Raw genomic sequence first — 49,710 nt, 5'->3', positions numbered from 1 at the left:
GGTATCAGAAGTGCGAATGCTGACATGAGTAACGATAATGGAGGTGAAAAGCCTCCACGCCGAAAGCCCAAGGTTTCCTGCGCAACGTTAATCGACGCAGGGTTAGTCGGCACCTAAGGCGAGGCCGAAAGGCGTAGTCGATGGAAAACAGGTTAATATTCCTGTACTTGTGATAACTGCGATGGGGAGACGGAGAAGGCTAGGTCAGCTGCCTGTTGGACTAGGTAGTTTAAGCGCGTAGGCAGAGAGTTTAGGCAAATCCGGACTCTTAATGCTGAGACGTGATGACGAGTCTCTTTATAAGGAGACGAAGTGATTGATGCCCTGCTTCCAAGAAAAACCTCTAAGCTTCAGGTTATGACGAGCCGTACCCCAAACCGACACAGGTGGGTGGGATGAGAATTCTAAGGCGCTTGAGAGAACTCGGGTGAAGGAACTAGGCAAAATGGTACCGTAACTTCGGGAGAAGGTACGCCTCTGTTACGTGAAGGCCCTGCGGCTGGAGCGGAAAGGGGTAGCATTAACCTGGTGGCTGCGACTGTTTAGCAAAAACATAGCACTCTGCAAACTCGAAAGAGGACGTATAGGGTGTGACGCCTGCCCGGTGCCGGAAGGTTAATTGATGGGGTTATCTTCGGAGAAGCTCTTGATCGAAGCCCCGGTAAACGGCGGCCGTAACTATAACGGTCCTAAGGTAGCGAAATTCCTTGTCGGGTAAGTTCCGACCTGCACGAATGGCGTAACGATGGCCACACTGTCTCCACCCGAGACTCAGTGAAATTGAAATCGCTGTGAAGATGCAGTGTACCCGCGGCTAGACGGAAAGACCCCGTGAACCTTTACTATAGCTTTACACTGGACTTTGAGCCTACTTGTGTAGGATAGGTGGGAGGCTTTGAAGCGGCGACGCCAGTTGTCGTGGAGCCGACCTTGAAATACCACCCTGGTATGTTTGGAGTTCTAACCTCGACCCGTGATCCGGGTTAGGGACAGTGTATGGTGGGTAGTTTGACTGGGGCGGTCTCCTCCCAAAGAGTAACGGAGGAGCACGAAGGTACCCTAATCCTGGTCGGAAATCAGGAGATTAGTGCAAAGGCATAAGGGTGCTTGACTGCGAGACGTACAAGTCGAGCAGGTACGAAAGTAGGTCTTAGTGATCCGGTGGTTCTGAATGGAAGGGCCATCGCTCAACGGATAAAAGGTACTCCGGGGATAACAGGCTGATACCGCCCAAGAGTTCATATCGACGGCGGTGTTTGGCACCTCGATGTCGGCTCATCACATCCTGGGGCTGAAGCAGGTCCCAAGGGTATGGCTGTTCGCCATTTAAAGTGGTACGCGAGCTGGGTTCAGAACGTCGTGAGACAGTTCGGTCCCTATCTGCCGTGGGCGTTTGAGATTTGAGGGAAGCTGCTCCTAGTACGAGAGGACCGGAGTGGACGATCCTCTGGTGTTCCGGTTGTCACGCCAGTGGCATTGCCGGGTAGCTATGATCGGACAGGATAACCGCTGAAAGCATCTAAGCGGGAAGCCCCTCCCAAGATGAGATCTCACTGGGACCGTGAGTCCCCTGAAGGGCCCTTGGAGACGACAAGGTTGATAGGTCAGGTGTGGAAGCGCAGTAATGTGTGAAGCTAACTGATACTAATTGCCCGTGAGGCTTGACCATATAACACCCAATCGGTTTGCGAATCGAGAGCGTGTTGTATAAAAGCTAATAACCGCTCAATGCACGAGAACTGATACAGATTTCCATGGGTTAGACAGTGAAAGCTGAGCTGACCATGACAGTGGGTAAAAAACTAAAATCCCACTAACACCGTTTGCTTGGTGAACATAGCGAGAGTGAACCACCCGATCCCATCCCGAACTCGGTAGTGAAACCTCTTAGCGCCGATGATAGTGTGGCAGGTTGCCATGTGAAAGTAGGGAATCGCCAAGCGTTTAATCCAAAAAACCCGTTCAGAATCCTGGACGGGTTTTTTTTTGCCTACAGGGATGTAGGTAAGGAGCGTGAGCAGGAGCGGAAGCTTTGCCTACAGGGACGGCCGATAAATAAGGGCTCCTTGCAATATCGGCATTTCCGCCATCCTTGGCGGTCATAAGCAAGGCAGATTTATGCTCCTGCAAAATCTGCATTCAGCACATCCCTGTGCTTTGCGTGACCGGTTTTTGCTTTGACCGCCAAGGATGGTGGAAAGATAGAAAATGCAGGAGCAATTTTCTACCAGCAAAACCGGCATACATCACGTCCCTGTGAATAAGCAGGACGCGGAAGCTTTGCCTACAGGGACGTAGGTAAGGAGCGTGAGCAGGACGCGGAAGCTTTGCCTACACAGACGGCAGATTTAGGCTCTGACCGACAAGGAAGTCGGGAATGTCGAAAATGCAGGAGCAATTTTCTACCGGCAATATCTGCATTCAACAGCTAGGTGCCGGCAAACATTCAGGCGGATGCAATTGGCGCCCTTGTAAGTATTTCACGAGAGCTAAACTCAGGATTCGACACCAGCGTTGACGATCCGTCAACTGCTCCGCAGTTGCCCGAAGTTCTTTGAAAAAAGCGGCAATAGCGCTGTTCCACTTTTTCCGCTTCGGCGTGAGTACTGCCGCCTGTCAGGCGGTTTTGTCCAAGTGTGCCACGTAAAGTTTCAGAAGAAACTGTAACTGTAGTGAAGATGAGGGCGGGCCCCTCGGCGTCGGCTTTCGGAAGCAGGCGTCAAACCCCTTCATGCTGCTGAAGTAAAGAGCTTTGGTAGTGAGCGATGAAGAAAAGGCATGGTATAGATGTCAGGTGCGTGATCAGGAGGCGAGCGCAAGTGAACCATTGATGAGGTATCGAAAAACCGACTGTTGTCGTCAAAACCGGGAAGCTTGGACATTCCCGGGATAAGCATGAAAGCAATCCGATTACTGATCATGCGGCGGCCGGTATAGAGATGGCGCGAACTGATCACAGGCTTAACTACGGAACGTGGGAACCTGTCACCGGGATGTCAAGGAAGAAACGGGTTAGCCCGTGAGAGTACCAATACCCGGTACAGGGGCGGATTGCCTTGTAGTAGTGAGGAAGGTTCTGTAATGGAACTGGAGCGAAGGGGGCAAATCATTCAGTTTTACCGTTTTGTCAACGGACTCGATTCGGAGGAACAGATTGAGTAAAACAAAGTCATTTTGTATATCCAAAACCATCGTCTGGGAAAGTTACCAGCGGGTGAAGCGTAACCGGGGCGGCTGCGGTGTCGATCAGTGCTCGATTGAGGACTTTGAAAAAGACCTGAAAAACAATCTGTACAAGATCTGGAATCGCCTGTCCTCGGGGAGCTATATGCCACCGATGATCCGTCGGGTCGACATCCCCAAAGGGAATGGGGAAAGTCGCTCGCTGGGCATTCCCACGGTGGGTGACCGGATTGCCCAAATGGTTGTGAAAACCTACCTGGAACCGGAGCTGGAAAGGATCTTCCATCACGATTCCTACGGTTATCGGCCCAACCGTTCAGCGCATGATGCGCTGGCACAAACCCGGAAACGCTGTTGGCAGTATGACTGGGTCATCGATTTAGATATCAAAGGTTTCTTTGATACGATTCCCCATGAACTGCTGTTACGGGCGGTGCAGAAACACACACAAGAACCCTGGATACTTCTGTACATCGAAAGATGGCTGAAAGCCTCAGTTCAGTTGCCGTGTGGGACCGTAGAAGAAAGGACGCTGGGGACACCGCAAGGTGGAGTCATCAGTCCGCTATTGGCCAATCTTTTTCTGCACTATGGGTTCGATCACTGGATGGAGCGAAACTACCCCGGCATTCCCTTTGAGAGATATGCTGACGATGCTGCCGATCTGAAGAGGAAGCGAAAAGCCTGAAACAGGCGATTGCGGCCCGACTGGAGCAGTGCGGAGTCGAGTTGCACCCGGCGAAAACGAAAATTGTGTATTGCCAGGATGATAATCGAACAGACCACTATCCTGTGGTCAGTTTTGATTTTCTGGGGTATTGTTTTCGCGCGAGACTCTCGCGCAATCGATATGGTCAATACTTCGTGAATTTTTCGCCGGCAATCGCTCCGAAAGCCAAGAAATCAATCTATGCGGAGATCAGGGATTGGAAACTCCCGCGCAGAAGAGAGTACACGATTGGCGAATTGGCGCAGAGAATCAATCCGGTCATTCGTGGTTGGATTAACTACTATAATATCTTTTTCAAATCGAGTCTGCTTTTTCTGGCGCATCATCTGGATCGACTGATCTTGAAATGGGTCAAGCGGAAATACAAAAAGCACGGCAGCAATCACAAGCGAGCGAAGCGATGGATCCAGCGGGTTAAATCCCAATATCCAAAGTTGTTCGTGCACTGGTCTTTGCTACGTGTTACTGACTGAATGATAAGAGCCGTATGAATCGAGAGGTTCACGTACGGTTCTGTGAGAGGCTGTGGGGGCGGTTCCCGCGGCCTACTCGACCATTGCGGGTTTGTGTTTACCGATGGCATACAGCATCAATTTGAGATCCTGGGTGGTAAAGCCTCCCCAGCCCCAGTGATTCTTCAGTTCGTCAAAGTTGTTTTCGGCATCAGCGCGGTCCCGATAGAGCTGAGCCACGTTGAGGGCTTCCTGTTCCAGAGAGGTCACCAGGACGCTGTATTCGTACACGACAACATCGTCGCTCAGTTCGGTGAAGCTGAGTTGCTTAGGCCCAGGTTGTTGGCGATAGTCGACCACGGCCAGTTTATTTTTGACTTGTGTATATTCTGGCCCAACCTGAACACCGATTCTGATTCAATCTGAACAGTTATTCTGATCGAAGTTGAACACTGATTCTGATTCAAGTTGAACACTTTTGGGGCAATTTCCAGAATCGGTGTTCAAGTTGCCGGAATCGCTGTTCAGATTGCCAGAATCCTTCCTAACGCATTGTTTTTTTTAATCTTGAGTATCCTGTGCCGATTTTTGGAACAGGATATGGCAGCCAAACGAATTGCAATGCGAAAAATCAGAGAAGTTTTACGACTGCGTTTCAGCGCCGAGTTGATTATCAGTCAAACTCGCCTTTATTGATAGCGCTATAAAATCTCCGAATTTTGGAAAACTCAGGACTAAACAACCACCCGCTCAAGCGGGTGGGTTCCAATAACGGACTGAAAGTCCGGATACGCGTCGACTAAACGACGCGTCTTAGTCGGGCTCCATCTTGAAATTATCGTTTGGATTAGGTTCAAAGTGATGCTCCAAATATTGCTTTATCATCTCATCAGTCATTTGCCCCACTGTGGCGCAAAAATAACCGCGGGCCCAAAAATGTCGACCCCAATATCGCTTTTTCAAGTGCGGGAACTCTTCGAACAGATAGCTCGAAGTTCGTCCCTTGATTCGCCTCATGATTTCGCTTGGGGCCATAGTCGGCGGCGCACTCACCAAAATGTGCACATGATCTTTGCTCACGACACCTTTGATAATCCGTATCTCAAAGGCTTCGCATGTCTGCCGCACCAAGTCTCTCACTCGTTCGGCTATTTCATCCTTCAGCACTTTATAACGATACTTCGTAACCCAAACAAAATGATACTCAATTTGGTAAACCGTATGGCTGCCGTATCTATAGTCCATCGCCACCTCCTTGGGCAAATTATCGCAGCTAAAGCTGACCGGCTAAAGCCGGTGGTTTAAACCTTATGATGGATAATTAATTTCCCAACCAATAATTGAAGTCACAGATTCAGGATCTATTTAAAGAATATAATGTAACTCCTAAATTTCTCGAGGATTTAGGCGCATATGGTGATAATTTATAATTAAGTTTGGTTTATTAAGATTTATGGCAACAAATGAAGAAAAAACGAGAGAAGAGGAAATAAAAAAAATACAGGCCATGCAAAGTTCAAAATTGCTTGATATTATGCATCAATTTCACATAAATGATTTATTTGATATACAAAAGCCTGGGTTTAATCATGAAGAAGCTATCTTTTACTTACTTGAATATATTGAAGGAGAGACGACTGCGTCGATAAAGGAAGGCATTTATAGAAATATTTCTTGTGTAAAATGGCTTTCTGATGAGAAATTAGTTAAACCTGAATCAGTGACTTCAATTATTGGTTGGGAAATTAATTCTTGAGTTTTCCAAAATTCGGAGATTTTATAACGCTATCAATAAAGTCGAGTTTAACTGAGGATTATTGAAACTTTTTTTCGTAGGTTTTGAGAAAATAATAGGGGTATGGCGTTTTTTGGGCAAAGAGAGATTAAACGCGGTGTTGCCACGCTGATGGTTTGAAGCTGAAAACGTTGAAGGGTTAACCGGCGGCGAGTTTTGTGTAGGTCGATTCAAACGCGATAAAGCCGGGGCAAGCGTTGGAAAAGCGCAGTTTTAACCGGCGACCGGTACGGATCAAACGGGCGGCCAGATACATGAGTTCTTGAATGACGGTTCTGATGCGGCGTCGTTTGGCCGGATGCCGAATGGGGCTTTGTTGCCCCAGTAAGCCGATCAGGCCGATCCAGCGCAAGATATTGTAGCTGTAGGCGCTCAGGGTCATGATGACATCGTTGGTGGCGAATTTGCCCGAAGGCAAGCGTTCGATGTCCAGATCCGTTTTAAACTCGCTGTGAAATTGCTCGGCGGTGGCATGATCACGATACAGTTGAACGATCAATGTGTCGTCATATTCGGTAGAAGCTAGGCTTGTCCACCAGCCTTCCATCTCGATCTCAGGGAACAGCAGGAGTTGTCCCTTAGCCGTTGTTGTTCGTTCGGTGATTTGCATGACGCGACGACAGGAATAGGTTTGGCCGTTTCGGGTGTGTTCCTCCGTGACACTAAATAAGGCCACCCGTTTGCCTTCACGTGGTGTGTCCCATTGTCCGTGTTGCTCGGCGTAGGCTAGCCAAGCATCGGCATTCTGTTTACGGGGATTCCATTTGATGATGAACTCGGCTTGCTCGTCTTCCTGTAAGACAATTCGGTTGTCGAGAGCGTCATGCCCGCTATCCAGGCGAACAAGTAACGGCAAGGGTGTCAGACGCTTGGCTGCAGTCAGTCCGCGCTCCAAGGAATAGAGGAATTCGTATTGGCAATGTTGCTTGCCTTCGCGCAGTTCGTTGCCAAGACACCAGCCTTCTTGGCCCAAATAAAGCGCGATGGGGGCATAGCCGTCGAATCCTTTATAGGTTCGGGAGACGCCTTCCTTGCGCGTTTTTTCGTTGTTCATCGGATAAACATCGATATCCAGCGCCACATGACCAGTGGCTAACGGCGTTACCGGGACTTGCGCGTGGGCCAGAAAATCGATGTTGCTCTGATAAACGAGCGGCAATAGTGCATCGGCGTGTTCGTCCAACCGTTGTCTAAGGCGAGCGCTGGAGGGGACTTGTTGAATCGACAGCGCGGTTTTGAAATAGTCGTCGTCGCGGTAATTCTCAATCGCTTCGAAATCGCTCTTGCCCAGGCAAAGCGACCCGATCATGCTTTTGATAATATCGGCATGAGCGATACCGTGGCGCAATGGAATACCCTTATCCAGCACTTGATTGAGTTGGCCATACTGATTCAAACATAAGCCCACTAAGGCTAATCCGGAATGGCTGGTATAAAATTCAGTTTCTGACTGCTCCAGGATAAATCGTTTCATGATTCACTGAGTGGGTGAATGAAGAAATAACGACATTATCCCAGATTAAGCTTGTTAAATCATTAGGATAGAAGAGATTATCACTTCTTAAGTCACGGATTCAGGTTAAATTATTAGACATTCTATTTGAGCAATTTGAAAACAATAACATGAAATTTATTGATTGTAGTACGCTCGATGCTCTTGAATATTTTCAATCAAAACCGGAATATAAAGGAATTAGTTCAATGGATGAACTGTATACAATAGATGTACGGCAGATGATCGGCTTCACTATTTACGAATTGATTAAACCAATATTAAAGTCTCATTATGAGAAATATTATCAAAGACTAAAGTCTATAGTAACAAACAAGCACTATAGAGGTCGCTCGGGTATGGTTAAGGCGTTTGTTAAATTGGGTAAAAAAGAAACCGTATCGGATTTGCTTAAGTTATTAGAAGAAGCGGACTTGGACGTACTTGATTCTACAATAAAAGCTGTGTCTAAATTGAAAATCAAAGAAGCAAAGCCGTCCTTACAGGAATTACTAAAACATGAAGATTCTTATTTTCGTGACATTGCACAGAAAACGCTAAACAAACTCGGGTAAAGAAGCTGTTTGGAAACTCTCGTCTCAGGCCATGAGATCCAACATAATGCGGGTCAATGTAAATCCAGGGTGTTGGGGGAGACGCTCGTAGCTTTTGCTCAAGGGCGGTAAGTGAGATTAGCCTAGCATACGCACGCATGGGGAGTGAGCATTCCCCCGACTAAGCTGTCCCTAATAGAAGCTACGCACTTTGGCAAGGTGCGGTGAACGGTTACATTACGCTTCCCCACTTTGGCAACCTGTTCTCTACTCTACCTGGTTTTTCTCAAGCTGGTTTTTTTTCGTACGGTGTGTCGGCAGCGTATCCGTAGGAGGGGGGCAGGGCTCTTATCGCATTATTCAGATATGCCAAGTCCTCATTGTCGAAGTAAGAAGCATATCCTCCCACCATGCCTTTTCGTACTTTAAACGAATCGGGGTTGCCCGGATCCGCTGGCTTTAATATCTTGTTGTTGAAGCTGTCCTGCTGCTCCATCTTCTTCATATTAGTGAATGAAGAGAACTCTATCGCTTCATCAAGATAGGACTCGTTTATATCATTGATGCCGATGAACTCAAGAAGTCTGTATAGTTCAGTCCGGACATCGGTTTTCATGGACTCGTAACTTAACCGCAGGCAAGCCGGATGATCTTTCAGTCTTTCTTCCCATATGCTGAGCACTTTTATGATTCTATCTATTCCGTATTGCTGGTGCCTTATAAAGTCGCTAATGCTGCAGGATATCTTGTTGTCAGACCGTAGTGTCTTCTGAAAATAAAGTGAAACCACTACATCTCTTGGGTCCCGATAGAGCAGTACAACCTTTTTTTGTCTCAGTATGTTGTTGGGAATTATGTGCTTTCCTTTAAGGCGTTGCAGCCAGCTTGCGTCGGAATAATGTATCCACATTTCATGCGAATAGGCTATCCGGGGGATGTTTGGATTATACTCGTCAAGCTGGCCGAGGTCGAAAGCAACATCGTAATGCAGGGAGAGGTACTTGTTAAGGAGCACTCTCAGCCATGTCCTACCGCTTTTACCTACAGATAATATGATAACGTCGAGGGCCTTGAGCTTGGCCAGCTTTTTTTCTGAAAGATTCCAGTTGATATACATAACTTATAACCAAAAATAGCAACAAATAGCGATCCGGCCGATAATTATAGCTTGAATCATGTCCCCATCAGCCAAAAAAACAAAGGGGTCTCTCATTAGCCGGCCGGAGTCAATAAGCCAAAAAATCTCTGCTGAAAAACTCAGCATTTCAAAAAGCCATCGGTCGCATCGAATTCGCCCCTCTTATTTCTCTTGTCAGGTGTAGGATAAATCACTCGCACCGGTCACCGAGCCAAAAGTTCAGACCCGATCGATTGAGTTCTAAAGGATGTATATTGCATTTGAGCTATTCTCAGGACACGGCAATCCAAATCGGAACTTGTTATGAGAAGTCTGTTTACCACCATTCTGTTGTTCACTCTTCATGGTTGCGCCAACTATCCTATCGAGACAGAAATACAAGAGTCCGCCCAATTTTGTTTGGGGAATTCAAATCTGCCCGAGGATTTAGCAAGCGAGTTTGAGCCGGTCGACGACGAGCAGCTATTAAATAAGGCTTTGGGTAATCCCAATGAAGCCAAGCTATGTCAGGGCCAGTTCTATAAGAGTAAAGCGGGCGCTGAAGTCACACTGTTCCGAGCCTGGAACAGTACTAACCCGAACAGTAAATTTGGAAAATGGTGGGCGTTTCGTGAGCCCGCTGGTAGAATCTCAACCTACCGCGCCGACTATGAAATATGTTACCAGTGGTCGCCTCTGGACAAGTTAGTAATCTGTACACTTAAACCGGAAACCAGTGTCATCGTTGGCACCGGACAAAGTACGGAGTGTTCCGAATATTTAACTTATTCGGTCTCGGCGGCGAAACAAATCTATATCGATGATGCGTCTCTATCTGTTGCCAACTGCACGGAGTTTGACGGCGAGTTCAGTTGGAAATAGTTGTTGGTCGAATTGCACAACAAAGCTGTTTAATCGGATTGCGCAGCGTTCGCTTTTCATTTATTCCGTTCGTCCATTCAATGATAATTGTTTATGAAAACCAGACTTTTATTTTCAGTATTGCTATCGGTTGCTCTGTTTGGTTACGGATGTGCCGATGATCTTGCGGAGGATCCAACGCAAGTGGTGCCATTCACGACAAGCGAATCATTCGGCGATCAACGGACAGCGATTCGTTGCTGTTAAAGATGCAAGGTCCTGGAATGAGTTGTGGACTGAGCACACCAAGAATATTCAGCCCGCGCCAACCGCTCCTGCAATTGATTTTAATAAAACGATGGTGCTTGGCGTTTTTCTGGGCGATCGGCCAAATACTTGCTATAAGGTGACGATAGAAACCATTGAGAAAGAGGTTGACAAGCGCTTGCTGGTTAAGTATCGCGAAGCAAAGACCGGTTCGGTGTGTGGCCAAGCCATCACGCAACCTTCGCATTTGATTTCGTTGCAAGCGACGGAATTAGCGGTTGAGTTTTTGGCTTTGCAATAATAATGTGGTAGCGATTAGCCCGAATTTAGCCTGAGCAGTTTCGTTTACGTTTCCCATGTTTCAGCAAGGAGGTATTCGATCTGCTTAGCTTGGCGGCAATTTACCCAAGTTTTTTTCCAGGCTGGAACATGGAAAAGACCGGAACGGGCTTCAGGAAGTTATGGTTTCGCCGCCTGTTCCTGCACCAGCACCCAGGGTTTGACGACGACCGCCCAGACTTCGCTCGCTTTTTCGAACCATTCCCGCGCTTGCTTGTCGCTGACATGGCCTATTTGGTTATTTTCCAGCCACTGTTGCACCAAGGTTTTGTTGTCCTTGGACAATTGATAGGCCACTTCGACCAGATCCAGTTCCTGGGCGACGAAGATCGCCCGCCCCCCGGCGAAGAAGCGTTGCAACTCGCTCCAGGGGATCAGTGAGGTTTCCAGGTTGACTTTTTCTTTTTCGAGATTTATTGGGGATTCGGACATTTAAGCGTTTTCTGATGCGACAGGCTGTTGTACTATTTGCGGTCATTTTAAAACAATTACAATATCAATAACCAGTCAGTGAGGAGTCGCTTCATGTCGTTATTCGGTTCGCTATCCAAGAGTTCGCTGTTGAAAAATGCCAAAAAACAGATTGCCCAAGCACGCAAGAGTGATGGCGGCAAGGCAGAACAATTATATAAAAGCGCCTATCAAGGCTTCGCCAAGGTTGTTGCCGGTGACGTGAATTCGGCGGAAGCACTGCATAATTGGGGATTCGGTTTGTTGCATCAAGCGCGAGGCAAGGACTCCGAAGACGCCATCGCTTTATATAAGGAGGCGATCGACAAGTTCACTTTTTGTTTATTGGTGGCGCCGAGTCATTTGGGAGGCGCTATCGACGGTGGGGTGGCTTATATGGAGATGGCGCGCTTGGCTAATGCGTTACCGGAAGATCCGCGCTATGACAATGCCATGGAGTTTTTTCTAAAGGCTGAACAGATCCAAAAGGGCAGCGCTTCCTATAACTTGGCCTGCATATATGCCTTGCGCGGCGATAACGAGGCCTGTTTGAAAGCGTTGGAACAGTCGCGGGAGTCGGGCAGTTTGCCGGACGAGCAGGATGTGATGAATGACCCGGATATGGCGTCGGTTCGCAATGAACAGTGGTTTCAAGAGTTTTTGGGGACAGTTAAAGTGGCCTTGGCCGAACAGGCCGAAAATGATCGAAGAACTCGGAGAGGCTTGAAAGAAGTGGAAGAGATCAAGCTGGATTTGCCGCCACGCCCGACCGATTCGATGTTGAAACGCCATTATGACGCGATGGTGCAAGCCGAGGTGGAAAAACAAAAAGAATTGCTGGCGCAGAAGAAAAGGGAGGCGGAAGAAGCCAGGGCGAAGAAAAAGAAAGGCGATCAGTTCAATTACTATAAATAAATTTTCATATCTGTTGTAAGGCGAAGGAACGCCGGCTCAGGTTGCCAGACAGCTTTCCAATAGGGCGCGAAGTTTTTTTAGGCCCAGTTTTCGGGTTAGTTCCATGTTGCGTTGCGGGATGGTTTCCGGGTTCGGATAATATTGCAGGGCTTTTTCGATACTGGCTTCTCGTATGATATGCAGCATGGGAAATGGGGAGCGGTTGGTGTAGTTGGCCGCGTCGGTTTCATCGCTGTCGGCGAAACAGTAATGGGGGTGGAAGCTGGCGAGCTGATAAATGCCTTCATAACCCTGGTCGATGAGCAATTGTTGGGCGATTTCAAGAAAATCCAGGTAGTTGTCGAAACGGCTCAGTGAATCCGGAAATATCAGTAAGGTGGTTTCTGTTTCCGGCTCGGCGTCGAGCAGTTTGCATTCGGCAATCAATTCGGTCAAGAGGTTTTCCCAATCATTGCCGCTGACTAAGGCATAGCGAATTCGGTCTTGCTCGTGGACGCGGCGGGCGAAAGGGCAGATATCGTAGGCGATGATAAATGATTGCAGCCAGTTGCGGGTGGCCGAAATGGCAGGATGGGTATGCATGGACATTGAAAGGCAATAAAAAAGCCCCGGCGGGGCTTTTTATATCATGTATGGCTAACGCCTTCGGCAATGCGTTTTTCCCTTTCTTCGCGGGCGTGTTCCAATTTTGAAAAGACTCGGAGAATGTCGGTGGCCGACAAAATTCCAACCAGCTTGTCGTCTTTAACGACCGGCAGTGCGCCGACTTTGTTATCGGCCATGATTCCAGCCGCATCGGCGGCGGAGGTGTCGGGTTCGACAGTTAACACACCGCGGCGCATGATGTTCATGACCTTTTTGGGGATGACATGCAGTTCGGTGTTGCTGGTGTTGGGTTCTATCGCGTTGGTGTTGCTTTTAGGGCCCAGTGCTTTGTAAAGATCTCGGTCGGAGACGATGCCAACCACTTTGCCTTTTTCGACCACGGGTAGATGACGAACCTTTTCATAATGAATGAGAAAGAACACTCGGTCGATCATATCGTGTGGGCTGACGGTGTAAACCTTTGCAGTCATTAACTCTTCAACGCGCATAAAATACTCCTCGTTTGATTTAGCTGGACAAGAATAAGTAAATTTGGCTGTTTTGACAAGAGATTAAAGCGCAAACGGTATATTTCAGTTAAAATATCAAATTTTGCTGAGCGATCGGGAAAGCTTTTTCTCGACGCCCAGGTAATCATGTTTTTGTAGAGGCGTTTGCCGCCTTAGTCATGCTTCTGGAGTTGTCTATATGCGTATTATCCTTTTAGGTAGCCCAGGTTCCGGTAAAGGGACCCAGGCTCAGTTTATCACCGAAAAATATGCGATCCCGCAGATTTCGACCGGCGACATGCTGCGTGCCGCTGTGCGCGAAGGTACTCCGTTGGGACTGGAAGCGAAAAAAGTGATGGATGCCGGCGGGTTGGTTTCGGATGACATTATCTTGGGCTTGATCAAAGAGCGTATCGCCCAGGAAGACTGTGCCAATGGTTTTTTGCTGGACGGTTTCCCAAGAACGATCGCGCAGGCGGAAGGCTTACAGAACATGGGGGTCGAGATTGACCACGTGATCGAAATCGCGGTCGACGATGAAGAGATCATCAAGCGGATGAGCGGCAGACGCGTTCATCCGGGCTCAGGTCGTACCTATCACGTCGAATACAATCCGCCGAAACAGGAAGGTATCGATGATGTGACCGGCGAACCGCTGATTCAGCGCGACGATGATAAGGAAGAAACCGTGCGCAAACGTCTCAGTGTTTATCACGAGCAAACCAAACCGTTGGTTGGCTATTATTCCGATCCGGCGCAACCGGCGAAATTTGATTCCATTGCTGGAGTCGGGCCGGTCAGCGAGATTACCGCGAAGGTTTTTGCCATCTTGGGCTGAGTACTCTCTAACATGACGGTACCGGCGGATCGTCAGAATAATCCGCCGGCACCGTTGACATTTAAAAACGACTATACGTAAAACTATGGCAGGTAAAACTTTATACGACAAATTATGGGAGGACCATGTTGTTCATCGCGAAGAAGATGGCTCCTGTTTGATTTATATCGACCGTCAGTTGGTGCACGAGGTCACTTCTCCGCAGGCTTTCGAAGGCTTGCGCTTGAGCGGCAGAAAGCCGTGGCGCACCTCCAGAAATCTGGCCGTCGCCGATCATAACGTGCCGACCACCGACCGCGACCAAGGCATTGCCGATCCGGTTTCTCGGCTGCAAGTGGAAACGCTGGAAAACAACTGTGCCGAATTTGGCATTACCGAGTTCGACATGAGCGATATTCGCCAAGGCATCGTGCATGTGGTCGGGCCCGAGCAAGGGGCGACGCTGCCGGGCATGACCGTGGTCTGCGGCGATTCGCATACCTCGACCCATGGCGCTTCCGGGGCTTTGGCCTTCGGTATCGGTACTTCGGAAGTCGAGCACGCCTTGGCGACCCAATGCCTGGTGCAGAAAAAATCAAAAAATATGCTGATCAAGGTCAATGGTCAGGTCAAACCGGGCGTGACCGCAAAAGACATCGTTTTGGCGATTATCGGTAAGATCGGTACCGCAGGCGGAACCGGTTATGCGATCGAATTCGCAGGCGATGCGATTACCGCCTTGTCGATGGAAGGACGCATGACGGTCTGCAACATGGCGATCGAGGCCGGCGCGCGGACCGGTTTGATCGCGGTCGATGATACGACGATCGACTTTTACCGCGATCGTCCGCTTGCTCCTAAAGGCGAGCTCTGGCATATGGCTGTGAGAGCATGGGAAAAACTGCATTCGGATGCCGATGCTGCATTCGACAAAGTGGTCGAATTGGATGCGTCTGAAATCAAGCCGCAAGTAACCTGGGGCACTTCGCCTGAATTGGTTGTGGCCATCGATGAGTCCGTGCCCGATCCGGCCGCCGAAAGCGATCCGGTCAAACAACAAAGCATGCAGCGCGCTTTGGATTATATGGCGCTACAGGCCGGACAGAAAATAACGGATATTCAACTCGACAAGGTATTCATCGGTTCCTGCACCAATTCGCGGATCGAGGACTTGCGCGAGGCGGCAGCGATCGCTAAAGGCAAGAAAGTCGCCGACAGCATCAAGTTGGCGATGGTCGTGCCGGGTTCCGGTTTGATTAAGCAGCAGGCTGAACAGGAAGGACTGGACAAAATTTTCATCGAGGCCGGGTTCGAGTGGCGCGATCCGGGCTGTTCCATGTGCTTGGCAATGAATGCCGACCGTTTGGAACCGGGCGAGCGTTGCGCCTCGACGTCGAACCGTAATTTCGAAGGTCGTCAAGGCTATGGCGGGAGAACCCATCTGGTCAGCCCCGCGATGGCGGCGGGCGCTGCCATCGCCGGACATTTTGTCGATATTGCCGAACTAGCTGGAGGCGCACAATGAACCCGTTTACTACCTTGAGCGCGCTGGTGGCGCCGTTGGATAGAGCCAATGTCGATACCGATGCGATTATTCCGAAACAATTTTTAAAATCGATCCGTCGCGCCGGATTCGGCCCCTATTTATTCGACGAGTGGCGTTATCTGGATCGCGGCGAACCGGACATGGATTGCACGAATCGCCCGTTGAACCAGGAATTTGTGTTGAACCAGCCGCAATATAAAGGCGCGCAAATTTTGCTGACCCGCGAGAATTTCGGGTGCGGTTCGTCGCGAGAGCATGCGCCTTGGGCTTTGGAGGATTACGGATTTCGGGCGATCATCGCACCGAGCTTTGCCGATATTTTTTATAATAACTGTTTCAAAAACGGTATTTTGCCGATCGTGTTGGCTGCCGATGTGGTCGATAGTTTGTTCCAGGAGATGAAAGATGGCTACCGTTTGACGATCGATTTGGCCGGTCAAACGATCACGACACCAGCGGGACGGGTTATCAATTTCGATGTCGACGAAACGCGTAAATTTCGCTTGTTGAATGGCTTGGACGATATCGCATTGACGTTGCAGCACGCCGATGAAATCAAGGCTTATGAAGCGGAGCGGGCCAAGCGCGCGCCTTGGTTGTTCGCGGATTGATCTGCTATTCCCGAGGGCTGGGTTAATGGGAAGCGGCCCAGCCCTTATGACGATGGTTTGCAGCTTCCGGTTGGCTTGGCGGAGTGTTAATTATCCATCATAAGGTTTAAACCACCGGCTTTAGCCGGTCAGCTTTAGCTGCGATAATTTGCCCAAGGAGGTGGCGATGGACTATAGATACGGCAGCCATACGGTTTACCAAATTGAGTATCATTTTGTTTGGGTTACGAAGTATCGTTATAAAGTGCTGAAGGATGAAATAGCCGAACGAGTGAGAGACTTGGTGCGGCAGACATGCGAAGCCTTTGAGATACGGATTATCAAAGGTGTCGTGAGCAAAGATCATGTGCACATTTTGGTGAGTGCGCCGCCGACTATGGCCCCAAGCGAAATCATGAGGCGAATCAAGGGACGAACTTCGAGCTATCTGTTCGAAGAGTTCCCGCACTTGAAAAAGCGATATTGGGGTCGACATTTTTGAGCCCGCGGTTATTTTTGCGCCACAGTGGGGCAAATGACTGATGAGATGATAAAGCAATATTTGGAGCATCACTTTGAACCTAATCCAAACGATAATTTCAAGATGGAGCCCGACTAAGACGCGTCGTTTAGTCGACGCGTATCCGGACTTTCAGTCCGTTATTGGAACCCACCCGCTTGAGCGGGTGGTTGTTTAGTTTTGTTTCCGCAAAATCAATAGTTTCCATCTCTACGGTCGCCAAGGCACCACTTTATAACCTATGTCAAAGGGAAGTGCTGCTATGGCAAGCAGCACAATAGTTTCCTGAAACTCAAATTTCTTTCCCGTTTTAATCGATCAATTTGCCTAAGATTTATTATTCCGGCTCTTAACTCATAATTTAAAGTAAGGGAGCATGAAAATGTCTAAAACTTATGATGTGGCCGTTGTCGGAGCAACCGGCGCGGTCGGAGAAACCATGTTGTCTATTTTGGAAGAACGCGATTTTCCGGTGGGCAATGTTTACGCCTTAGCCAGCAGCCGCTCGGCCGGTAAGCGTATTCCTTTCAAGGGGGGCTCGCTTACGGTCGAAGACCTGGCGGAATTCGACTTTTCCAAAGTCCAAATCGGTCTGTTCTCGGCCGGCGCGGGTATTTCGGCGGAATATGCGCCGAAGGCTGCCGCGGCTGGGTGTGTCGTGATCGATAATACCTCGCAATTTCGTTATGACGACGAAATCCCGCTGGTCGTGCCGGAAGTCAATCCGGAGAAAATCGCCGAGTATAAAAAACACGGTATCATCGCCAACCCTAACTGTTCGACTATTCAAATGCTGGTGGCGCTGAAACCGATCCACGATGCCGTCGGTATCGCTCGGATCAATGTCAGCACTTACCAAGCCGTGTCCGGTACCGGCAAGGAGGCGATCGAGGAATTGGCGACGCAAACGGCGGCGTTATTAAACGGCAAGCCGATCAAGGCGGAAGTGTATCCCAAACAAATCGCTTTCAATGTATTGCCGCAGATCGATGTGTTCATGGATAACGGCTACACCAAGGAAGAAATGAAAATGGTCTGGGAAACCCGAAAAATTCTTGGCGACGACAGCATACAGGTCAATCCGACCGCTGTTCGTGTGCCGGTGTTTTACGGGCATTCCGAGGCGGTGCATATCGAGACGCGTAGCAAGATTTCCGTCGATCAGGTGCGGGAATTGATGCAAGCGGCCCCTGGCATTACCTTGCTGGACGAGCGTGTCGACGGTGGTTATCCTACCGCAGTGACTGAGTCGTCAGGTAATGATGATGTCTTTGTCGGCCGTATCCGGGAGGATATTTCTCACCCGCAAGGTATCGATCTGTGGGTGGTTGGCGATAATGTGAGGAAGGGCGCAGCTTTAAATAGCGTACAAATAGCGGAAGACCTAGTAAAAAATTACATCTAGACTAAGCTTACCAAGTATATTTGGTTATTCTCGGTAAAAAACTGTGGTCTATCTATTTGTATTTGTAGGAGAGCGAAGTGCGCAATTTAACTAAAACTTTAGCGGTTGTATCGTTACTGGCACCGGCTAGTGCACAGCCCTTGGGGATTGGCGATCTTAAATTGCACTCAGCCCTTAATCAAAAACTCAATGCCGAGATTAATCTGCTGTTATCTGCCGGGGAAAGTCCTTCCGATATCCAGGTAAGGATGGCGCCGCCGGAAAAATTCGATGAAGCCGGCGTGCCATGGAGTTTCTTTCTGTCGAAAATCAAATTCGATACGGTGGTTAAACCTAACGGTGCCGTTGTCGTTAAGTTAAGTTCCAATGAGGCCCTACAAGAACCCTTTTTGGATTTCTTGCTCGAAGTCACCTGGACCAAGGGCAATATGTACCGTGAGTTCACGGTCTTGGTGGACCCGCCGGCGGCCTATGAGCAACCGGTGGTTCCCGTTGCCGAGCAGGCGGAACCGTCCCAACAGGTACAACAGCCTATGGCAGCGACTCCCAAGCTGGCGGAAAAGGCTCCAAGTGCGGTCGGCGAAGGAATTCAGGTCGACAGTTACGGTCCGACTACGCAGTCGGATACGCTTTGGCAAATAGCCGAACAAGTCAAGCCATCCGAGGACATCTCCACGGAACAAATGATGATGGCGATTTATGAAGCGAATCCTCGGGCCTTCTATAAGGACAATGTTAATGCGCTGATGTCCGGTCAGGTTCTGGATATCCCTAATAAAGACACGATTGTAAAGCTGTCCAGGCAACAAGCCGCCAGTTTGTTCAAGCAACAAGTCAATGCTTGGAAAGCTGCGGCTAAACCGGCGGCTAGCAAAAAACCGGCCGTGCCGGTTGCGGAGGAAGCCGTCAGTAGTCAGCTGGAACTGGAGGCTCCGGTAGAGACAAGCGTGGAAGGCAAAGCCGAGGTCAGCCCCGAGCAGGAACAGGTCAGAAAAGAAGCTGTTGCCGAAGAAGAACTCAGCGCGGAAGATGCGGAAGTCCAGGCGGCCGAATCAGGTGGCGACAAGGAAATGCGGGAGCGCCTGGAGAAATTGGAAAAGCAATTGGAAATGATGCAAAAATTGCTGGCTTTAAAGGATGAGCAGCTAGCGGCCTTGCAAAATAAACAATTGCTGGAACAGGAGCAAACTCCTCAAACGCCGGTTCAACCACGGGAAGGAGCCGAGGCGACCCAGTCCGAGAAGCCGGCAGTCGTAAAACCGAAGCCTAAACCGGCGCCAAAACAGAAAATAAAGCCTGCGCCTGTCGAGCCGGAGGGAGGGCTTTTCGGGGATAGCTATTATTTGGCGATCGGTGGTGTCGCTGTGGTATTGCTCGGCGGTTTGGGGTGGTTATGGTGGCGTCAACGCAGACCTGAAGAGCACGGTGGCGGCATCGATGAAAGCATGTTTGCCTCTTCCAGTGAAATCAGGATGCCTGATTCCGAGGAATCTACGATTGTTTCAACCCTATCGTCCGATGAAAGTCCCGCTTACGATGTCGGTACCGTGGGTGAAAGTTCGTTTCTAAGCGAATTTACGCCCAGTGATTTCGATGCCTTCGATTCCGATATGAACGAGGTCGATCCTATTTCCGAAGCGGATGTTTATTTGGCCTATGGCCGTTATCAGCAGGCCGAGGAATTGATGCGCCAGGCAATAGCCGACGAGCCGGAGCGTAACGACTGTAAACTCAAATTGCTGGAAATTTTCTATGCCAATGAGAACAAGGATGCGTTTGAAGATTATGTCGGCGAATTGGCGGAGGAAGGTAAGCGTAATGACCATACCTTCTGGTCCAAAGTATTGGAGATGGGTAATGAGATCATCCCAGGTTCCGCCATTTTGACAGCCAGCGAGACGGTCGAAGACGAGGCTCTAGAAGAAGAGGCGAAGCGGAATGTCGAACAAAAAAAGACGGATGAAACCGGAGCCAAGGGAGGAGAAGATGATTTCGATTTGACCTCGTTTGACCAGGATTTTGCTGACGAAGACGAGCTTATCAAAGGAGTCGATGAAGAAGGAAGCGATAACGATAGCTTGGATTTCGATCTTAGCGCTTTCGAAGAGCCGGAAACCGCTGAAGAAAAACCGGCTCAGGAAGAAGATATCGAGAGCGTGGAATTCGACTTGAGCGCTTTTGCCGATGAGGAAGCCGAGGAACCAAAAACCGAGGCGGAACCGGAGGAAGAGTTCGAAACGTTCGATTTTAGCAGCGATATAGAGCATGAAGAGCATGAGCAAGGCCCCGAGCTGAAACTGGGCGAGGAAGCCGATGATGATTTGGAAAGTTTCGACTTCTCCACGATTGAGGGATCGGTAGAAAAACAGCAAGCCGCGGAAGCAGAAAAGTTGTCCGATAGTGATGAAGAGTTCGATTTCAATTTTGATCTGGAAGACGAGTCAATGCCGGAATCGGGCGTGTCGGATTTGACCGATATGGATGAATTCGAGACGAAAATCGACCTTGCCAAAGCTTATATCGATATGGGCGATACGGATGCCGCGAAATCGATTGCCGAAGAAGTGATAGAGAAAGGTAACGATCAACAGAAGCAAACCGCTCAATCTCTATTGGATCAAATGAAATAAGAAGGGGTTGAGGAGATTCCGCATAAAAAAAGCCCGTTACGGGCTTTTTTTATGCAAGCGGAAAATAGCCTATAGACTATTTTTCGCTTGCTGCGTCAGCTTTCGACAATTCCCGTAGAATAGTCTGTTTTTGATTGAGAAAATGATCGATTCCTTGTTTTAGTGCTGCGAAGTTCATCAGGCTGGCCTCGACTTTCTGGTTGGATAAATCGATTTCCAATTGACGTGCGGCATCCTTCAACGAGATGAATCCGCAAAAGCTGACCGAACCATGCAATTTATGTGTGATTTCTTTGGCGAGTGCGAAGTCGGATTGATCGATTGCTTGCTGTATGTTGGCCAATTGTTCCGGTAACTCAATAAACAGTTTGTTAAACAAGACCTCGGCTAATTGTTCGTTGTGAGATGTTTTTTCCAGCATTTGCTCAAGGAATTCCATGCCCGGAGAAGGTTGGGAAGGGGCATTCCGGGATTGCGATTGCCATAGATCGAGCATTTCTTCAAGTTGTTCGAGAAGTACCGGTTTGATCAGGCATTCATCGAATCCGGCATCGATTAATTTTTTTCGCTGATGGCTTTGGGCATGGGCGGTAATGGCGATGACCGGCGTATTGTGGTTGATGCAATCTTTCTCTTTGATTTTTTCCAGCAATTCCAGACCACTGTAATAAGGCATTTGCAGATCCAGCAAAATCAATTGATACTTTCTTTGCTGTAGTAACGAGAGAGCCTGTTTGCCGTCTTCTGCGAGCGTGATATCGCTGGAACGGCTTTCCAGTTGGGACTTGAGTAGTAGGCGATTGATTTCGTTATCGTCGGCAATGAATACGGGGAAACTCGGAGGTATGTCGGGTTCCGGCAAAGCCAGTTTATCGCTAGGGGGCTTGGGAAATAGCGAAAGCGTGTCCGTGATCAATTGGTCCAAGAACGCCGAGCGGCAGGGTATGGGCAAAATATCCACGGTACCGGGGTTTTGTAGGGGGTGGGTCATGAAAATGATTTTTTTATTGCCTGTAAAAGTCCTTATCCGTGCCAATTCGGTATTGAAGTCGTCATCCGTCTTTAGGCTTTCGCCGGCTGCATACAAAATGATTTCCCAGGCGCCGGCTTGTTGATATTGCTCGACGGAGGCAAACAAACGGCAGCCAAAGCCTAAATGGGTGAGTTGTTTCAGTAAGGCTTTACGCCTGATGGACAACGGGTCGATTATGCTGATCAAGGCATCGTGTTCTTCTGTGGGTTGTTCATTAACGGTCGTTATCGGCAAGTCAAACCAAAAGGTCGAGCCTTTTCCCAATTGACTCTTAACGCCGATGTTGCCGCCTAATCTTTCGACAATGTTTTTTGCAATCGTTAAACCTAATCCCGTACCCAGTTCCTTATTCACGGCATATTCGCTAATTTGTAGAAAAGGGTGGAAAAGGTCCTTCATGACATCCTTGGCAATACCGATGCCGGTGTCCGTAACCGAAATAAATAATTTGGATTGTTTTGTCAGGGTGCCGCGGATGATGATATAGCCACGGTCTGTGTATTTGCTGGCGTTACCGACCAAATTGGTAAGCACTTGGCTAAGACGGACCGGGTCGCTGGTGATCATGGTCGGCAAATCGGGGGCGATATCGATAATTATTTGGACGTCTCTACGGCGAGAAACGATTGCAGTAATGCTGTTTTCAATACACTCGCGGATATCGAAAGCTACGCTTTCGGTTCTGAAACTTCCTGTTTCGAGGCTCGAATAATCGAGGATTTCGTTAACGATAGTTAAGAGAGTACAGGCCGATGTCTTGATTAACTTGGCTTGTTCCAATTGCCGGGGAGTTAATTCCGATTGCGTGAGCAGTTCGATAAACCCGATGATGCCGTTCATCGGCGTGCGGATTTCATGACTGATGTGCGCCAGAAATTGCGATTTCGTTTCGTTTTGGGCAATGGCTAATTGAGTGGTTTTTTCCAGCGATTGATTTTTTTCTTCCAGTTTCTCCATGGTTACCGTAAGTTCCTTGACGGCATTGTTCACTTGTTGCAATAAATAGTCTTGGGTTTCTTGCAGGCCTACCGCCATGGCGTTAAAGCTTTCGCAAAGTGTTGCGATTTCTGTGGTAGTGGTTGTGCCGGCGCGCGCGTCCATGTTGCCGTTAGCCAAATCATTCGCCACTTGAGTCAAATTGATCAGAGGCGAGCTGATGGTTTTGCTGAGACGGAATGCGAGCATCAGCGCAAAGATAAAGCAGCCGATGATGATGGTTAAGCTATTACGGAGATACTGATGGCGAGCCGCTTGAATGGGGGCTGGGCTGATGCCGACCGATACGCTGCCTATTTTCCTTTCTTTATCGCTGTCCTCGATTTCAAATAAATTGAAATCCATGGCGGCGGCGTTTTGCCGCAGAGATTGAATTCTCACTGCGGCATCAAAAATTTTTAGTTTTTCACTGTTTTTATTCAGCATATTGCTGGAATAAGCAAGGATTTCCCCATTCAGGTTTTTAATCGCGACAAACACGACATCCTTTTCCTGCAACAGATCGTTGGCCATCTCTTTCAGCATCGCTTTGTTGCCGGAGAATACGCCATAAATACTGGCGACGGCAAGTTGCTTGGCGATGGTTTGCCCGCGCTCGTGTAAAGATTGTTCGAGATAGTGAAATTGATGTTCGACGAAATAACTGGCAAGCGAAATGACCAGCAACAAGGCGGGTGCGACTCCCATAAAGAACAAGCGAAAACGGATGCCTTTGGTGTTGATTTTAAAATGCATTTACTTTCTATATTTAGGTATAGAATGGCTACTCTACGAGATATAGAGTATGCCAAAGGGAAGATAACTAAACAACCACCCGCTCAAGCGGGTGGGTTCCAATAACGGACTGAAAGTCCGGATACGCGTCGACTAAACGACGCGTCTTAGTCGGGCTCCATCTTGAAATTATCGTTTGGATTAGGTTCAAAGTGATGCTCCAAATATTGCTTTATCATCTCATCAGTCATTTGCCCCACTGTGGCGCAAAAATAACCGCGGGCTCAAAAATGTCGACCCCAATATCGCTTTTTCAAGTGCGGGAACTCTTCGAACAGATAGCTCGAAGTTCGTCCCTTGATTCGCCTCATGATTTCGCTTGGGGCCATAGTCGGCGGCGCACTCACCAAAATGTGCACATGATCTTTGCTCACGACACCTTTGATAATCCGTATCTCAAAGGCTTCGCATGTCTGCCGCACCAAGTCTCTCACTCGTTCGGCTATTTCATCCTTCAGCACTTTATAACGATACTTCGTAACCCAAACAAAATGATACTCAATTTGGTAAACCGTATGGCTGCCGTATCTATAGTCCATCGCCACCTCCTTGGGCAAATTATCGCAGCTAAAGCTGACCGGCTAAAGCCGGTGGTTTAAACCTTATGATGGATAATTAAAGTTGAATACTTTAGAGAATTCTAATATTCTATCGACTCGTAGTTAGTTAAGAAAAAAGAAAATTTTCACTGGACATTCCTGTTATATAGCTCATTACCATACTAGTATTTTAATGATGTCTAGCGGGTGTGTTGGATAAAATTAGATGAGGAGAGCGTTATGGCTAGAATTGTAGTATTAGGCGCCGGTATCGGTGGGGTTCCGATGGCTTTCGAAATGAAGGAAGTGGTGAAAAAGAAACATGAAGTCATCGTGATTTCCGATTCGCCGACTTTTCATTTCGTGCCTTCCAATCCATGGGTTCCGCCTAAATGGCGCAAACCGGAAGATTTGAAAATCGAATTGGCGCCGGTTATGAAGAAAAAAGGCATCGAATTCATCCAAAAGGCTGCGGTCAAGCTAGATCCCGTAAACAATAAAGTGCATTTGGCCGATAACTCCTCGGTCGATTACGATTATTTGATTATTGCCACGGGCCCCCGTTTGGCGTTTGATGAGGTGCCTGGGTTGGGGCCCGAGGGCTACACTTCATCGGTTTGTCATGTCGATCACGCGGCGCTTGCCGCCCAGGATTGGGATAAATTCATGGATGATCCGGGCCCGATCGTTATCGGCGCGGTTCAAGGCGCTTCCTGTTTCGGCCCGGCGTATGAATATCTGATGATCCTGGAGACCGAATTGCGTAAACGTAAAATTCGTGACAAGGTCGCGATGACATTCGTAACATCCGAGCCTTATATCGGTCATTTGGGGTTGGGCGGCGTCGGCGATACCAAGGGGCTGTTGGAAAGTGCGTTACGCGATAAAACTATTAAATGGATTACTAACGCCAAGGTCGATCGCATCGAGGACGGTATGATGTATGTGACCGAGGTGGACGACAACGGCGAAGAAAAAACCAAGCATGAGCTGCCGTTCAAGCATTCGATGATGCTGCCGGCTTTTACCGGGGTCGATGCGGTGCGTAATGTCGAGGCGGAAGGGCTGGTTAACCCTCGCGGTTTTGTCATCGTCGACGAACATCAACGCAATCCGACCTTCAAAAATATCTATTCGGTGGGCGTCTGTATTGCGTTGCCTCCTGTGGAAAAAACCCCTTTACCGGTCGGCACGCCGAAAACGGGTTATATGATCGAGTCCATGGTGACGGCGACCGCGCATAATATCCGTGACGAACTGGAAGGCAAAGAGCCGAGTGATGTACCGAGTTTAAGCGCGCTGTGTCTGGCCGATCTGGGTGACACCGGTGTCGCCTTCCTGGCAGTGCCACAGATTCCGCCTAGAAACACGACATGGTCCAGCCATGGCAAATGGGTGCATGCCGCTAAGATCGGCTTCGAAAAATATTTTATGCGTAAAGTACGTAAAGGCATCAGCGAACCTTTCTATGAGAGAATGATGCTCAAATTGATGGGCGTGGTTCGTTTAAAATAGGAGCCGGCAATGAGTATCGATCGTTGGGTTCTGGCAGTAGCCGGGACATTCATTTTGCTGAGTGTCGGCTTGGCCGTGTGGCATTCGCTGTACTGGCTATGGTTTACCGCCTTTGTCGGCGCCAATTTATTGCAATCGGCATTTACCGGTTTTTGTCCTTTGGCGATCGTGCTGAAAAAAATCGGCGTCAAGTCGGGCAATGCCTTTTAATTGTTAGCAACGAGCCGGAGAATGATGCAATGTTGTTATTCTCCGGCAACTTTCTCTTAAGAGGCTGTCGCACAAGCTATGTGGATATGCGGCCGATGCGCTTTTTACACTGTTTAGATCATCTTTTCTTCAACGGTTGTTATCGTCCAATAGTTCATCTCTTTAGTGTTTACTGCGCTGTTTCAATTTATCTTCTCTTTTTTCCCTTCTACATTGTTTAAGTTTTCCTTCGATCAATAAATGTACGCTATCTGCTAGAATAGTCGCATTAGTGACGCTAAATTATTGGAATCCAGCCTTTTCTAGGCTGAAAACGCAATAATTAAGTCGGTGAACGATAGGAAACTGCTTCGAATGAGCGACAAAAAATTGTCTCATCATTCGCTGGCAGTTGTATCTTATTGATCTATAGTTTCTTTATATATTTGGAATATAGATTGCTTGTGGGCTAACAGACAGGTTGAAAGAATGGCGGAAGCTAAACAGGATGGTGGGGCAGAGAAAAAAACTGCAAAGATACTGATCGTGATTATAATCCTGTTGCTGTTGATTATTGTTGGTGGCGCGGTTTTTTTTATGCTGAATGGCAACAATAGTGTCGTGCCTGAAGAAGAAATAGAAGACCGGCAGCAATCGGAAAGCAGCGATGGGGCAAATAAGGAATTTTACTACTACGATGTGGAACAGCCTTTGCGCGTCAATTTTCCCAAAGGAAGCAGTGCCAGTCTTATCGAAATAAAGGTGGCGTTTTTAAGTGATCACGATAGCGAAGATGCGCTAAAAAAGCATGAGCCTATGATAGTGAATAATTTATTGATGACGATTAGTGCGATGGGGGCCGATCAGTTGCATACCAAAGAAGGCAAAAATGAGCTGCGTCGCCGCATGTTGGAGGAAACGGAAGAAGTCATGAGAAAAATGACCGGCAAGAACGAAGTTCAGGAAGTCTTTTTCACCGCATTCGTGATGCAATAAGATGTCTACCGCGGATCTTTTATCGCAAGACGAAATCGACGCTTTACTGCATGGTGTCGACGAGGGCGAGGTTGAAACCGAGGCACCGGAGGAAGAGGGCGAGCAGGGTGCGCGCGTCTATGACTTTACCAGTCAGGAGCGTATCGTCCGAGGGCGAATGCCGACCCTGGAAATGGTCAATGAACGATTCGCCCGCTATTTTCGTATCTCGCTATTCAATTTCCTGAGAAGGTCTGCTGAAATTTCGGTTTCCGGCATACAGGTACAAAAATTCTCCGAGTTCATTCAAAGCTTGTTCGTGCCGACCAATCTGAACATTATTCGCATGTCTCCATTACGGGGGCGCGCGCTGATCGTCATGGAGCCCAGATTGGTGTTTACCGCGGTAGACAATTTTTTCGGCGGTGGCGGCCAGTTTTACAACAAAGTGGAAGGACGCGAATTCACCCCGACCGAGATGCGCGTCATTCGTTTGATTCTCGACATGGTTTTCAAGGACTTGCAAGAGGCCTGGAAACCGGTCATGGATATGAATTTCGAATACATGAATTCGGAAGTCAATCCGCAATTTGCCAATATCGTCAGTCCTTCGGAAATTGTCGTCATTTCGACGATTCATGTCGAATTGGAAGGTGGCGGCGGCGATCTTAATATCGCCATGCCCTATACCATGATAGAACCGATTCGGGAATTGCTCGATGCGGTTACCAGCGATCGGGGAGAAGTCGACGGCCGGTGGCAAGAGTCGCTGCGCAATGAAGTCATGCGCGGCGAGGTTGAACTCAGCAGCATTTTGTTCGAAAAGGAAGTTCCTTTAAGAGATGTGATGAAATTTCGTGCCGGTGACGTAATACCGGTCGAGATGCCCGAAATGGTGACATTGTATGCCGAGGAGATCCCCGTGTTCAAAGGAAAACTGGGGCTGTCGGACGGTAATTATGCAGTACAGATTCTGGAAAAATTGAGTCAGGAGACGCTCTAGACTCTGACATTAGTGCCGCGGTGAAGCAAATTCCATTAAACTTATTAATCCAACCTTGTCACCGAAATTTGTAAGATATTGATAAATAATGAATAAATGATTTTTATGGCGCTATAAACAAGGAAGCCGGCATGATTTTTAACGTATATTAATCAATGGCTTGAAGACTAATAGCACACCATTGACAAAGCCGGGTTAAGCAAGTGGAGCTAGCTTCCACGGCTTTCAGATTATATACAAAGGCAGGTATAGCATGAGCGAAAACGATAACGAAGAATTAGGCGACGATTGGGCGGCGGCGATGGAGGAACAGGCTGAGGGCAGTGCCGGGGACGATTGGGACGTAGCGTTGAAAGAGCAGGCGGAAGCCGGTAAAGGTTCGGGTTACGACTCGGCTGAGTTTCCGGAATTCGACGGTCAGCAGGCTAACAGTGCCTCGCCGTTGGATAACGAGGAGTTAAAACTCGATGTTATTCTCGATGTGCCGGTCACCATCTCCATGGAAATAGGCCGTACCAAGATCAATATCCGAAATCTACTGCAACTGAACCAAGGGTCCGTCGTCGAGTTGGATCGCTTGGCTGGCGAGCCGATGGATGTTTTGGTTAATGGCACCCTGATCGCCCATGGCGAGGTGGTTGTGGTTAATGATAAGTTTGGAATCAGATTGACTGATGTGATCAGTCCTGCGGAACGGGTGAAAAAGCTCGGCTGATACCAATGTCCAGAGTACTGATGATTTTCGCGTTGGGTTTGTATGCCAGTGGAGCCATGGCGTCTGCGGAAACCCCTAATGCCAAGCCGGTGTTTAAAGCGCCCGGTTATGCCGATGCCATGAACTGGTCTCTGAGTTTGGTGTTGGTGTTGACGATTTTTTTATTGTGCATCTGGCTGATACGAAAAACGGGACAGTTCTCTCTGCCGGGAAGGCAGCAACTTAATATCGTCACTGCTTTATCGCTCGGGATGCGGGAAAAAGTGGTCTTGATCAAAGTAGGCAACAAGCAGCTTTTATTGGGCGTCACGCCGAATCGGATCGATAAACTCATGGAATTGGAGGGCGAGGACCGGCTGTATCAGGAATCGGCCGATCTAGGTCGTGGCGATTTCGCCGATAAATTGCGGCAGGCGTTGAAAGGGAGGTCGGATGGGTAAATCTTGTTGGGTCGCCCTGGCAATGACCGCGTTATTGTGGCCCGAGTCAGGGCTCTTTGCGGCGCCAGGCATCGACGCTATCACGGTCACGACCAATCCGCTAGGCGGCCAGACCTATACCGTGACGATACAAGTGCTGGCCGTCATGACGGTGCTGACCATTTTGCCGGCATTGTTACTGACGATGACATCCTTTACCCGTATCATGATCGTGCTGGGGCTATTAAGACAGGCGATCGGCACGGCACAGGCACCGAGTAACCAGGTCCTGCTCGGTCTATCGCTGTTTCTGACTGTTTTCATCATGATGCCGGTATTTGAAAAGGTCAACGGCACGGCGCTACAGCCCTATCTGGAAGAAAAAATTGATCTGACTACGGCGTTGGAAAGGGCCTCCGTACCCTATCGCGAGTTCATGCTGCGGCAGACCCGCGAGGCCGATTTGGAAATGTTTATGCGTATTTCCGGTCGCGAGGATTTCGCATCGGTCGATGACGTGCCGTTTTCGCTGTTGCTGCCGGCTTTCGTCACCAGCGAGCTGAAAACGGCTTTTCAGATCGGCTTTTTGATATTCTTGCCGTTTTTGGTCATCGATCTGGTGGTGGCCAGTGTTCTGATGTCGATGGGGATGATGATGCTGTCGCCGATGATTGTGTCGTTGCCGTTCAAGATCATGCTGTTTGTTCTCGCGGACGGCTGGTCGCTGGTCATGGAAATGCTGGCCGCCAGTTTTTACGTGACTTGAGGCGAAAATAATGACCCCGGATACCATCTCGATCGTCGCCCAGGACACCGTTTGGTTGGCCGTGCGCATTCTCGCCCCGATTCTGCTGTCTTCGCTGGCGGTCGGCCTGCTGGTGTCGATGTTCCAGGCCGCGACCTCCATACAGGAACAGACCCTGACCTTTATCCCCAAGTTGGCGACTATCATCATCGTGCTGATGATTGCCGGTCCCGGCATGTTGCAGATGCTGATCGATTATTTTCAGGACTTGCTCAGGGAAATTCCCAGTCTGATCGGATGATTTTCAGTGAAGAGCAATTGTTGGGCTTGTTGGCATCTTATATGTGGCCTTATTTCCGTATCGGCTCGATGTTCATTTCGGTTCCCGTCTTCAGCGTCCAGGCCGTCCCCGCTCGAATCCGGGTATTGGCGTCGCTGTTGATCACCTCGGTGATCGTGCCGGTATTGCCGTCCCCGCCGGACATCGCTTTGTTCAGCTATCAGGGATTCATGGTCGCCGTTCAGCAAATCGTCTTGGGCATCACTGCCGGCTTTATCTTGCAGATGGTATTTTCGGTGATTTTGGTAGCCGGCCAGTCGATCGCCTACAGCATGGGCTTGGGTTTCGCCTCCCTGGTAGACCCGGCTACCGGCATTCAGGTGCCGGTCGTGGCGCAAGTCTTCGTCATTGCCGTCAGCTTGTTGTTTTTGTCTTATGACGGCCATTTGTTATTGATCGAGGTGCTGGCGCAAAGTTTCACGACCTTGCCGATCGCCGCCACTGGCCTGAACGTGCCGGATTTATGGCGGGTAATCGCCTGGAGCAGTCAAATTTTCGCCGGTGGCGTATTGCTGGCGCTACCGGTCATGGTGACCATTCTGTTCGTCAACATCAGTTTTGGTGTCGCCTCCAGGGCGGCGCCGCAATTGCAAATTTTCGGCGTCGGTTTTCCGATCACTATCATGCTGGGTATGTTGTTGATTTGGATTACCTTACCCGATATTTTGGAAAGTTTCGCCGATATCCTCAGGGAAGGTTTTGCCTTAATCAGCGAATTGTTGAGGTTGCCTTAATGGCCGAAGATAGCGGGCAAGACAAGACCGAAGAACCCACCGCGAAGCGTCTGGCCGACGCGCGCAAAAAAGGCCAGGTGCCGCGTTCGCGGGAACTGGATACCTTTGTCTCGCTGATGGTCGGATCGGTGTTGTTCATCTTCATGGGAGGCTACATCGCTCAGGGGCTTGCGGAAATCATGAGGAATCAGCTCAGCGTTTCCCGCGACGTCATTTTCGACCCGGCCAGTCCCGTCAGCCACTTTAACCGCGTCATGGTCGAGGGCGTTTGGTTGATTATGCCGTTTGCACTGGTGCTGGCCGTGGCGGCCTTGATCACGCCGATGCTGATGGGCGGGTGGAATTTCAGCGGCGAAGCGTTACAGCCGAAATTGTCCAAATTCAATCCGTTAAACGGGATGAAAAAAATATTCGGCATACAGGGGGTGGTCGAATTGATCAAGGCATTGATCAAGGTAACCCTGGTCTTTCTCGTTGCCGATATCTTGTTCAATAGCTATCGCGGTGAATTGATGGGCCTGAACAACCAGCCGGTGGACCAGGCCATTTATCGTTCGGCCGAAATCATCCTCTGGTGTTTACTGCTGTTGAGTTCGACATTATTGTTGGTCGTCGTGGTCGATGTCCCATATCAATTGTGGAATAACAAGCGGCAGTTAAAGATGACCAAACAGGAAGTAAAAGATGAAAGCAAGGAGTCCGAAGGCAGTCCCGAGGTCAAGGGACGGATTCGCCGCATGCAGATGGATATCGCCCAACGGCGGATGATGGAGGAAGTGCCCAAGGCCGATGTCATCGTCACCAACCCAAGTCATTATGCCGTTGCATTGAAATATGACCGTTTCAGCAGCGGCGCGCCGCGTGTCGTGGCCAAGGGCGTCGACCTGATCGCCGCGCAGATTCGCAACGCCGCCCTGGCCGCCGATGTGCCGCTGGTGGCCGCTCCGCCGTTGGCCAGGGCGCTATATTACTCGACCGATCTCAACGAGGAAATTCCGCAAGGCCTGTTTCTGGCCGTTGCCCAAGTTCTCGCCTATGTTTTTCAATTACAGGCCGCCGTCGAAAACGGTTGGGCCAAACCCTATCCGCCGGCGGACGTTTCGGTGCCCGACGATTTCAGGCAATATTAATCCCTTTCAAAATTGGCTGACTTCTTGCATGAGAGAGACGAAAAGTCGTCGCCTTGTATTCGCTTGCCTCTTGGATGGTGCAAGCATCGAGGCGACCTGGTTGTTTCGGCTCCACCATGTTTTGAACCGTTATGAATTTGCAAAAAATATTACAGACAATTCGTTCGATTGCCAGTATGGGGCTAGGCGCTCCGGTGGTTATCCTAATGATTTTGGCGATGGTCGTGCTGCCATTGCCGCCGTTTTTGTTGGACCTGTTTTTCACCTTTAATATCGCCTTTTCCCTGATCATCTTGTTGGTCGTGGTATATACCTTGAAGCCGCTCGAGTTTGCGGTGTTTCCGACGGTGATTCTGGTAGCGACGATGTTGCGTCTGGCGCTCAATGTCGCATCGACTCGGGTCGTCCTATTGGAAGGGCACCAGGGCGGAGACGCCGCCGGCAAGGTGATCGAGGCCTTCGGCTCCTTCGTCATCGGCGGCAATTTCGCCGTCGGCCTGGTCGTATTCGCCATTTTGGTGGTCATCAATTTCGTCGTCGTCACCAAGGGGGCCGGGCGGGTGGCCGAAGTCGGCGCGCGGTTCACGCTGGATGCAATGCCCGGCAAGCAAATGGCGATCGATGCCGATTTGAACTCCGGCCTGATCACTCAGGACGAAGCGCGAACACGACGCGAGGAAATTGCCTCGGAAGCCGATTTTTACGGCTCGATGGACGGTGCCAGTAAATTTGTCCGCGGCGATGCGGTGGCCGGAATCATCATCCTGTTCGTCAATATCATCGGCGGCCTCTCGATCGGTGTCGGTCAGCACGACATGAGTTTTGCCGATGCCGGTGAGGTTTATGTGTTGCTGACCATCGGTGACGGTCTGGTGGCGCAGATTCCAGCGCTGTTATTGTCTACCGCTTCGGCCATCGTCGTGACCCGCGTGCGGGGCAGTAATCAGGACGTCGGCAAGCAGGTTTCGGCGCAATTGTTCGACGATCCGAAAACGCTTTTGATCACGGCCGGCGTCATGGGATTGCTGGGTATTATTCCCGGCATGCCGAATATGGTCTTCATCCTGTTATCGTTGGCCCTGGTGGGCTCGGCGTATATGATCGACAGGCGCCGCAAGCAGGAAGAAAGCTTGGTTCTGGAACAGGCCGCCGCAGTGCCGCAACAACACGCCAAGACCGAAATCAAGGAGCTGGGCTGGGACGATGTCATGCCGGTCGACATGATCGGTCTGGAAGTGGGTTACCGCTTAATTCCATTGGTCGACAAAAACCAAGGCGGACAGTTGATGACGCGGATCAAGGGGGTGCGTAAGAAATTGTCCCAGGAGCTGGGCTTTTTGATCCCGTCGGTGCATATTCGCGATAACTTGGATTTGGCGCCGGGCGAATATCGGATTTCCTTGCTCGGGGTCACGGCGGGGCAGGCCGAAATCATGCCGGATAAAGAAATGGCGATCAATCCCGGCCGCGTGTTCGGCTCGTTGCAGGGGACGCCATGCCGCGACCCGGCCTTCGGCTTGGAAGCGGTCTGGATAGAATCGTCCCAAAAGGATCATGCCCAAACCTTGGGCTATACCGTGGTCGATCCCGGCACCGTGGTGGCGACCCATCTAAGCCATATTCTGCAATCCAACGCCCATGAGCTGTTCGGCTACGAAGAAGCGCAGCAAATTCTCGATAACCTGGCCAAGCAGGCGCCGAAACTGGTTGAGGATTTGGTGCCGAAAACCCTGCCGCTGGGCGTGATCGTCAAAGTCTTGCAGAACTTATTGCAAGAGCATGTTTCGATTCGCGACATGCGCACGATCGCCGAAACTTTGGCGGAGTATGGACCTAAGAGTCAAGATCCGGACATCTTGACGTCGGCGGTCCGGGCTTCGTTGGGGCGATCAATTTTGCATGAAATCAATGGTATACAATCCGAAGTCCCGGTTATTACCCTCGACCCTGACCTGGAACGGATTTTGCAGCAATCATTGCAGACGGCGAGCGACGGCGGTGCCGGTCTGGAACCGGGATTAGCGGAGCAAATGCATCAATCGTTAGAAGAAAGCGCGCAAAAAATGGAAATGGAAGGCCTGACGCCGGTCGTTCTGGTTTCTTCCTTCGTGCGTCCCTGGTTGGCCCGTTTCGTTCGTCATTCCATTTCCGGATTGCATGTTTTGGCCTATAACGAGATTCCGGAAGACCGTCAGATAAAAGTGATTTCGACCGTTGGTCAGCGTGCATAAAGTCAATGAGGAAACGCGATGAAGATTAAACGTTTTTTTGCCCCCGATATCCGTAGCGCCATGCGAATGGTCAAGGAAGAGCTTGGGTCGGAAGCGGTCATTATGTCCAATCGTTCCGTCGATGGCGGCGTCGAAATCGTCGCCGCGCGCGATTTCGACGAGCAGGCGATACATAACAAGTTGAAAAAACAAGCGCCGGGTGAAGCGCAAGCGGCCCAGAAAAGCGCCGGATTGGCGAAGTTCGACGAGGCCGACAAACCCTTGCATATCATCAGCAGCACGCGCAAGCGGGGCGTGGACGGAACGATTCCGGAAAATCCGATTCGCCGCAATATGGAGCAATATCTGGGTTATGCGGAAAAGATTCAATTGGCGACTAATGACAGGCAGAAGCAAACAGCAAGCGACCCCGCCAAACCGCAGGCCTTACGCTCCTCAATCAAGCCGGCGCCACGGCAAGCCGCCGTCAAGCCGGTCGGCGCTCAATCCCTCGACTTTTCCGTCGAACAGTTAATGCAGGAAATGCGCAATGAAATGCGTAAAGAGATCAACGGCCTGAAGGCGGCGATGGACAGTAAATTGGCGCAATTGGACCGGCACAGAGAACCCGTTCAGCAATCGAATGCGACTCGCGTCGAATTATTGCGCCGTATGGCGGACATGGGGTTATGCAAAAATTTAGCAAGCAAGATCGCTAATCGCCTGGAAAGTCAGCAAGATGCCGAATTGGCTTTTACCAAGGCGCAGGAAATGTTGACGCAAATTCTGCCGATCGCCGCCGATGATTTGCTGGAATCCGGTGGTATCGCGGCATTGGTCGGTCCTACCGGTGTCGGTAAAACGACCACGATCGCCAAGATAGCCGCACAATTTATTCTCAGGCACGGTACCCGCGACGTCGCCTTGATCACCACCGATAATTATCGCATCGGCGCCCATGAACAACTGAATATCTATGGCCGGATTCTCGATGTGCCGGTGCGAGTCGCCAATGATGCCGAGGAATTGCGCAATCATATCCGCGATTTTAGTGATAAGCGCTTGATCTTGATCGATACGGCAGGTATGAGCCAGCGCGATATGAGGTTGGCCGAACAGATCAAAACACTGTGCCAGCACGATTTGGCCATCAAGACTTATCTGGTCATGTCGGCGGCGACCCAGTATCAGGCCATGCACGAAATCATCGAATCCTTCCGCCAATACGAGCCGCAAGCGGGGATTTTGACTAAATTGGACGAAGCCGTGGCGCAAGGAGCGGCATTATCGGCTATCATCGAACAGCAGTTACCGTTATCATTTTTGACCGATGGCCAGCAAGTGCCCGAGGATATCCGCTTGGCCGAGGCGGAAGCGTTGATTGGGCAATGTGTTGCTGGGATAGGGACGGAAAGCGACTATACTAATGAGTTAAACGACGAAGACTGGGTGGCGGCAGGCTATGCATAAACCACTCGATCAGGCAGCTGGAATTAGAAACATGAAAACAATCAAACCGGTACGGGTCATTGCCGTTACCAGTGGAAAAGGCGGTGTCGGAAAAACCAATTTGTCGGTCAACATGGGGGTGGCCTTGTCGCAAATGGGGCGCCGGGTCGCCTTGCTCGATGCCGACATGGGGCTCGCTAATGTCGATATCCTGCTGGGCATGTCTCCACAGTTCAATTTGTCCCATGTCTTAAAAGGCGAAAAAAACCTGCATGAGATCATGTTGACCGGGCCGGCGGGGCTCATGGTGATTCCCGCTTCTTCGGGTATTCAGCATATGTCCGAATTGTCCACCATCGAGCAGGCCGGTGTCATTCGCGCTTTCAGTGAGATCGATAAGGATTTGGATGTGCTGATCGTCGATACCGCAGCCGGAATTTCGGCCACGGTCGTTAATTTTGCCAGGGCTTGCCAGGAGATTATTGTCGTGGTCTGCGACGAGCCGACTTCGTTGACCGATGCTTACGCTTACATCAAATTACTGAATCGCGATTACGGCTTGAACAATTTCCATATCGTGACCAACATGGTGCAGTCATTGCAGCAGGGACAGAACTTATTCGGCAAGCTGACCAAGGTCACCGACCGTTATCTCGATGTGAATCTGCAATTCACCGGGGCGATTCCGGCAGACGATTATTTACGCAAATCGGTGCAGAAGCAATGCCCGGTGGTCGAGGCCTTTCCTCAAAGCAAGTCGGCGTTGGCGTTCAAGAATCTGGCGCGGAAAGTGGACTTGTGGCCGGTTAAAACGCGGGCCGGCGGCTATCTGGAATTTTTTGTCGAACGTATGATTCGCTATAGTTCGGAAGAGGATGTTGCATGAATGGAGCAGCAATGTATGCCTCGGTGCAGACCGGCGACATCAACGATCAGGTGTTGCGCCATGTGCCGTTAGTCAAGCGCATTGCTTATCATTTGCTGGGCCGGTTGCCCGATACGGTGTTACTGGACGATCTGATTCAGGCCGGTATGCTGGGTCTATTGGAGGCTATCAAGAATTACGACCCCTCGCAGGGAGCTAGTTTCGAAACATATGCCGGTATCCGCATCCGTGGCGCAATGCTTGATGAAGTCAGACGCTCCGATTGGACGCCCCGTTCCGTCCATAAAAAGGCGCGCATGGTGGCGGAAGCGATACGGGAAGTCGAAAGTAAATTGGGACACGATGCCCGGGAAAGTGATGTCGCCGAGCATTTGGGCATATCGGTGGAGGAATACAATCGCATCCTGCAGGATACGCAAGGATGTAAAACATTCAGCATGGAAGAGTTGGATCAAAGCGGCGACGCATTTCTGAAGGATGCCCAGTCAACGGATATACAACCGGCCGAGCAACTGCAGCGGGAAAAATTCCAGCAGGCCCTGGCCGAAGCGATCGGGCAGTTACCGGAAAGAGAGCGGTTGGTGGTGGCGCTCTATTATGATGAAGGGTTGAATTTACGTGAAATCGGGCATGTCATGGACGTCAGCGAATCACGGATCAGCCAAATCAGCAGCCAAGCCATGTTGAGATTAAGAGCGCGGCTGGCGGACTGGCTGGATGAAAAAGATAAACTGTCTTAACCACTCCTTTGTTGGAGAAAAATAAAGGGTAGACCGTCGCGTCGCGTCGCGACTTCCTTAGTCAGTTGTTCAAGAAATGACGGTTTATGACGATAATTTAAGAGAAATAGAAGAAAGCAGGTTGGAGATTATCCTTGGATAAAAATATGAAAATTCTCATTGTCGATGATTTTTCGACGATGAGGCGCATTGTCAAAAATCTATTACGGGATCTTGGCTTTACCAATACGGTCGAGGCCGACGACGGTAAAACGGCGTTACCCGTTTTATTGAAAGGCGGCATAGATTTTTTGATCACCGACTGGAATATGCCGGGGATGACGGGGATCGATTTACTTAAGGAGGTGCGGGGTAATCCCGAGCTAGCGGACTTGCCGGTACTGATGGTGACCGCGGAAGCTAAACGGGAACAAATTATCCTGGCGGCCCAGGCCGGCGTGAATGGCTATATCATCAAGCCGTTCACCGCCGCGACCCTGAAGGAAAAAATCGAAAAGATTTTCGAACGTATCGACGGCTAAGGTGGGAGTGGATTGATGACGCATGATACTCGCCTGGCCCTAGCGAAAGACCTGGTAAACGCCTTAGAGCAAGGTGACGAGGTGAAGGCGGACGGACTGCTTGACGAAATTGCCGGTTTACGGGAAACCCAATTATTCAAGGAAGTGGGCAAGTTGACTCGGCAATTGCATGATACCTTGTCAAGTTTTGCCGTCGATTCCAGAATCGCGGCGATGACCGAGAAGGATATCCCTGATGCCAAGGAACGCTTGCATTATGTCATTACGATGACAGAACAGGCCGCCAACCAGACCTTGAATGCCGTGGAAACCTTGCTGCCTGTTTCGGAACAGTTATCGACGCAGATTGCCGAACTTTCGGACAAATGGGGACGGTTTTTAGACCGGGAAATGCCTTATGAGGAATTCAGAACGATGAGCCGCGAGATTGCCTTGCATTTCAGCGAATCGAAAAATTCGCTGCAGTCCATGCAGGCCGGCCTCAACGACATTCTAATGGCGCAGAGTTTTCAGGACATTACCGGCCAGATCATCCGTCGAGTGATCGACTTAGTTCAGGAATTGGAAGCCAGCATGGTGGAAGTCATCCGTATTTCCGGCGGTAAAATCAAACCCGCGGCTGGAGTCTCCGGGGAACCCGAATTGCCGGGGCCGGCCGTGCCCGGCATCGATGATAAGGGGGGCGATGTTGCGAGCAGTCAGGACGATGTTGACGACCTGTTGTCCAGTTTGGGATTTTGAGGAAATGTCATGGCGATTGATCTGGATGACGAAATTCTCCAGGATTTCCTGGTCGAAGCGGGCGAAATTCTCGAACTGCTAAGCGAGCAGTTGGTCGAGCTGGAGCAGTCGCCGGAAGACTTCGAACTGTTGAATGCCATTTTCAGAGGCTTTCACACGATAAAAGGCGGCGCCGGGTTTTTGGCGATCAACCCGTTGGTCGATGTTTGCCACAGCGCCGAAGATGTCTTCAATGTGCTAAGGCAGGGAGAACGCAAGGTCAATGCCGAGTTGATGGATGTGATACTGCAGGTAGTCGACGTCGTCAACGAAATGTTCGGTCAGGTCAGGTCGGGCAATGACCCGACGCCGGCTGCCGACAGCTTGCTGCAACGTCTGCGGTCTTTTACCTCGGCTGAGGAAATGACGGAAGAGGCGGCCGAGTCCACTGACGATACCCCCGCCGAACCGTCCGTTGGCATCGCCGAGCCGGGTTCGGACATCGTCGAGCAGGAGTTCGAATCGATGCTGGTCGTGCCGGACGATGACGGCGTTGCTAAGTTTGGCGGGGCCAGTGACGAAATCACCGAAGACGAATTCGAGGAATTACTCGATGCTTTGCATGGCAAAGGCGGTTCCCCCACGCCGAAGCAACCGAATCAATCCGATCAGCAAGCAACCGGTTCCGCCGATGAGATCAGCGAGGAGGAGTTCGAACGGTTATTGGACGACTTGCATGGCAAGGGCAAATTCTCCAGCAAAAATTTAAGTGAGGCAGCAGTAAAAAAGGATAGCGAGGATACGCCTGCCACCGATTCCGGCGATATTACCGAGGAAGAGTTCGAGCAATTGCTCGATGAATTGCATGGCAAGGGCAAATTCAAAGGCGCTAATGTTCAACCGACTCCTAGTCAGGAAAGCGAGGAGCGAGAAAAAACCTTAACGGAAGCAACGGAACAAGGGCAAGCCGAGATAAAACCGCAAACCGAGGCGATGCCTGTGCAACCGAAAAAAACGGAGGTTGGCGGAAAAGAAGCGAAAAGAACGGCAAAAACGATGCCGCCGCAAGGCGATACGACCGTTCGGGTCGATACCCAGGTCTTAGACGAAATCATGAACATGGTCGGTGAATTGGTGCTGGTGCGTAACCGTTTCCAAACATTAAAAGCCAACGAAGAGGCTGGCGAACAATTTGCCAAGGCCGTATCCAACCTCGACGTGGTCACGGCCGACCTGCAACTGTCGGTGATGAAGACACGGATGCAACCGATCAAAAAGGTATTCGGCCGTTTTCCCCGGGTAGTCAGGGATCTTGCCAGAAGTCTCAACAAGGAAATTCGCTTGGAATTGGTCGGTGAAGAAACCGATCTGGATAAAAATCTGGTCGAAGCCCTGGCCGACCCATTGGTGCATTTAGTGCGTAATGCGGTGGACCACGGTATTGAAGCGCCGGAAGAGCGTGTGGCCAAAGGTAAGCCCAGGGAAGGCCTGGTCGTGTTGACGGCTTCTCAGGAAGGAGACCATATCCTGCTGTCCATCAAGGATGATGGCAAGGGCATGAATGCCGATACGTTACGGGCTAAAGTGATTGAAAAAGGCCTGATGGATGAAGAAAGTGCGGCCAGGCTGGATGATAAGGAGTGTTATAACCTGATTTTCTTGCCGGGTTTTTCCACCAAAAGCGAGATTTCCGATGTATCGGGGCGCGGCGTGGGCATGGATGTCGTCAAGACCCGGATCACGCAAATGAACGGCGTGGTAGAAATCGATTCCGAGGAAGGTGCCGGCAGCACGATTATCATCAAGGTTCCGTTGACCTTGGCCATCATGCCGACCTTGATGGTCAAGTTAGGCGGCCAGGCTTTTGCCTTGCCGCTGGCCAGCGTCGTTGAAATCTTGGATCTGGACCTGCGCAAAACCAATGTCGTCGATGGCCAGCTGGTCGTGGTGGTCAGGCAGAAAGCCCTGCCGTTGTTTTATTTGGGGGAGTGGTTGGTACAGGACCCCCATTATGTGATCGATAAACATGCCATGGCGCACGTCGTCGTGGTTAACGCGGGCGGTCGCCAAGTGGGCTTCGTCGTCGACCAATTGATCGGCCAGGAAGAGGTCGTCATCAAACCGTTGGGAGCCAAATTGCAAGGATTGGAAGGGTTGGCCGGGGGCACTATCACCGGCGACGGGAAAATTGCGTTGATATTGGACGTGCCGGGGCTGATGAAACGCTATGCGGGTTAGGGCGGTGGAAAGATCCATGGCAATGGCGTTGGAAGCCGCGGGACATTTGCCGGCTCGGTATCATGGTCATGCCCGTGACTTGTCGAACAGAGTGTCCGGCGATTAGGAAAGCGGCTGATGGCTATTCGGGTATTGATTGTCGATGATTCCAGATTCATCCGCAAGCGAATACAGGAGATTCTGGAAGAAGACCCGGTTTACCAAGTCGTCGGCGTGGCCGGTGACGGCCGCGAGGCGGTCAAAAAGGCGGCTGAACTGGAACCCGATGTGATCACGATGGATGTCGAAATGCCGGTCATGGACGGTATTACGGCGGTCAAACAGATCATGCGCGAGTGTCCGGCGCCGATTTTGATGTTTTCGATAGCCACGCGGATCGGTGCGCAGGCGACCCTGGATGCTTTGAATGCGGGAGCCATCGATTTCCTGCCGAAGCAGTTGGACGACATCGATGCCGACCGGGAAATGGCCAAGCGCTTGTTGCGCCGGAGAATTCGGATCGTGGCCCAGCAGGCGTCGAAAATCAGAAGGCAGGCCGCGACCGTCAATAATAAACCGATGCCAGCTTCTCCCAGCCGAAGTTTTGCGTCAAAACGGGATAAATTGCGACCCGATTTGCTTTTGATAGCGGCTTCCACCGGCGGACCGGTCGCCATGCAAAAAATATTGACGCATATCCCGGCGCATTGCTCCATGCCGATTCTGTTGTTGCAGCACATGCCGGAAAGTTTCACCAAGAGCTTTGCCGACCGTTTGAATGATTTGTGTCAGATTCGGGTCAAGCAGGCCGCAGACGGCGATCTGTTGCAACCGGGGCTGGCGTTGTTGGGGCCGGGGGGAATGCAAATGGAAGTGCATAGCCAATACGGTAAGCAAAGCGTCAGCTTACGCCGCAAGCAGGCGGGAGAAATTTACAGTCCGTGCGTGGACATTACCTTTGCTTCGGTGGCGCGGCAGAATGTCGGGAGAGTGATAGCCGTGGTGTTGACCGGCATGGGTTCGGATGGCAAGAAGGGGGCGGAGCAGTTAAAACGCGGAGGTGCGGAAATCTGGGCGCAGGACGAAGCCAGCAGCACCATTTACGGTATGCCGAGAGCGATAGTCGAGGCCGATTTGGCCGATCATGTGTATAGCCTCGAGGAAATCGCTTTCGAATTTAACAAATTAAGCTGATGGATATTCTTAGCATTATTGGAGTCATCATCGGGTTTGCCGCGATCATCGCCGGTAACTCGCTGGGAGGAGGTGAATTCGCTTTCCTGTTGAATGCCCACGCCCTGATTATCGTCATCGGCGGAACGTTGGGCGCGACATTATTGCATTTCCCCCCCAAGGTATTTTGGCAAAGTATCAAGATTTCACGCTGGGTGGTCGCGCCACTGCAAATTCCGCTCCGGGCGAAGATCAAAAAAATCGTCGAGTGGAGCGCGTTGGCGCGCAAGGAAGGGTTGCTCGGTTTGGAAGGCATCATCGAGCTGGAACAAGACGGTTTCGCTAAAAAAGGCTTGCAGCTATTGGTGGACGGCAATGAACCGGATGTGATCCGGGATTGTCTCGAAGTCGATATCTCGACCCGGGAGCATCTGGATTTGCAGGCGGCCAATGTCTATAGCGCCATGGGCGGTTATTCGCCGACGATCGGCATTATCGGTGCCGTTATCGGCTTGATTCACGTCATGCAGAATCTGGCCAATCCTGAATTATTGGGGGCCGGAATTGCCACCGCCTTTGTCGCCACCATCTACGGCGTTGGTCTGGCCAATTTATTGTTTTTGCCGGTTGCCAATAAATTAAAGGCCCAAGTCTTGTTGATTTCCAAGGCCGAAGAGATGATGATGGAGGGTATTACCGCGATCGCCGAAGGCGAGAACCCCCGGAATATCGAACTGAAATTGTCCGGCTTTTTATTGGATTGACGAGATGGCAAGACGAAGAAAACCGCTTCCCGAGGAACCGCAAAACCATGAACGCTGGCTGGTTTCCTATGCCGACTTTATCACGCTGTTGTTCGCTTTTTTTGTCGTCATGTATTCGATTTCTTCGGTAAATAGCAAAAAATACGAGAGCCTGTCCGAAGCGCTGGACGAAGCGTTTCGCCATGAAGAAAAAGCCTTGAAGGCGACGCAACCGATCAATGTGGGCAATCCGCCCACGGTCATGCAACCAATTGAGCTCGATAATCCGACCGCCGAGGAAGAATTGAAACGGCAGCGGTTGAGTGAGGAAATTTTGCAGGAAAGAAGACAACTGCTGCGGGTGTCGAACGATCTGGAGGCCGTGCTCGAGCCCTATATCGAAGAAGACTTGGTCGAAGTGAAACGGCACGACTTTTGGGTCGAGCTGGAAATGAACAGCGAATTGCTGTTTGCCAGCGGCGAGGCGGCACTGTCCCCCAAGGCGGTACCGGTGATACACAAAGTGGCCGATGTGATCAGGCGATTGCCTAATGTTGTCAATGTCGAAGGCCATACCGATAATGTCCCGATCGATACCGTCGAGTTTCCCTCCAATTGGGATTTGTCGGCGGCGCGGGCGACCAGTGTCGTCAGGGAGTTGGTTAACAGTCGCGTGCCCGCCACCCGCTTGTCGGCGGTGGGGTATGGAGAATTCCATCCGATTGCCGATAATAATACTGTCAGCGGACGATTCAAAAATCGCCGCGTCGTGTTGGTACTGATGTCGCAGGCTTTTGCCCGTTACGGCATGGATGATGACGAAAGGGCCAAAGTCCTTAATTTCGAGCGGGCATCCGAGGATAACGGCGCTACGGTTTCCGAGCCCTAAGGCAAGTTGATTATGAAAGTATGGTCGGTATCGAATCAGAAAGGCGGAGTCGGGAAGACCACGACCGTGGTCACCCTGGGCGGCCTGTTGTCGTCCTGGGGATTCAGGACGTTGCTGGTCGATCTCGATCCGCACGGTTCTTTGACCAGCTATTTCAAGATGAATCCCGACGAGACGCGCGCCAGTGTTTACAATCTATTCCATGACGCCAGTCTGAAGAAAAAAAATCTGAGTGCCGAACCTTATATCGTCGCGACGGAATTCGACGGTTTGTCGGTGTTGCCGGCCTCGACCGCCATTGCGACGTTGGACCGCCAGGTTGCGGCGATGGGCGGCATGGGCATGGTGGTCGCTTCTTCGTTAAAACAAGTCTCAGGAAATTATGACTATGTCTTGATCGACAGTCCGCCGATGTTGGGGGTGTTGATGATTAACGCGTTGGCGGCCTGCGATCACTTGATCATTCCGGTATTGGCCGAATTTCTGGCGTTGAAGGGCTTGGATCGCATGCTGCATACGATCGGCATGGTGTTCAAATCGCGCAAGACGAATCCGCATTATACGATCGTGCCGACGATGTTCGACAGGCGCACCAAAGCCGCGCGTGAAAGCCTGATTTCATTGCGTCTGAAATATCCGGATAATGTGTGGAAATCTTTCATTCCGGTCGACACCAAAATCCGCGAAGCCAGCCAGGCGGCAACGCCGGTGTCGTTGTTTGCCAAGGAATCCAGGGCCGCCCAGGCTTATACTGAATTGTTGGAACTTTTATTGCTGGATGAGCAGCGGCACGACAAAAAAGTGGCGATATCTTGATGAAACATGACAAACGCGGGCAACAGGTGGTCCATCAGGAACTGGCGCTGGATATCTACCTGCGAACCTTGCTTGAGGACATTCCGGAGTCGGAAACCGAATTCACGGCAAAGGGTGGGGACAAGGTCAGGCGCCTGCAAAAGGATGCTGCGAAGCCATTGGTCCAGAACGAGAAAATTCGGCCTTTATTCGAACGAGTGCCGCCTGTGGCGGAAATCGCGCCGCAATTGCCGGTTTGTGTTGCCGACGAGATTGAGGTAAAGCCGCAATATTTGTCGGTCATGCCGGAATGGGCGCAACAGGAATTTCAGGCTTTGTTCTTTAAGGTCGATCAGTTAATTTTGGCAACGCCGTTGACGGAGTTGTTGAGAACGATAAAGATCGAGCGGCAACCGACCAAGATACCGGGGCAACCTTCCTGGTTTATGGGCTTGTTGGATGAGCATGAAGGCCGCATCGGCGTGTTGGATACCGGGCAATTGCTTTATGGCAAAAGCCGGGGAGGTCAGCGCGATTTGGAAACGAATCCGTTTCAACGTATTTTGATTACCGGCGACGGGCGTTGGGGTTTGGCTTGTGACGAAATATTGTCGATCAGCCGCTTGCAGCCGGATAAAGTCAGATGGCGCACGTTGCGGGAAAAAAGGCCATGGCTGATCGGTACGGTGATCGAGGAACTAACGGCCGTTATCGATGTGCAACAACTGGTGCCGCATCGGAAAGCGAGACTTTAATCCAGCGTTGTTATTGGAGCTTGTAAATATTGATAAATAATGAATAAATTATTTTATGGCACTACAAACAAGAAAAGTGGTTTGGTTTTTAATGTATATTAATCAATGGCTTGAAGACTTATTGCACACCATTGACAAAGCTGGGTTAACATCAATAGTGGATCCGAAAAGATGAGTGAAGATAACAAACAAAACGATCCGGTCATGCAATGGGTGACTTTTTGTCTCGGCGACGAGAAGTACGGCATCAATGTCATGCAGGTTCAGGAAGTTCTGCGAATCACCGAAATAGCGCCGGTTCCTGGCGCGCCTTCCTATGTCTTGGGCATTATCAATTTGCGTGGCAATGTCGTCACCGTCATCGACACCCGTAATCGCTTCGGCTTGTCGTCTAAGGAACCGGACGATGCCTCCAGGATCGTGATTATCGAAACCGAAGACCATATTATCGGTATATTGGTAGATAGCGTGGCGGAAGTGGTCGAGATGCGGGCCTCGGAAATCGAAACGGCACCGAATGTCGGCAACGAAGAGAGTTCCAAGTATATCCAAGGCGTGACCAGCCGCGATGACGAATTGCTTATCCTGGTCGATTTAAACAAATTCCTCAACGACGAGGAAAAAGCGGAACTGGATTTATTTTAACCGCCGGCCTTGCCCTGATCGGAGATAGGTTACGGCAATCGTATCGTAAAGAGGTGATTATGGCCGAGATAACGCCACTGACGCCCAGCAGTCCGATTATTCGGCCGCGCCGTATCGAGAGCGATGACAAACGCCGCGGGGAAGAGCGGCCGCCTAAGAAAGAAAAGGACGAAATCGAGCGGGAAAACAATGGCGAGCCGGTACAACATATCGATGAAAGAGTGTAATGAGTGAAATCCTGTTGGCCGCGACGCTGGCCATGCTTATCGTTATGTTCGCTCTATTGTTCTGGTTGTTCGTCGAGCACAACAAATTGAAACGGGTTTGCCGGGAACTGGAGCAGGTCGTCGGCCGCAATAGCAAGGACATTGCCGGTATTTGTTCGGCCGCCGTATCGGTCGACAACCGGCTGCAAGGAAACGACGAACGGCTCAAGGACATCGCCACCAAACTGGCGCAAACGGAAAGGCAAGAACCGCAGGACAATCATTCATCCCATTCCTATCATTCCGCGATACAACGAATTCATCGCGGTGCCGGCCCGGAAGAGCTGGTTCGGGAATGCGGCTTGAGCCGCGACGAAGCGGTCTTGTTGATCAGTTTGTATGGGTTGAAAAAATGAGGACAAGAGGTTTTTGCTGTACGAATCTGAAAAAGAAGTGGACGTTGTTTTCCTGAATTAGAAATTTATCAAAAAAGTCTAACCCGGATATTTCATCAGTCCCTTGAAACCCTATCGAAACCCTCGTTTGTTTTAAAACATGCGATCGTAAGGAGAAATTGAGCGGTCAAAAAGGGAATTAAGCGTTGATTTCCGTTTTTCAGGCGCAACTTCCCCTTACCCCATTGTTTATCAGCGTGCCGGGCACAGCACTTTGTTTGTACTAATCAGGGCACAGGCGCTGACAAACGGATTTAAACAAGGATTGAAACGGATACTGACTGCTGAACAGCAGTCGAATACGACGGGTGTTACGAATGATGACGGCACCGATTTTAAACAATTTCAGGCGAATGGTGGCGCAAGTGGCTGTTGCTAGTTCGGTGTTGTTGAGGGCGATTCGGCGAATCGCCTGGATCAGGGTATAGGCCAAGGTGGATAACAGCAAACGAAACTGATTCGGCCACCACAGGCTGCAACTGGTGCGGTCGGCAAACAGATCCAATTGTTGCTCTTTAATCCGGTTTTCCATGTCGCCTCGCGCACAGTAAACGGTTTCATAGAGTGTTTGTACATCGCCGCCCAGATTGGTTACGACATAGCGGGGATTACTCCCTTGGCTCATGTGTTCGGCCTTAAGAATGACACGGCGTCGGCGTTTCCAGGTGCCGGCTTTATAGTGGAAATCGGTAAAGAGACGCTGTTTCTGCTGTTCGCTTTGGAACTGTTGCCGGGCTTGTTCAATCCAGGGTTGGCTTAAGCGCGTTAAGCGTTTATTTTTGGCCAACCCGACAATATAGTGAACGCGATGCCGCTCGCACCAACTCAGCATCTTATGGCGACAAAAACCGCCATCGCCGCGAAACGTGATGTCAACGTCCGGCCAAGCCTGACGCAAGCGCCGAACCAGCAAAGCCAGAATCGCCCAGCTGTGCTTGGCGCCATCAATATTGCTGGGACGTAGATAACTGACCAAGCAGTGATGGCCGCAAAAGACATACAACGGCAGGAAACAATAGTGCCGATAGTAGCCATGAAAAAAACGTCCGTCCTGTTCGCCATGAACCGGATCGTCGGTGGCGTCGAAATCCAGGATCAACGATTTCGGCGGTGTCTCATACGAAGCGATAAACTGTGCCAGCAACTCCTCATGAACTCGCCACATCAAGGCGCGATCCGCCTGCTGCTCAAACCGGCACAAGGTGGATCGGCTGCCCAATGTCTGATCCTTTTCCACCGCCGTCTGAAAGGCGATATCATTTCTGAGCGTGTCATGATCATTCAAATCCTCATACCCACACGCCAAGCCATAAACCCGTTGACGGAGCAGGTTGATCACAGAGTGTTGCACGCGGTCAGGGGCTCTGGCGTCAGGAATCTGCGCCGCTATCCGTTCGGTTAATCCTAATTGCTGGTCAATCGCTCTTAACAACAGCACACCGCCATCACTGGTGATCGCTCCACCACTGAATTGGGCGTCTATTTTACGGCGTTTTAAGGGAGGAAATTCTATCTGAGCTGGAGTACAATTTGTCATGGGCAAGTTGTTGGTTAAATTCAATATAAGTAACTGAATTTTATCAAATATCAACAAACTTGCCCGCCTCTATCATGAAATATTCGGGCTAAGGCGATGACGACCTCGACCTAAAAGCAGAAAAATTAACTTGCATGAGTTAAGCGCTTTTTTCTTTTGGCCACTAGCATAAGGTGAGGCAAATGATTAACGTAAACGATCCAAATACGGTACATGAGTGGATTAACCAGAAACAACGGCTCGAAACCCAGCTCTCATGGGAATTGTTAGAGATTTTTAACTCAAATACGGCAGGGTTGATCGATCATCTTCGCATCATGGCGAGGGAGGTTCTGGATGAATTAAGAGAGTTGAAAAGATCGTCTCCCATTGCCAGTGCCGCCGTTACCCAGGCTTGGCAGTCGCAAATCAATATCGTCCAACTCTGCAAAAAATATCCGGCTGGCTTCAATTCCATTCAGGTCGAGCAATTAGACGCTCAGGACTGTTCGGATCTGATCAGATTGTATGGAGAATTTATTGAAAAAGGCGGAGCGCTTGGGGCTCGCGGCGCAGCTGGTCCGCGAGGCGATTATTCCCTTCAAGACAGTATAAAATCCAGTTACCGAGGCGGATCAGATCGTTGGAACAAAAATCCTGCTGCCGGTTATGGTCGACAACGGACGAGTATCCAACCGGGCCTACAATCCACTTCAGATGTACATAGTTTTCTGATCTCCCAACAAGGCGGAGCCGCCCGCTTCAAATTGCTGGATAAGAGTACGGTAAATCGGGTGGATCAAGTTTTTGGCTTAGTACCCCTGGCTGACATTTCCGGCACGACGACTGATAGCATCTACTTTATGGAAAGATTTGCGATTCACACCGGCGGTGACCCCGTTTTTCAACTTCTACCATTGGCTACCATCGTTGCGGGAGGACACCATTCGCTATTGGAAGTGGCCTTATCGCTGACGATCAACAGAATTGTCGATTATCGAATCGGCTTCTACACTACTCTTTTCCCTGCCATGGGACGTTTGGGAGCAGGCAGAATTCGCAGTGTCTTAACCACCGCCCAAGAACATCATCATAACCGCCATATGCTCGTTTACTACGCGGATGGTGACAATCCGTCCGTGGCGGGAGTTCCCAGCGGCTGTTTCCTTTACGAAAGACAAGATCACTGGGCTTTCAGGGATTTCGCCAAGTGCGTCGAAATACTCGATAGTTTCCCTTTTATGCCGGCATGGCCCAACGAGGCTCAATTGAGGGATTTTTGTAGAGCAAGACGGCTACGAACACCTTGACAATAACTCATTTCTCACCCTTGTTTTCCTAAATTGAATATTCGGACATGGGGAAAGCGTTCTCAATATGTTAATCAAGCGACTATCCCTAGGTGCTTGCCGATAAAATCCCGCAATTGTCCGGCCAAGTCCTCGCCATCGATATCCTCGGCGATGGCGAATTTTTGCCGGTTCTTACCGTGGACTATCAACTTATAGTGTCTGATTTGTTTGACGCCCTGGCCGGTGCTGCCTGAGGATCTTATTTCTATATGGTTTATGTGACGGCTGGCCAGGGAATGGGATTGAATGGGAATGAACAAAAGCCGGCGCAGGGCGGTGATATTGCCGTTGCTTAGGCTTACGCGGAGATTGTTGAAGGGTAGGTAGATCGCCGCGATGGTCGCGACCAGGCCGACCAGTGCGAACGGGATGGAGAAGATCAGCATGAAAATACTCATCATGCCGTCTCCGGCAAAATTCTGATTGATCATAAAGGCCGCGAAATCGAAACCGCAGGCAAAAATCAGTGCGAACATCGTCAGCAGTTTGTTTCTGAACATCGGATAATAAAACAGATGTTTTCCGCCCTCATTTTTATAAATTAACGCTCTGGCCAGCGACGTGCTGGAGAAGT

General features: G+C 50.2%; 48 protein-coding genes, 2 rRNA genes and 2 pseudogenes (2 of these 52 cut by a window edge). 41 read left to right on the top strand and 11 right to left on the bottom strand.

All coding sequences use genetic code 11. The features are described from left to right. The 4 genes from EP25_RS0109005 to EP25_RS23860 form a co-directional block, all read left to right on the top strand. A 23S ribosomal RNA gene (locus EP25_RS0109005) occupies nt 1-1,669 on the top strand; it begins 1,226 nt to the left of the window's first position. Nucleotides 1,670-1,826: 157 nt separating this feature from the next. Then, nucleotides 1,827-1,942 (top strand): 5S ribosomal RNA (gene rrf / locus EP25_RS0109000). A 1,212-nt stretch (nt 1,943-3,154) separates the two neighbouring features. Next, nucleotides 3,155-3,871: a group II intron reverse transcriptase/maturase gene (gene ltrA, locus EP25_RS23865; protein ID WP_235185873.1), complete on the top strand. Its 717-nt coding sequence runs from the start codon at nt 3,155-3,157 to the stop codon at nt 3,869-3,871. A 65-nt stretch (nt 3,872-3,936) separates the two neighbouring features. Beyond that, the gene (locus tag EP25_RS23860) at nt 3,937-4,386 is read left to right on the top strand and encodes a group II intron maturase-specific domain-containing protein (protein ID WP_327036946.1); all 450 of its coding nucleotides are present in this window, start codon (nt 3,937-3,939) and stop codon (nt 4,384-4,386) included. A 72-nt stretch (nt 4,387-4,458) separates the two neighbouring features. Here EP25_RS23860 and EP25_RS23600 read toward each other — a convergent pair whose 3' ends face one another. Together EP25_RS23600 and tnpA (EP25_RS0108980) are read right to left on the bottom strand one after the other, a co-directional pair. Continuing rightward, nucleotides 4,459-4,725, bottom strand: a complete 267-nt coding sequence (locus tag EP25_RS23600) for a hypothetical protein (RefSeq protein WP_031433564.1) — start codon at nt 4,723-4,725, stop codon at nt 4,459-4,461. Between the two features lie 453 nt (nt 4,726-5,178). Next, nucleotides 5,179-5,610 carry an IS200/IS605 family transposase gene (gene tnpA / locus EP25_RS0108980; RefSeq protein ID WP_031432165.1) on the bottom strand — a complete coding sequence of 144 codons (432 nt, stop codon included), beginning with the start codon at nt 5,608-5,610 and terminating at the stop codon, nt 5,179-5,181. A gap of 208 nt (nt 5,611-5,818) precedes the next feature. Here tnpA (EP25_RS0108980) and EP25_RS0108975 point away from each other — a divergent pair, with 208 nt between their 5' ends. After that, a complete protein-coding gene (locus EP25_RS0108975; protein ID WP_031433562.1) occupies nt 5,819-6,121 on the top strand; it encodes a hypothetical protein in 303 nt (100 codons plus the stop codon). A 178-nt stretch (nt 6,122-6,299) separates the two neighbouring features. Here the strand turns inward: EP25_RS0108975 and EP25_RS0108970 are convergent, their stop codons facing one another. After that, nucleotides 6,300-7,634 carry an IS1380 family transposase gene (locus tag EP25_RS0108970; RefSeq protein ID WP_031433561.1) on the bottom strand — a complete coding sequence of 445 codons (1,335 nt, stop codon included), beginning with the start codon at nt 7,632-7,634 and terminating at the stop codon, nt 6,300-6,302. Nucleotides 7,635-7,783: 149 nt separating this feature from the next. Here EP25_RS0108970 and EP25_RS0108965 point away from each other — a divergent pair, with 149 nt between their 5' ends. Further along, on the top strand, nt 7,784-8,227 hold the full coding sequence (locus EP25_RS0108965; RefSeq protein WP_031433560.1) for a HEAT repeat domain-containing protein: 444 nt from the start codon (nt 7,784-7,786) through the stop codon (nt 8,225-8,227). Between the two features lie 265 nt (nt 8,228-8,492). Here the strand turns inward: EP25_RS0108965 and EP25_RS0108960 are convergent, their stop codons facing one another. Further along, entirely contained in the window at nt 8,493-9,323 is an 831-nt protein-coding gene (locus EP25_RS0108960) for a sulfotransferase domain-containing protein (RefSeq protein ID WP_031433559.1), read from the bottom strand. A 324-nt stretch (nt 9,324-9,647) separates the two neighbouring features. Here EP25_RS0108960 and EP25_RS0108955 point away from each other — a divergent pair, with 324 nt between their 5' ends. After that, a complete protein-coding gene (locus EP25_RS0108955) occupies nt 9,648-10,205 on the top strand; it encodes a hypothetical protein (RefSeq protein ID WP_031433558.1) in 558 nt (185 codons plus the stop codon). A 157-nt stretch (nt 10,206-10,362) separates the two neighbouring features. Beyond that, a complete protein-coding gene (locus EP25_RS23245) occupies nt 10,363-10,752 on the top strand; it encodes a protease complex subunit PrcB family protein (RefSeq protein ID WP_235185872.1) in 390 nt (129 codons plus the stop codon). A 158-nt stretch (nt 10,753-10,910) separates the two neighbouring features. Here EP25_RS23245 and EP25_RS0108945 read toward each other — a convergent pair whose 3' ends face one another. Then, nucleotides 10,911-11,222 (bottom strand): DUF2288 domain-containing protein, encoded by a 312-nt coding sequence (locus tag EP25_RS0108945; protein WP_031433556.1) that lies wholly within the window; start codon nt 11,220-11,222, stop codon nt 10,911-10,913. A 93-nt stretch (nt 11,223-11,315) separates the two neighbouring features. On the opposite strand from EP25_RS0108945, the gene EP25_RS0108940 reads away from it, so the two are divergent. Continuing rightward, complete coding sequence (locus EP25_RS0108940) at nt 11,316-12,155, top strand: TPR end-of-group domain-containing protein (RefSeq protein ID WP_051906501.1); 840 nt, start codon at nt 11,316-11,318, stop codon at nt 12,153-12,155. Nucleotides 12,156-12,191: 36 nt separating this feature from the next. Here the strand turns inward: EP25_RS0108940 and EP25_RS0108935 are convergent, their stop codons facing one another. Both EP25_RS0108935 and EP25_RS0108930 read right to left on the bottom strand, forming a co-directional pair. Beyond that, nucleotides 12,192-12,743: a DUF1415 domain-containing protein gene (locus EP25_RS0108935; RefSeq protein WP_031433554.1), complete on the bottom strand. Its 552-nt coding sequence runs from the start codon at nt 12,741-12,743 to the stop codon at nt 12,192-12,194. A gap of 38 nt (nt 12,744-12,781) precedes the next feature. Continuing rightward, entirely contained in the window at nt 12,782-13,249 is a 468-nt protein-coding gene (locus EP25_RS0108930; RefSeq protein ID WP_031433553.1) for a CBS domain-containing protein, read from the bottom strand. Nucleotides 13,250-13,448: 199 nt separating this feature from the next. On the opposite strand from EP25_RS0108930, the gene adk reads away from it, so the two are divergent. The 6 genes and pseudogenes from adk (at nt 13,449) to EP25_RS0108895 (ending at nt 20,757) form a co-directional block, all read left to right on the top strand. Further along, entirely contained in the window at nt 13,449-14,087 is a 639-nt protein-coding gene (adk, locus tag EP25_RS0108925; protein ID WP_031433552.1) for an adenylate kinase, read from the top strand. 85 nt (nt 14,088-14,172) lie between these two features. After that, nucleotides 14,173-15,591, top strand: a complete 1,419-nt coding sequence (leuC, locus tag EP25_RS0108920; protein ID WP_031433551.1) for a 3-isopropylmalate dehydratase large subunit — start codon at nt 14,173-14,175, stop codon at nt 15,589-15,591. Continuing rightward, complete coding sequence (leuD, locus tag EP25_RS0108915; protein WP_031433550.1) at nt 15,588-16,223, top strand: 3-isopropylmalate dehydratase small subunit; 636 nt, start codon at nt 15,588-15,590, stop codon at nt 16,221-16,223. The genes leuC and leuD overlap by 4 nt, the downstream gene beginning before the upstream one ends. Before the next feature lie 166 nt (nt 16,224-16,389). Beyond that, a pseudogene (tnpA, locus tag EP25_RS0108910) lies at nt 16,390-16,821 on the top strand (IS200/IS605 family transposase). Nucleotides 16,822-17,104: 283 nt separating this feature from the next. Beyond that, entirely contained in the window at nt 17,105-18,127 is a 1,023-nt protein-coding gene (locus EP25_RS0108900) for an aspartate-semialdehyde dehydrogenase (protein WP_031433549.1), read from the top strand. A 77-nt stretch (nt 18,128-18,204) separates the two neighbouring features. Beyond that, nucleotides 18,205-20,757, top strand: a complete 2,553-nt coding sequence (locus tag EP25_RS0108895) for a FimV/HubP family polar landmark protein (protein WP_235185871.1) — start codon at nt 18,205-18,207, stop codon at nt 20,755-20,757. A gap of 76 nt (nt 20,758-20,833) precedes the next feature. On the opposite strand, the gene EP25_RS0108890 is transcribed toward EP25_RS0108895, so the two are convergent. Next, complete coding sequence (locus EP25_RS0108890) at nt 20,834-23,521, bottom strand: response regulator (RefSeq protein WP_031433547.1); 2,688 nt, start codon at nt 23,519-23,521, stop codon at nt 20,834-20,836. A gap of 146 nt (nt 23,522-23,667) precedes the next feature. After that, nucleotides 23,668-24,099 (bottom strand): annotated as a pseudogene (gene tnpA / locus EP25_RS0108880) (IS200/IS605 family transposase). Nucleotides 24,100-24,339: 240 nt separating this feature from the next. Between tnpA (EP25_RS0108880) and EP25_RS0108875 the strand changes: the two are divergent. The 25 genes from EP25_RS0108875 (at nt 24,340) to EP25_RS0108755 (ending at nt 46,229) form a co-directional block, all read left to right on the top strand. Next, nucleotides 24,340-25,614 carry an NAD(P)/FAD-dependent oxidoreductase gene (locus tag EP25_RS0108875; protein ID WP_031433546.1) on the top strand — a complete coding sequence of 425 codons (1,275 nt, stop codon included), beginning with the start codon at nt 24,340-24,342 and terminating at the stop codon, nt 25,612-25,614. A 9-nt stretch (nt 25,615-25,623) separates the two neighbouring features. Further along, nucleotides 25,624-25,824, top strand: coding sequence for a YgaP family membrane protein (locus EP25_RS0108870; RefSeq protein ID WP_031433545.1), 201 nt, complete (start codon nt 25,624-25,626; stop codon nt 25,822-25,824). 468 nt (nt 25,825-26,292) lie between these two features. Beyond that, entirely contained in the window at nt 26,293-26,799 is a 507-nt protein-coding gene (locus tag EP25_RS0108865; protein ID WP_031433544.1) for a flagellar basal body-associated FliL family protein, read from the top strand. 1 nt (nt 26,800) lies between these two features. Then, nucleotides 26,801-27,781, top strand: coding sequence for a flagellar motor switch protein FliM (gene fliM, locus EP25_RS0108860; protein ID WP_031433543.1), 981 nt, complete (start codon nt 26,801-26,803; stop codon nt 27,779-27,781). A 253-nt stretch (nt 27,782-28,034) separates the two neighbouring features. Beyond that, complete coding sequence (gene fliN / locus EP25_RS0108855) at nt 28,035-28,496, top strand: flagellar motor switch protein FliN (RefSeq protein WP_031433542.1); 462 nt, start codon at nt 28,035-28,037, stop codon at nt 28,494-28,496. A gap of 5 nt (nt 28,497-28,501) precedes the next feature. Then, nucleotides 28,502-28,936: a flagellar biosynthetic protein FliO gene (gene fliO, locus EP25_RS0108850; protein WP_031433541.1), complete on the top strand. Its 435-nt coding sequence runs from the start codon at nt 28,502-28,504 to the stop codon at nt 28,934-28,936. A 22-nt stretch (nt 28,937-28,958) separates the two neighbouring features. Continuing rightward, the gene (gene fliP / locus EP25_RS0108845) at nt 28,959-29,681 is read left to right on the top strand and encodes a flagellar type III secretion system pore protein FliP (RefSeq protein WP_200875090.1); all 723 of its coding nucleotides are present in this window, start codon (nt 28,959-28,961) and stop codon (nt 29,679-29,681) included. 10 nt (nt 29,682-29,691) lie between these two features. Continuing rightward, nucleotides 29,692-29,961 carry a flagellar biosynthesis protein FliQ gene (fliQ, locus tag EP25_RS0108840; RefSeq protein ID WP_031433539.1) on the top strand — a complete coding sequence of 90 codons (270 nt, stop codon included), beginning with the start codon at nt 29,692-29,694 and terminating at the stop codon, nt 29,959-29,961. Further along, entirely contained in the window at nt 29,958-30,734 is a 777-nt protein-coding gene (gene fliR, locus EP25_RS0108835) for a flagellar biosynthetic protein FliR (RefSeq protein ID WP_031433538.1), read from the top strand. Before fliQ ends, fliR begins: the two co-directional genes overlap by 4 nt. Next, on the top strand, nt 30,734-31,864 hold the full coding sequence (flhB, locus tag EP25_RS0108830; protein ID WP_031433537.1) for a flagellar biosynthesis protein FlhB: 1,131 nt from the start codon (nt 30,734-30,736) through the stop codon (nt 31,862-31,864). Before fliR ends, flhB begins: the two co-directional genes overlap by 1 nt. A 131-nt stretch (nt 31,865-31,995) precedes the next feature. After that, the gene (flhA, locus tag EP25_RS0108825) at nt 31,996-34,095 is read left to right on the top strand and encodes a flagellar biosynthesis protein FlhA (protein WP_031433536.1); all 2,100 of its coding nucleotides are present in this window, start codon (nt 31,996-31,998) and stop codon (nt 34,093-34,095) included. Between the two features lie 18 nt (nt 34,096-34,113). Next, nucleotides 34,114-35,544, top strand: a complete 1,431-nt coding sequence (flhF, locus tag EP25_RS0108820) for a flagellar biosynthesis protein FlhF (protein ID WP_031433535.1) — start codon at nt 34,114-34,116, stop codon at nt 35,542-35,544. Nucleotides 35,545-35,575: 31 nt separating this feature from the next. Next, nucleotides 35,576-36,409 (top strand): MinD/ParA family protein, encoded by an 834-nt coding sequence (locus EP25_RS0108815; RefSeq protein ID WP_031433534.1) that lies wholly within the window; start codon nt 35,576-35,578, stop codon nt 36,407-36,409. Continuing rightward, nucleotides 36,406-37,149, top strand: a complete 744-nt coding sequence (locus EP25_RS0108810) for an RNA polymerase sigma factor FliA (protein ID WP_031433533.1) — start codon at nt 36,406-36,408, stop codon at nt 37,147-37,149. The genes EP25_RS0108815 and EP25_RS0108810 overlap by 4 nt, the downstream gene beginning before the upstream one ends. A gap of 146 nt (nt 37,150-37,295) precedes the next feature. Next, a complete protein-coding gene (locus EP25_RS0108805) occupies nt 37,296-37,670 on the top strand; it encodes a response regulator (protein ID WP_036300394.1) in 375 nt (124 codons plus the stop codon). 15 nt (nt 37,671-37,685) lie between these two features. After that, entirely contained in the window at nt 37,686-38,411 is a 726-nt protein-coding gene (locus tag EP25_RS0108800; RefSeq protein WP_031433531.1) for a protein phosphatase CheZ, read from the top strand. A 9-nt stretch (nt 38,412-38,420) separates the two neighbouring features. Further along, a complete protein-coding gene (locus tag EP25_RS0108795; protein WP_031433530.1) occupies nt 38,421-40,628 on the top strand; it encodes a chemotaxis protein CheA in 2,208 nt (735 codons plus the stop codon). Nucleotides 40,629-40,745: 117 nt separating this feature from the next. Further along, the gene (locus EP25_RS0108790; RefSeq protein WP_031433529.1) at nt 40,746-41,801 is read left to right on the top strand and encodes a protein-glutamate methylesterase/protein-glutamine glutaminase; all 1,056 of its coding nucleotides are present in this window, start codon (nt 40,746-40,748) and stop codon (nt 41,799-41,801) included. Further along, on the top strand, nt 41,801-42,544 hold the full coding sequence (locus EP25_RS0108785) for a flagellar motor protein (RefSeq protein ID WP_031433528.1): 744 nt from the start codon (nt 41,801-41,803) through the stop codon (nt 42,542-42,544). The genes EP25_RS0108790 and EP25_RS0108785 overlap by 1 nt, the downstream gene beginning before the upstream one ends. Before the next feature lie 4 nt (nt 42,545-42,548). Further along, nucleotides 42,549-43,412 carry a flagellar motor protein MotD gene (motD, locus tag EP25_RS0108780; RefSeq protein WP_036300391.1) on the top strand — a complete coding sequence of 288 codons (864 nt, stop codon included), beginning with the start codon at nt 42,549-42,551 and terminating at the stop codon, nt 43,410-43,412. Between the two features lie 12 nt (nt 43,413-43,424). Then, the gene (locus EP25_RS0108775) at nt 43,425-44,228 is read left to right on the top strand and encodes a ParA family protein (RefSeq protein ID WP_031433526.1); all 804 of its coding nucleotides are present in this window, start codon (nt 43,425-43,427) and stop codon (nt 44,226-44,228) included. Further along, nucleotides 44,228-44,962 carry a chemotaxis protein CheW gene (locus EP25_RS0108770; RefSeq protein ID WP_031433525.1) on the top strand — a complete coding sequence of 245 codons (735 nt, stop codon included), beginning with the start codon at nt 44,228-44,230 and terminating at the stop codon, nt 44,960-44,962. The genes EP25_RS0108775 and EP25_RS0108770 overlap by 1 nt, the downstream gene beginning before the upstream one ends. Nucleotides 44,963-45,133: 171 nt before the next feature. Further along, a complete protein-coding gene (locus EP25_RS0108765; RefSeq protein ID WP_031433524.1) occupies nt 45,134-45,607 on the top strand; it encodes a chemotaxis protein CheW in 474 nt (157 codons plus the stop codon). A 59-nt stretch (nt 45,608-45,666) separates the two neighbouring features. Beyond that, entirely contained in the window at nt 45,667-45,834 is a 168-nt protein-coding gene (locus EP25_RS23440) for a hypothetical protein (RefSeq protein WP_160172716.1), read from the top strand. Continuing rightward, complete coding sequence (locus EP25_RS0108755) at nt 45,834-46,229, top strand: DUF2802 domain-containing protein (RefSeq protein WP_031433523.1); 396 nt, start codon at nt 45,834-45,836, stop codon at nt 46,227-46,229. Before EP25_RS23440 ends, EP25_RS0108755 begins: the two co-directional genes overlap by 1 nt. 262 nt (nt 46,230-46,491) lie before the next feature. On the opposite strand, the gene EP25_RS0108750 is transcribed toward EP25_RS0108755, so the two are convergent. Beyond that, nucleotides 46,492-47,805 (bottom strand): IS1380 family transposase, encoded by a 1,314-nt coding sequence (locus tag EP25_RS0108750; RefSeq protein WP_031433522.1) that lies wholly within the window; start codon nt 47,803-47,805, stop codon nt 46,492-46,494. Between the two features lie 182 nt (nt 47,806-47,987). On the opposite strand from EP25_RS0108750, the gene EP25_RS0108745 reads away from it, so the two are divergent. Beyond that, nucleotides 47,988-49,094, top strand: coding sequence for a hypothetical protein (locus tag EP25_RS0108745; RefSeq protein WP_031433521.1), 1,107 nt, complete (start codon nt 47,988-47,990; stop codon nt 49,092-49,094). Nucleotides 49,095-49,168: 74 nt separating this feature from the next. On the opposite strand, the gene EP25_RS0108740 is transcribed toward EP25_RS0108745, so the two are convergent. Then, nucleotides 49,169-49,710, bottom strand: the 3' end of a protein-coding gene (locus EP25_RS0108740) for a DUF3592 domain-containing protein (protein WP_084190996.1). 1,357 nt of this gene lie beyond the right edge of the window; the window shows 542 of its 1,899 coding nt (coding positions 1,358-1,899); the start codon falls outside the window, past its right edge — the gene reads right to left on this strand; its stop codon occupies nt 49,169-49,171.

This window comes from Methylomarinum vadi (assembly GCF_000733935.1).
Lineage (GTDB): Bacteria > Pseudomonadota > Gammaproteobacteria > Methylococcales > Methylomonadaceae > Methylomarinum > Methylomarinum vadi.
The sequence above is the reverse complement of the archived record's forward strand: the minus strand, read 5'-3'. Positions and strand labels throughout refer to the sequence as shown.

Excerpts from the sequence above, each read along its gene's own strand:
- EP25_RS0108870 (WP_031433545.1), top strand. The coding sequence starts at position 25,624 with ATGAGTATCGATCGTTGGGTTCTGGCAGTAGCCGGGACATTCATTTTG.
- tnpA (WP_031432165.1), bottom strand. The coding sequence starts at position 5,610 with ATGGACTATAGATACGGCAGCCATACGGTTTACCAAATTGAGTATCAT.
- EP25_RS0108875 (WP_031433546.1), top strand. The coding sequence starts at position 24,340 with ATGGCTAGAATTGTAGTATTAGGCGCCGGTATCGGTGGGGTTCCGATG.
- EP25_RS0108745 (WP_031433521.1), top strand. The coding sequence starts at position 47,988 with ATGATTAACGTAAACGATCCAAATACGGTACATGAGTGGATTAACCAG.
- EP25_RS0108865 (WP_031433544.1), top strand. The coding sequence starts at position 26,293 with ATGGCGGAAGCTAAACAGGATGGTGGGGCAGAGAAAAAAACTGCAAAG.
- fliM (WP_031433543.1), top strand. The coding sequence starts at position 26,801 with ATGTCTACCGCGGATCTTTTATCGCAAGACGAAATCGACGCTTTACTG.
- EP25_RS0108900 (WP_031433549.1), top strand. The coding sequence starts at position 17,105 with ATGTCTAAAACTTATGATGTGGCCGTTGTCGGAGCAACCGGCGCGGTC.
- fliR (WP_031433538.1), top strand. The coding sequence starts at position 29,958 with ATGATTTTCAGTGAAGAGCAATTGTTGGGCTTGTTGGCATCTTATATG.
- leuD (WP_031433550.1), top strand. The coding sequence starts at position 15,588 with ATGAACCCGTTTACTACCTTGAGCGCGCTGGTGGCGCCGTTGGATAGA.
- EP25_RS0108810 (WP_031433533.1), top strand. The coding sequence starts at position 36,406 with ATGAATGGAGCAGCAATGTATGCCTCGGTGCAGACCGGCGACATCAAC.
- fliP (WP_200875090.1), top strand. The coding sequence starts at position 28,959 with ATGACCGCGTTATTGTGGCCCGAGTCAGGGCTCTTTGCGGCGCCAGGC.
- EP25_RS0108800 (WP_031433531.1), top strand. The coding sequence starts at position 37,686 with ATGACGCATGATACTCGCCTGGCCCTAGCGAAAGACCTGGTAAACGCC.
- EP25_RS0108970 (WP_031433561.1), bottom strand. The coding sequence starts at position 7,634 with ATGAAACGATTTATCCTGGAGCAGTCAGAAACTGAATTTTATACCAGC.
- EP25_RS0108750 (WP_031433522.1), bottom strand. The coding sequence starts at position 47,805 with ATGACAAATTGTACTCCAGCTCAGATAGAATTTCCTCCCTTAAAACGC.
- EP25_RS0108765 (WP_031433524.1), top strand. The coding sequence starts at position 45,134 with ATGAGTGAAGATAACAAACAAAACGATCCGGTCATGCAATGGGTGACT.
- EP25_RS0108890 (WP_031433547.1), bottom strand. The coding sequence starts at position 23,521 with ATGCATTTTAAAATCAACACCAAAGGCATCCGTTTTCGCTTGTTCTTT.
- EP25_RS23440 (WP_160172716.1), top strand. The coding sequence starts at position 45,667 with ATGGCCGAGATAACGCCACTGACGCCCAGCAGTCCGATTATTCGGCCG.
- EP25_RS0108775 (WP_031433526.1), top strand. The coding sequence starts at position 43,425 with ATGAAAGTATGGTCGGTATCGAATCAGAAAGGCGGAGTCGGGAAGACC.
- EP25_RS0108755 (WP_031433523.1), top strand. The coding sequence starts at position 45,834 with ATGAGTGAAATCCTGTTGGCCGCGACGCTGGCCATGCTTATCGTTATG.
- fliQ (WP_031433539.1), top strand. The coding sequence starts at position 29,692 with ATGACCCCGGATACCATCTCGATCGTCGCCCAGGACACCGTTTGGTTG.
- EP25_RS0108795 (WP_031433530.1), top strand. The coding sequence starts at position 38,421 with ATGGCGATTGATCTGGATGACGAAATTCTCCAGGATTTCCTGGTCGAA.
- EP25_RS0108785 (WP_031433528.1), top strand. The coding sequence starts at position 41,801 with ATGGATATTCTTAGCATTATTGGAGTCATCATCGGGTTTGCCGCGATC.
- fliO (WP_031433541.1), top strand. The coding sequence starts at position 28,502 with ATGTCCAGAGTACTGATGATTTTCGCGTTGGGTTTGTATGCCAGTGGA.
- EP25_RS0108815 (WP_031433534.1), top strand. The coding sequence starts at position 35,576 with ATGAAAACAATCAAACCGGTACGGGTCATTGCCGTTACCAGTGGAAAA.
- EP25_RS0108770 (WP_031433525.1), top strand. The coding sequence starts at position 44,228 with ATGAAACATGACAAACGCGGGCAACAGGTGGTCCATCAGGAACTGGCG.
- EP25_RS0108940 (WP_051906501.1), top strand. The coding sequence starts at position 11,316 with ATGTCGTTATTCGGTTCGCTATCCAAGAGTTCGCTGTTGAAAAATGCC.
- flhB (WP_031433537.1), top strand. The coding sequence starts at position 30,734 with ATGGCCGAAGATAGCGGGCAAGACAAGACCGAAGAACCCACCGCGAAG.
- EP25_RS0108960 (WP_031433559.1), bottom strand. The coding sequence starts at position 9,323 with ATGTATATCAACTGGAATCTTTCAGAAAAAAAGCTGGCCAAGCTCAAG.
- EP25_RS0108975 (WP_031433562.1), top strand. The coding sequence starts at position 5,819 with ATGGCAACAAATGAAGAAAAAACGAGAGAAGAGGAAATAAAAAAAATA.
- flhF (WP_031433535.1), top strand. The coding sequence starts at position 34,114 with ATGAAGATTAAACGTTTTTTTGCCCCCGATATCCGTAGCGCCATGCGA.
- fliN (WP_031433542.1), top strand. The coding sequence starts at position 28,035 with ATGAGCGAAAACGATAACGAAGAATTAGGCGACGATTGGGCGGCGGCG.
- adk (WP_031433552.1), top strand. The coding sequence starts at position 13,449 with ATGCGTATTATCCTTTTAGGTAGCCCAGGTTCCGGTAAAGGGACCCAG.
- EP25_RS0108955 (WP_031433558.1), top strand. The coding sequence starts at position 9,648 with ATGAGAAGTCTGTTTACCACCATTCTGTTGTTCACTCTTCATGGTTGC.
- EP25_RS23245 (WP_235185872.1), top strand. The coding sequence starts at position 10,363 with ATGATCTTGCGGAGGATCCAACGCAAGTGGTGCCATTCACGACAAGCG.
- EP25_RS0108945 (WP_031433556.1), bottom strand. The coding sequence starts at position 11,222 with ATGTCCGAATCCCCAATAAATCTCGAAAAAGAAAAAGTCAACCTGGAA.
- EP25_RS0108930 (WP_031433553.1), bottom strand. The coding sequence starts at position 13,249 with ATGCGCGTTGAAGAGTTAATGACTGCAAAGGTTTACACCGTCAGCCCA.
- motD (WP_036300391.1), top strand. The coding sequence starts at position 42,549 with ATGGCAAGACGAAGAAAACCGCTTCCCGAGGAACCGCAAAACCATGAA.
- leuC (WP_031433551.1), top strand. The coding sequence starts at position 14,173 with ATGGCAGGTAAAACTTTATACGACAAATTATGGGAGGACCATGTTGTT.
- EP25_RS0108935 (WP_031433554.1), bottom strand. The coding sequence starts at position 12,743 with ATGTCCATGCATACCCATCCTGCCATTTCGGCCACCCGCAACTGGCTG.
- flhA (WP_031433536.1), top strand. The coding sequence starts at position 31,996 with ATGAATTTGCAAAAAATATTACAGACAATTCGTTCGATTGCCAGTATG.
- EP25_RS0108965 (WP_031433560.1), top strand. The coding sequence starts at position 7,784 with ATGAAATTTATTGATTGTAGTACGCTCGATGCTCTTGAATATTTTCAA.
- EP25_RS0108790 (WP_031433529.1), top strand. The coding sequence starts at position 40,746 with ATGGCTATTCGGGTATTGATTGTCGATGATTCCAGATTCATCCGCAAG.
- EP25_RS0108805 (WP_036300394.1), top strand. The coding sequence starts at position 37,296 with ATGAAAATTCTCATTGTCGATGATTTTTCGACGATGAGGCGCATTGTC.